The following is a 56,939-nucleotide window of genomic DNA, read 5'->3' as shown; positions in this document are numbered from 1 at the left end:
TTTCATCGGTGTATTGGCAGTGATACGGCGATTAAGTTTACCGGCACGATCCACTTCCCAGCCTTTAGCTGTTTTCTGGATTTCAAAAACAGAAACGCCATGGGCATTCTGTGCTTTGAGCACATCATCTGCCGTCATATTCTCACCTTTGTGATCGAACAGCAGATCGTTATTTGTATACTCATTATTGATCGCCAGAACAGCGCGATCATCGGACAGCGGGAACAAAGACATACCATCTGTATTGTCACCAAACTGCTGAGCCTGGGCAGAAGCAGGCGCCTTACCTGATGGATCAAACTCAGGTGCATTTACGAAGAGAGGATCCCCCCAGGAGATCAGATTTGAGACCTTGTAACCTTCTGGAACCACAACAGTGTCAGCAGTACTTGCGGCAATCGGCTTGAAGCCCATCAATTTACTCTGAACTTTAGCTTTCATTGCAGCCTGAACAGATTGTGCTAACGGTGTAGTTGCAACAAAAGCCCCCAGACCCAGTGCTCCCATACCCGCTAAGAAACTGCGACGACTAACTACCTTATCAGTCATCTGAGTAAATTCAGAATCCTGCTCTTCATTCAGATTACTGCATAGATCATGTGAATTGTTATAGCTCATTGTTGTGATACTCACTCTTTTTATGTAGATCGCCTATTAGGCAATCCCTCACCATAGATAAACAGAATGCAACATTATTCGCACCCTAAATTTAATCATGACAAGTTAGATGCCTTTCATTAAAAAATAGTGACAAAAAAATTATCCAACAAAAACAAATTAACATATATATAAACAACTCATAAACCCTCACCAAAAACCGCTAAACAACAATATAAAAGCAATCACACACGCTTAGATACGCTCCTGACCAGTTCAAAAGCACACCTAACACACCGAACAAAAAACAAACAAAAACCACACAAAACAAATACCTATAAGCACCAAAATAGCACATATATTTCAAACCCTTAACAGAACAATAAAAAATTACAAAACAGAAATACTTATGAAATAAAACCTTAATTATTTAATTCCCAAAAAAAATAAATCCGAAACAATTTTGAAATAAAACAAATCTATTATTGCGCCGCAATAGAGTTCATTTGAGATACAGGCTAGAAAATTGAAACCTAACAAAAATTTAAAAACTGTAATTTTTCTTGCAGCCACTGCTTTTTTTGCAACAAATGTTGCCGCTGAAAACACTCTTAATGTAGGTGAAGGCGTTAACTTATTAGCAGCCAATGGCAAAGAGCTTAACCCTGACAGTCTATTTTCTAGCACCAAGGTTTTATCTTTACCCAATGGGGTTAATCAGATTTTGGTTAACTATACCGCAGAAGTAAAAAAAGGAAGCGAGTACGAACTTGAGCATAGCAATGCTTTCGTTCTTCTATTTGATAGTAAAGATAAGTCTTTAACGCTTTCTGCGCCTGAAATTAAGCGAATGAAGGATTTGGAAGATTTTGAAACCTCAATGAACTGGAGTTTTTTAGATTCTTCAGGTGATAAAGTTGCTTATAAAATCTCCAAAATAAAGCGTGCAGGTTTCCAGTTAAGCCGCGACTTTGAAAATGAGCTCGAAGAATTTAATAAATCTGGTGAGGAAGCAGCACTTCCAAAAAAACAGATTTCCTCAAATTCAATGATTAAAGAAAAAAACAGCAAAAGCCAAAATAATAATAACACAAAAAACATGGCCGCTGAAATGCTGATCTACTGGTACAACCAGGCAGATGAAAAAACACGGAAGTCTTTTAAAGAACTTATTAATAATCAGTGATTATTAAATTTTATATTAACTAATTTACCTACCAAACTCTTGGAGAGCACAAAAATGAAAAAGCTGATTCTGGCTTCTGCTATTGCAGCTCTTGCAGCTAACTCTGCAACTGCGGCGACTATTTACGAAGACAAAGGTCTTACTTTCAAAATGAAAGGTGATTGGCAGATCCAGCTGCGCGATGATCACAAAAAAGCTAACGACGTTGACGTTGAGTTCGATGACCTAGAGATCAAAAACACTGTGATCTATGATCTGGGCAACGACATGAAAGCTTTCGGTCAGTTGGATTTCGGATTCAAAGATGCTGCTGAAGACAAACAAAGCGGTTCTGATCTTGAAGAAGCTTACCTGGGTCTGCAGATTCACAACGTTAAAGTTAAAGTGGGTAAACAGAATCTGGCTGGTGACGAGTTTGGTGTTGAAGGCGCTTACGAAACCACACTTGAAGAAGATCAGTTCGATGCAGTTTCCTCTTCTGGCGATGACGTTATCCGTGTAGAAGCTGACTTCGAAGCTGCTAACATCGTTTTCTCTCACGAATTGGAAGCAGATAACAACGACTCTGACAACGGCGAGTCTACTGATCTGTTTGTAGGCGGCGATTTCGGCCCTGTAGCTGTTGGCGCTGCATACCAGGCTCACACTAAGACATCTAATGAAGAGATCGACACTTGGGGTCTGAGTGCAGAGTTTGATGCAGGTTTCGCAACTATCGGCGCAGATTACTCTTCTTCTGACAGCAATACTGCGGGTAACGACCAGGATGTAACTAACCTTGTTGCTACTTTTAAAGCGTCTAAAACGACTAAATTTGCTGTGGGTTACGTAAACCTGGATGCTGAAGCGGCGAACGGCGATGCTGATACATTCTACGCTAACGTAAGCTACAAGTTCCCATCCCAGAAAAACGTTAAATTGTTCGCTGAAGTAAGCTCTACTGACTACGATAACGCAGCAACTGACGCGACTACTGAGATTGACGTGCTTGCAGGCATGCAGATCAAATTCTAAAAAAGTTTAAGTTAAGGATTACCTCCCCCTTCGGGTAATCCTTATCTGAACATTTGAGGCCCGCGTAATCGGGCCTTTTTTATTGCCTCAGCCCCTCTAGCAATAGACAATAAGGGGATATTCAAGGAAGGGCCCGAGATGTCATCTGTCAACCAGCAAGCCGAGTCTTGGTTGGACTCACTAAAAATCTATCTACATCCACGTGCAGTTACGCTTTTTTTTCTGGGTTTCTCTTCTGGCTTACCGATCTTACTGGTCTTTGGCACGCTCTCCTTTTGGTTAAGGGAAGCGGGTGTCGAACGTAGCCTGATCACCTATTTTTCATGGGTCGGACTTGCGTACGGCTTTAAGTGGTTATGGGCCCCCTTGATTGATAGATTCCCACTGCCTCTGCTCTCGACATTACTCGGCAGGCGGCGAAGCTGGTTATTCCTCTCGCAGCTTTTATTGATCGGTGGGCTGTCAGGATTAGCATTTGCAGACCCTTTACAAAACCTACAGGCAATGGCGCTTCTTGCTGTCCTGGTGGCATTCAGTTCCGCAACACAGGATATTGTAATTGACGCTTACCGCATCGAATCGGCCGGTGAAAGGCTTCAAGCGGCCATGGCTGCAACCTATATGGCTGGGTATCGAATCGCGATGATCGTTGCTGGCGCTGGCGCACTCGCGTTAGCCTCCTGGTTTTCTAACGCACCTTCAGAATATGACCCCTCATCATGGCGCTATGCCTATTTGGGGATGGCCTCACTGATGCTTATTGGCTTGGCAACCACGCTCATTGTTAAAGAGCCTAAGGCCGTTCCTATGGATGCTGAAACGCTCACCCAGCAACAAGAGATCATCCGCTATAGTAAGCGTTACGCTCACCTCCCCGCCTGGACGGCTAAGTTTATAGGCTGGGCCTATATTGCGATTATCTGCCCTTTTGCCGATTTTATTAAACGCTATGGCCAACAAGCACTGATCATTCTCGCACTCATCGGCACCTATAGAATTTCTGATGTTATTTTGGGCATTATTGCGAACGTTTTTTATGTTGATATGGGCTTCACTAAAGAAGAGATCGCCCAGATTATCAAAATCTATGGCGTCATTATGACGATTGTTGGCGCAGGTGTTGGTGGCATTCTTGTTAACCGCTTTGGTGTTATGAAGATCCTCTTCCTTGGCGCATTGATGGTTGCTCTCACCAACCTGCTTTTTGCCTGGTTGGCCACACTTGGGCACAACACACAAGCTCTGACCCTGGTGATTTCACTCGATAACTTAAGTGGGGGCATCGCTACCGCAGCCTTTGTCGCTTACCTATCCAGCCTGACTAACATTCAATATTCGGCCACTCAGTACGCGTTATTTAGCTCTGTAATGCTGCTGTTTCCTAAATTTCTGGGTGGGTTCTCTGGTGGGTTCGTCGATCAATTCGGCTACGAGTGGTTCTTTATTAGCGTAGCCTTACTTGGCTTACCCGTTCTTGTATTAGTCTGGCTAGCTGCGAAAATAAATAAACAATAATCATTATCATTAACATTTAAAAAAAAATACGCTAGGATCATTCCCTCAATACCAAACAGGGGATGACAGATGACTTACACAATTGACGCTTGGTTTGAAAGAGAAAACCCCTACTTGAAGGTTATCCACAGAAAGACAGGGATCTCTGTATTAAACTGGCAAGGGGAAACCTTGAAGAGAAAGATCCTCAATGGCGCAATCAATGTAGAGGATTTTAACCAGCCCCCTTCACAAGAGCTGGTTAAAGAACTGTTTTTGCTCGATTGCCTGGATCAGGAACAGTTGCGTAACTGATCCTTAAAGCATATTCACAACTCAGGGATGACCGTTTCTAATCACGGAAGTTATTGAACTGCAAAGGCAACTCAAGTTCAGCTTCACGTAACATAGCCATAACCGACTGAAGGTCATCCCGCTTTTTACCCGTTACACGCACTTGCTCGCCCTGAACCTGAGCTTGTACTTTGAGCTTTTTATCCTTGATCATTTTCACGATTTTCTTCGCAAATGGCTGATCCAACCCCTGCTTGAGAATAATCTCTTGCCGCGCACGCATATTGGCCTGTTCAGGGTCTTTGATCTCTAGACAGCGAATATCGATCTTACGGCCCGTCATTTTAGTCCGAAGCACTTCCAACATCTGCTGTAACTGGAAATCCACCTCAGCCTGAAGCGTCACCGCACTGTCATTTAATTCAAACTTTGCATCCACACCTTTAAAATCGTAACGCATCTGCAGTTCACGATTTGACTGGTCAACGGCATTGGTTACTTCATGCATATCCAATTCTGATACGATATCAAATGACGGCATTAAAAATTCTCCTTAGTTTTTGGCGATTTTAGCTGACCTATCCCGTGTTTTCACGTCGCACAGGCCATTATGGAGGTAGAGATGAAGAACAGATGGTATATATTAGGCGCCGGTTCCATAGGTAATTTATGGGGCTGTAATTTCAGTTATATGGGTTACCCTGTCACATTAGTACTGCGTAATCAGGATAAACTTGAAAAGTTCCATGCAGCAGAGCAGCGCTTAAAGCTATCTGAGCAGCTATATTTTGTCGATGCAGAACTCTCCGACTCACCAGAAACTATAAATCAACTACTCGTAACGACTAAATCAACAGATACCAAAGCCGCAATAAACAGTATCAAGCACCGCATTGCTGAAGATGCAAAGATCATCGTTTTACAAAATGGCATGGGCAGTCAGGATTGGATTTCAGATAACTTCCCCTCCGCTAAAGTAGCCTGGGCATCGACGACTGATGGTGCCTGGTTAAGCGATGACTTCACAGTTAATCACGCAGGCAAAGGCATCACTCGCATTGGCTCCCCTACAAACATTTACCCCTGGATAGAACAGCTGGGCTGCGGTTTCCTGACAGTTGAACTGGATGATGACATTCATGCAACGCTGTGGCGCAAGCTCGCTATCAACTGCAGCATTAACCCTTTAACAGCCCTTTTCAATTGTCAAAACGGTGAGTTGATTAATAACCCGGACTACTTAACCGAGATGGCTTCTATCTGCCGTGAGGTCGAATCTGTGGCCACTGCAGTGGGAATTGAACTGTTTGATGGTCCTCTCATCGAAAACGCCTGCCAGGTAGCTGAGCTAACGGCAAAAAACTATTCATCGATGCTGCAGGACATTCGCCAAAACAGGCAGACAGAAATCGAAAATATTACCGGTTATTTATGCCGTTTAGCAGAGGCGAAGGGGGTATCGGTACCGACCAACCAAAAGTACCTGAAGAAGATTCGAGAGCTGGAGGATAATAGCGGATAAATTTGAAAAGAAAATGCTTTTTTATCTTTATCTGACAGGCACTTGACCTATATCAGACATTCCAAATACAAGAGGCGCATAATCGGAACTACTGATTAACTAACCTTAAGAGGAATGCCTATGAACCAGGAGTTACAGACACCAGAAATTGATGCTCAGGTACCTGAAATTGAAACTCAGGAAGAAACCTGCCCCACTGTGCTACTGGATCAGGAGGTTACTGATCAGTTCGAAGCAAGTGATTACCCCTACGACACTAAAATATCTCGAAAAGAATACGAAAAAACCAAGAAAGAGCTGCAAATTGAACTATTAAAAATGCAGAACTGGGTTCGTGAAACCGGCCAGCGTGTGGTTATTCTCTTTGAAGGCCGGGACGCCGCAGGCAAGGGTGGCACCATTAAACGCATTATGGAGCACCTTAACCCTCGTGGAGCTCGTGTAGTCGCGCTAGAAAAGCCGACAGAGCAGGAAAAAGGCCAATGGTACTTCCAGCGCTACATTAATCATCTGCCTACCGCTGGCGAGATCGTGCTGTTCGACCGTTCATGGTACAACCGTGCAGGTGTAGAAAAGGTCATGAACTTCTGCTCGCCGGCTGAATACCTTGAATTTATGCGACAGACCCCAGATTTGGAACGGATGCTTACCCGAAGTGGCATTAAAGTATTCAAATTCTGGTTCTCAGTCAGCCGTGATGAGCAGTTCCGACGCTTCCAGGCTCGCCGCGTAGATCCATTGAAACAATGGAAGCTTTCCCCAATCGATTTGGCCTCTTTAGATAAGTGGGATTCATACACTGAAGCCAAAGAATCTATGTTTTTCTATACAGATACAGCTGACGCACCTTGGACAGTTATCAAGTCCGACGATAAGAAGCGTGCCCGACTAAATACGATGCGTCACTTGCTGAACCGCATGCCTTACCCCAATAAGAACGAAGAGATCGATCTTCACCCCGATCCACTGATCGTAAGTAATGCACAAGGGCAGATAGATCGTCACCCTGTTCACAAGTAATGGCTCTGAGGAATTTTAACAATGACAATGAAACAGAATGTACATGCACAAAACGTAGTTTCTTCTTTCAAAGCAAAACTACCTGATGCTTTAGTCAATGATATTGGTGACACTCATTTAGATGAGCTGGCCCTGCTTATTGAGTCCGCGATCAGTACTGCCGTGCTTGAAGAGATGGAAAAAGCCGCTGATAAGATCGATAAGCTGGCTCATGATATTCGTCATTTCGCCGAACACTTCGACAACTAAGCTCACCACCCGGGGAAGCTTTAGCTTCCCCATTTCTATTTCACATCCTCTTGAAGTCTGTTACTGCTTCCCATATATAGTTTGTTATCTAGTTTAGGATACAAATCATGGCTAACAGGCTTACACGTATTTATACCCGCGGCGGAGATCAGGGCAAAACTTCACTGGCCACTGGCGCAAGAGTTCCCAAAAATCATATCCGAATAGAGACGATCGGAACGGTTGATGAGTTAAATAGTCTGATCGGAGTGACCCTTGCAAACACGGATGAAAAAAGCACTGTTTCGGAAACGCTGCTGAATGTCCAGCACCATCTATTTGATCTGGGTGGGGAACTTGCAATGGACGATGCCAGCTATACAGTTATTGACCAAAGCACGGTAAAATACCTTGAGGAGCAACTGGACCAATGGAATGAATTGCTCCCACCACTGAAGGAATTCATTCTTCCAGGTGGCGGACCGGCAGCAAGTTACTGCCATTTAGCACGTAGCGTCTGTCGGCGCGCGGAAAGAATTATGACAAGCTTATGTCAGGAAGAAGACCAATTCGTAAATCCTGAATCGGTAGCTTACCTGAATAGATTATCTGATCTGCTGTTTGTGGCCAGCAGATATATAGTGTTGCAACAAGGCGGCGAAGAGGTTCTTTGGAAACCCAAAGGCAAACGTTAAAACAACTCCCCCTTGGAGAGATTAATGAAAAAAATTATTTTTGGCTTCTTGCTACTTTGTTCGCCTCTGGTGATGGCAGACTGCTCTACCGATCAAACGGTGTGTGAAACTAAGTGTGCAGTCGTACACTTTTCTGATGAAGCAGCAGAGCTCGGCTGTAAATCTAAATGTGTCGCAAAAAGGGCTGTATGCTCTACTGAGTCAGGTGCGAAAACTGTGGTTGAAACTGGAGGCGATGTGATCGATTCCGGTGTAGAGGTTAGTAAAGAAGCCTGGAAAGACACTAAGTCGTTCGTTAAAGGCTTAACTGAATAATCACTAGCGCTTACTGTCAGCGTACATGAGCGCTAAGCGGGTTTGTGTCGCGAAGTGGTTGAAAGCATTAAAATCATCTTCCGACACGGCCCCACTCTCATTAAGCTTATCCGCATAAAGCATCCCGATCACACGATTGCCCATCGTTAATGGGATCAGCACAAACCCATGACAATCAACCTTGCCGACAAAGTCCGGCGGCAATCGTTTACGCCATCCTTCTTCATCCAGATCATTAACTAGCAGTGTTACCTGTTTACTCAGCACTTTGAAAAAAAGATCATCCGCTTTGCCATTTTTACTCCGCTCAAAATACGCCTGTAATGGCTCAATCTGATCACCCTCGATCATCTTCACCGAAAGGTGTGTATTTTTTTTGCCTAGCAAGCAGAGCATGCTCCGATCAAAATTACTGCACTTTCTAATCGCCTCAATGACGAGTTTAAACACCTCGTGGATCTTCCCTTCAGAAGCGATAAGTTCAGTCAGCCGATTCAGATAATCAAGCTGCTCCTCACTACGTTTCAGTTCTTCTTGTTCGGCCCGCTGAACTGTTTCGATTGCTTCTTCAGCTGCAATATTTTCCGCTTCACTGTGAGCAAGGAAAGACAGCTGCCTTACCATATCGTCTTTTGCAATATTTCCCGTCTCGGTGAACTCGGGAATCAGAGAACTGGTCTTCAAACCATAGACCCGGCTGACCTTAGCCACCTGCCGGAAACATTGCAGGGTAACTTCACCGACATCATCAAATGGAATACCACCTACCAGTGAGACTGCGTCAACCAATTGATCGTAAGGTTGTTCATCGGCGTGGTCCTGACCATAGACCTGCTGAACCAAACCATTAGCCAGCGAAGGAAGCGAATTGAGTAGATCGCTTTTTTCGTCCAGTTGCTGCAACTGCACCTGAGACATACTATTTGTTACTTGCTTCGGGTAACCCCATCCCGCAGCCATCTCCCGGCCTAACTCACTAAAACTTATACCCAATACTTCAGCCTGGAGCGTTGGCCACTTCTTATCACTGGTCGATTTAAGCCTTAGTAGTTTTCTATACTGATCAGGCATTGTGCAGGCAACCATAACTTCACCTAACCCAAACAGTAACGCTCCAATATAAGCTTCTTCCGGGTCCGCAGCTTTATCTGCCCTGATGGCCAACTCTTTTGCAATATTAGCGCTAAGAAACTGACGCATCATCAACCCAGGAACATCAAGATCAGGGTGTTCATCATGGAAGCTTTCTATGAGCTTTAGGGTAAGGCAGATATTCTTAATCTGATTAAACCCAAGTAATACCACAGCCCGGGAAACCACATTAATATTGCCTTGCCCTCGTTTATAAACCGGAGAATTGGCTAATTTAAGCAGCCTGGCGGTCAGCCCTGTATCTTTCATGATTGCCATGGCGAGTGCCATCGCATCACTCTCTTCCGATGCACTGATCTGCTGAATACGATTGACTGTAGCACTAAAGACAGGAAGGTCTCCTAGTCGATCGAGGCTACGGTGGATATTCTTGAGCGTTTCAGTGTATTTCATCTGGAGCCTTTAAATTCAAGCAGGCGAAGTTTGAGGGTGTTTGATATTACTACTAATCAATTGTGGCCAACATTGCTCCCCGTCATAATCAAACCTTAGTTGAGTAAAGTGAGAATAGTCCACTTTTATCTGAGACCATCTCTCAACATCCACCCCAAGTATTTCAGCAGTCAACATACGGATAACGCCTCCATGGGTGATAACAAGCGGATTAACAGCAGGGTGATCCAGCAGTTCCTTCAGACCTTTATTCACGCGTAATCTGAATTCTTCGATGGTTTCCCCGCCTGGTGGAGGCGCGTTTTGCGGATCAGCCCAAAACCGATCCGCTTGCTTTTTATCGGATGCATAGACCTCTTCGAACGACCTGCCATCCCAACTGCCAAAATTGAATTCCTTTAATTCCGGCAATACCAGTAACTCTTTACCCGTGCGATCGGCAAGCCATTGCGCAGTTTCAAAGCAACGCATTAAAGGTGAACTGACTATCAAATCCCAATGATTCTGAACTGAAACTGCGCCAGCAGCGGCTAATCGACCATCCACAGACAGCGGGCAATCGGTGTGTCCCAGATAAACTCCAGTTAAACCAGGAGCCCCATGTCTAAAAAGATCGATTAGTTTACTTCTCAAATTCATTCACCACTATTACTGACGCCCGCATCAGAGAAAGTAGCCATGGATGAGTGCAGCTCGCATGCAGCTCTGAGTATACTCACCGCCATAGCAGCCCCGCTTCCTTCTCCCAAACGCATACCCATCATCAGAATTGGCTCAACATCTAATTCTTGCAATACCTTACTGTGGAAAGGTTCAGCAGAACAATGACCAAAAAGTAACCACTTTCGAACCTCTGGATTAACTTTACAGGCCAATAAGGCTGATGCAGAGCTAATAAAACCATCGACGAGTACGGGTAAACCTTTTTCTGCTGCCCGGATATAAGCCCCACACATGGCAACAATTTCAAAGCCACCTAAGCAACGAAGCAATTCAAAGGGATCGTTAATCCCCTGATGAAGAGTTAACGCTTGAGCGACTATACTCGCCTTATGTTCAAGCCGCGAACCCGATACGCCGGTGCCTGGTCCAGTGACGTCTTCAGCATTTAATTCCAGCAGTGAGGCAAGTAGAGCGGTTGCGGAGGTTGTGTTCGCTATTCCCATCTCGCCCGCGATAAATAATTTACTCTTCAGAGCGATAGCCCTATCCACTGCCTGCTTGCCTGCTTGAAGCCCCTGAAGTAGCTGTTCTTCAGTCATCGCGGCTGTTTGAGAAATATCTCCTGACTGCTCGGCAATGATCTGATTAATGATACCCGGGTGCATTGTAGGCTTCACCGTACCCAGATTAATAACTTCGAAGTTGGCACCCATCTGCTTAGCTAGAACGGCTACAGCAGCTCCACCCTGTGCAAAATTAAGTACCATCTGCGCAGTAACGTCCTGGGGGAAAGCAGATACTCCCTGACATGCGACCCCATGATCAGCAGCAAAAATAGAGATATGTACATTGTCACAGCGGGGAAATACTGTTCCCTGCATAGCAGCCAGATCAACAACTAAACTCTCTAGCATTCCTAATGAGCCGGGTGGTTTTGTTAACTGGGCTTGATGAAGCTCAGCCGCCTGCTTCGCTTCTTGATCCAACTGCTTAACTGTCAGGCTACGCCATTGTTCCAAATTCAATTTTGATTACCCTTAACTTCTAACGGAATACCTGCGACGCACAAGGTCACTCTTTCAACACATGCTGCGAGAGCCTGGTGTAAACGGCCGGTATTGTCCTGAAATTTGCGGCTGAGTTCCCCCATAGGCACGATACCCCAACCCACCTCATTAGAAACAAGATACAGCTCTCCTGCATAGTGCGTGACAGCCTCTTCTAAATCAGTCATCCCCTTGAGCATCTCATCTTCACTAATTAACAACAAGTTAGTCAGCCACAGCGTCAGGCAATCAACGATGACTACTTTGTTTTGGTCACTCAGATCACGAAGCCGATCGGCCAATAGCAACGGCTCTTCAATAACTTGCCAATTAGAAGGTCTTCCCTGCCTGTGAAGCTCGACCCGCTCGGCCATCTCTTTATCTTTGACCTGAGCGGTAGCAATGTAGACAACTTCTAATCCTGACTGCTTTGCTCTTTCTTCAGCAAGACGGCTTTTTCCCGAACGAGCTCCACCTAATATCAACTGACGCAATTGTCTTCTCCAACCCATCTATTGATTACCGTCAAGAATAGCGGTTTCAAAAGATGTATTTTTAATACATAATATAAGCCTATCTATAGTATACACTTGCCCCTGTATGGAGGCCCTAATGATTCAGCTTCAGGAACATCGTTTACCAAGGCGATTCTCACTATTCAATCTGGGATTCCGTCCTTTTTTTCTTGGCGGAGCACTGGTCTCAGCTGTATTGATGACTGTATGGATTCTGATGTACAGCAACGGCCTGCAACCGAACTACTATAGCTACGGCATCTATTGGCATGCCCACGAAATGATCTACGGATTTGCTCTGGCAATCATTGCGGGCTTCCTTCTCACGGCAGTCAGAAACTGGACCAACGTACAAACGCTCTATAGCTGGCCGCTTGCAGCACTATTTCTTCTATGGCTTTTCGCTCGTGTTAGCCCTCTGATACCCAACCTTCCTGCCAGCTTGATGGCGACGATCGATTTAGCATTTGCACCGCTTTTAGCGATCTCTATCGCCTGGCCAATCATTTGCTCAGGTAACTATAGAAATCTGGTGTTCGTCCCTCTGCTCACCGGCTTCTTCATTGGTAACTTATTAATTCATTTACAGTTACTAGGGGTGCTTGAAGCAACTGCTGATCTGGGCATCCGACTCGGCTTATTTATCGTTGTTGTGGTTATCACAATAATTGGCGGGCGCGTTATACCTTTCTTCTCCGAACGAGGTGTACCCGGTGGTGTCAGCTGCAGGAAATTCGCACTGATTGAGAAAAGCATTATTCCACTGAGTTTAGTCTGGCTTATTCTCAACTTCGTCGAGCTTAATACATTACTGGCGATCGTTAGTTTCGCGCTGGCGGCCGCTAATGGATTAAGAACGGCGGGATGGTTTAGCCTTAAAATTTTCTCGACTCCACTGGTGTGGATTCTGCAGCTTGGCTACAGTTTTATCCCATTAGGCTATCTCTTATTCGGCTTGAGTACGCTGGAAATTGTCTCGCAATCAATTGCTTATCATGCCTTTGCAGCTGGGGGTATCGGTGCGTTGACACTGGGTATGATGGCCCGCGTTTCTTTAGGACATACAGGAAGGCCCCTTGCGATTGGCCCCGTGGTTATCTGCGCCTTTGTTCTTATGCTGCTCGCTGCGATCTTGAGGATATGTATAGGTTTTCTGCCCATACCTTATCTGGCAACTCTGCACCTTTCTGGCAGTTTATGGGTATTTGCCTGGTTACTTTTTTTACTTCACTACACATCCATTCTGATTAAGCCAAGACTGGATGGCCTCTATGGATAAAAAAGGGGGCGAAAGCCCCCCTTACTATCTACAGATTATTTATTCAGATCGACAACAACACGACCTTTAACCTGCCCATTGGTGATTCTCTCCGCATAATCAGCCAGTTCATCTAAACCAATTAACTGTGCAATTTCACCCACAGCATCGTCTGGCAGCTGCTTCGCTAAACGCTGCCATGCTTCCTGGCGACGCTCTACAGGGCACATAACTGAATCAACACCTTGCAAACGCACATTACGCAAAATAAACGGCATTACGGTTGTAGGAAGTTTGAAGCTGGCCGCCAGACCACATGCAGCAACAACGCCGTTGTAATCAGTTTCAGCCAGGATTCGACCTAGAATATTGTCGCCAACGGTATCAACCGCCCCTGCCCAACGCTGCTTTTCAAGTGGACGTGCTGGCTCTGCCATCTCTTCTCGAGTGACTATTTCAGAAGCGCCCAGGCTTTTAAGATAATCAGCAGTCTCAGGGCGCCCCGTTATCGCAGTAACCTGATAGCCCAAACCCGATAGCAAAGATACAGCTACACTGCCAACACCGCCTGCGGCTCCACTAACAATAATCGGGCCTTTATCAGGAGTGACACCGCCTTCTTCAAGCGCCATTACACACAGCATCGCTGTAAGGCCAGCTGTGCCAATTTGCATTGTCCGTACCGGATCCATATTTTCTGGCAGAGGCACAAGCCAGTCCGCTTTCAAACGGGCATACTGAGAGTATCCACCCCAGTAGTTTTCACCAACGCCCCAGCCGGTTAATACAACCTTGTCGCCAGACTTATATCGTGAATCAGCACTTTCCTCGACGGTCCCTACTAAGTCAATGCCCGGTACCATTGGGAAATTTCTAATGATCTTGCCCTTACCGGTAATCGCCAAACCATCTTTATAGTTCAGTGATGAGTAGTCTACTTTTACCAGCACATCTTCTTGAGGCAGATCGGTCAGTTCAAGTTGAGAAACAGCGGATACTGTTTTTCCTTCTTCCTGATTAAGCACCAATGCGTTAAACATATATAATCTCCGAGGGGCGACAATAAGTTAATTTGTCTTACAAATATAAAATACTATAATTAACAGTGCAAACTGTTATTTTCATAACAAGGTTTAGGTAGAATAGAACAGTTGTAAAAACAGGCATGATCATCAGGAGTTTTTTTGTGAGCCTTGAACTAGCACCCGTCAATAAATCCAGCCTATCAAAGCAAGTGGCTGATCAGCTACAGGAAGCTATTCTTGAAGGTTTCCTTAAAGCAGATGACCGACTGCCTACCGAAGATGAGCTGGCTAAGCGCTTTCAGGTTTCACGCCCAACCATCCGCGAAGCCTTAAAAAGATTGGCCGCTAAAAACCTGATACGTTCACGAAGAGGCCCAACCGGCGGCACTTTTGTTAATCATCTGGGCGCAGATGAGCTCAGCGACCAACTGGCAACAGCGGCCACACTGTTCGTCAGCATGAACGACATCTCTGTAGATGAAATTAGCTCTACCCGCCTACAACTTGAAAGTCTATGCTGCAATTTAGCTTGCGACCATCGCTCCGAAGATGACCTAAACAAGTTGAGAGAAGAGCTTAAAATTCAACTGGATGAGAGCACTAGCGCGGAAGAGTTCTGCGCTTCAGATGTGAGATTTCACCGAGCAATTGCCGATGCCAGTAACAATAAAATGCTGAGTTTCGTGATGTACACCCTCATTGAAGCACTACAGCCTGTTGCTAACATGATTACTTATCGTTTTAGACAGCGTGACATTATCACAGAACAACACAGACAATTACTTAATGCCATCGAAAGGCAGGACTCTATATCTGCCAGAGAAACACTGTGTGAACAGGTCGACTATCTTAATCAGTTACAAAAGGAAGCACAGGCTAATCATCAACGGCGCTGACACGACCAATCGATAATTCCCTTGCGCTAAAGCAATCTTCACAATCAACTAAGCATAGGCAGCAGACTATAGATGTTTTATGCTACCCACCTGTATTTCATTCTCTCTGGTACAAAAGTTAAGGAGTCACTGTGGAGAATATTTGGCTAGTAAGTATTGCCGCCCTGGTTGTTGGCACAATCATCGGTTTTTTAATGGGCCGCTCTACTGGAAGTAACAACAAACAAGCAGAATTGGCCGAGCAGCTTGAGAATGCTCAGCAAGATCTCGAAAGCTATCGAGCAGAAGTTGCCGAGCACTTTGAGAAAACAGCATCCCTGGTGAACAACCTGACCAATAGCTATAAAGATGTGCATGAACACCTTGCTTCTGGCGCTCAAGGGCTATGTCAGCCTGGCACAATCGATTTAGCACTGGAACCTGCTATGACTCCAAATAAACTGGAGAAATCAGAAGACGCAGAAGCTACAACTGAAACAGGGTCAGAAACAGATACAGCTGCTGAGCCCCCTCGTGACTATGCTCCAAAAGCACCCGAAGAAGAAGGGACGCTTTCTGAAACCTTTGGCCTTAAAGAAGAGAAGGACCAAAGCGAAGAGGAAGCACCGACTGAACAACCTATTTCAGATGCTCCTCTTCAAGCCGAGGAAGAGAAAGTTAAACCGGCTTAAACCGGGTTATCTATTTCGATGTACTGGTGCTTCAGTTCAAACTGAAGCGCCAGCTCTTTACCCAACGCCTGAACACCATATCTCTCGGTCGCATGATGACCTGCAGAAAAGTAGTGGATACCATTCTCCCGGGCACTATGCACCGTCTGCTCAGAAATTTCCCCAGAAACAAAAGCATCAACACCCAGTGCTATCGCTTTATCTATATATCCCTGAGCCCCTCCTGTACACCAAGCGATTGTTTTGATTTGGTGATCTCCACCAGAAATCAATACAGGCTCTCGCTCTAGCTGAATCGCTATATGCTTGGCAAAAGCCTCAGCTGGTACCGCTTCTTTTAGTTCTCCAATATTACCTATGCTGCGAGGATTCTCAGGCTCTAATCCGCCAGTCGTGTTAATTCCTAACACCTCAGCTAATTGGGCGTTATTACCTAAGTCAGGGTGCGCGTCCAAAGGTAAGTGGTAAGCAATTAAACTGATATCATTATCGAGTAACGCCTTGATACGTTTTTTCTTAGTGCGGGTAATGCAGCTATCCTCTCCTTTCCAGAAATAGCCATGATGGACCAGTACAGCATCCGCTTTTAGCTCTATAGCTTTATCAATCAGCGCCTGAGAGGCTGTAACACCGGAAACGATCAGTGACACCTCCTCACAACCTTCCACCTGCAAACCGTTTGGGCAATAATCTTTAAACAGCTCAGGAGTTAACCTTTGGTTGAGATAGGCCATGAGTTCAGAAAGTTTTACAGACATTATTTTACAATCCATTCACAAAGGGAGATTACATCGTATAATTCTATGCTTGATTCAGGGCTTTCGACTATAGAGTGATGCGTAAATTTAATTTTCTTTTTTGGCCTGTACTTTCCGGGATACTCGTCGCGGTACTATTACTTCAGTTATTTCCAGACCTACTTAACGGGGATAACGGAACCATTGAATTTCACGAAATCACCCGAGACACTCGGGTTAGCCCTGCGCAAGGCCCTGTTTCTTATGCTCAGGCTGTTGAATCAGCAGCTCCAGCAGTAGTGAACATTTACACTCGTACAGTCGTACGACAAAACGTACACCCACTTTTTAATGACCCGTTCTTTAGAAACTTCTTTGATTCTGAAAGCATCCCTCAACGTGAGCGCATTCAATCAAGCCTCGGTTCAGGCGTTATTCTCAGTCCACAAGGCTATATAGTCACCAATAATCACGTGATCTCGGGCGCAGACAGTATCATTGTGGCACTTAAAGATGGGCGTGAGGCCGTTGCTGAAGTTATGGGTACTGACCCTGAAACAGATCTTGCTGTACTTAAAGTCACATTGAATGACCTTCCGAGCATCACACTAGCTAAATCTGATACACACCGGGTAGGTGATGTGGTCCTTGCGATCGGCAATCCCTTTGGTGTTGGCCAAACGGTCACGATGGGGATTATAAGCGCGACAGGTCGAAACAGCGTTGGCCTTAACACCTACGAAGACTTCATCCAAACTGATGCGGCGATTAATCCTGGCAACTCAGGCGGCGCACTGATCGACGCATACGGCAACCTTATCGGCATCAATACTGCAATTTTTTCAAAGTCTGGTGGCTCACAAGGTATCGGCTTTGCTATCCCCTCTAATCTCACCAAACAAGTCATGCTCGATCTGATTCAACATGGCCGTGTTATCAGGGGCTGGCTCGGAATCGAGATACAGGAACTGACACCTGATCTTGCTGAATCATTTGGCCTGAATCGGATGCAAGGGCTCATCATCGCTGGCGTTTTTCGTAATGGGCCCGCTCACCTTGCGGGGCTTCAGCCAGGTGACATTATGTTATCGATAAACGATCAGGCAATCACCGATGGACGAAAATCGATGACAGACATTGCTCGTCTTCGCCCAGGAGCAAAGGTCGAAGTGAATGTATTGCGCGATGGCAAAGAGATTAGCGTGATTGGCGAAGTCGGCGAACGTCCCAAAAGTCGTCAGTAATGCTTATTAAAAAGCCCGCTTAAGCGGGCTTTTTAAATTAATCTTTAATTCGATATTCAGCCGACCGGGCATGAGCCGTCAAGCTCTCCCCTCGTGCTAATACCGATGCAACTTTGCCCATCTCAGACGCTCCCTCATCAGAGAACATAATCAGTGACGAGCGTTTCTGGAAGTCATAAACACCTAGTGGCGAAGAGAAACGCGCCGTACCTGAGGTCGGCAATACGTGATTAGGTCCTGCACAGTAATCACCCAGCGCTTCAGCAGTGAAACGTCCCATAAAAATTGCACCTGCATGGCGAATTTTCGGTAGCAACGCTTCTGGATCCTCCACAGAAAGCTCCAAATGCTCAGGCGCGATACGGTTAGAGACCTCAATAGCTTCCTCCATATCGGTCACTTTTATCAACGCGGCACGCAGACGTAATGATGTTTCGATAATCTCTTTACGCTCCATGGTTGGTAGCAATTTTTCAATGCTAGCTTCAACCTTGTCGATAAATTCAGCATCCGGGGTTACCAGAATCGGCTGAGCATCTTCATCATGCTCTGCCTGCGAGAACAGGTCCATAGCAACCCAATCAGGGTCTGTCAGACCATCGCATACAACCAGAATTTCAGATGGGCCAGCAATCATATCTATACCCACTGCACCAAACACTGCACGTTTGGCGGTAGCCACAAAGATATTTCCTGGGCCAACAATTTTATCCACTTGCGGAACAGTCTCTGTTCCATATGCCAAGGCAGCAACAGCTTGAGCCCCACCCACACAAAAGACACGGTCAACACCTGACAAACATGCCGCAGCAAGAACAAGCTCATTCACTTCACCACCCGGAGTGGGCACGACCATAATGATCTCTTCAACCCCTGCAACTTTTGCAGGCATTGCATTCATTATTACCGATGAAGGATAGGCAGCTTTACCGCCCGGTACATATAAGCCAACCCGATCCATTGGGGTAACTTTCTGCCCAAGCATCGTGCCATCAGCTTCGGTATATTGCCAGGATTCACCCTTTTGACGCTCATGGTAACTACGAACGCGCTCAGCAGCTGTCTCCAGCGCATTACGTTGATCTTGCGGCAGATTGTCTAATGCTTGCTGCAATCTCTCCTGGCTCATCTCAAGATCAGCCATAGATTGCGCCTGAGTGTTGTCAAAGCGATTAGTGAATTCAACTACCGCAGAATCACCTTCATTGCGAACTCGGGTCAGGATTTCATTAACAATGTTATTAACTTTTTCATCAGACACCGCTTCCCAGGCAAGGAGTTTATCCATCTGCGCCTTAAAATCGGCCAGCTGAGAGTCTAATCGTTTAATATTTAAACCACTCACGCTTCTGCCTCCGCTTCACGACGCGCCACTGCAGCAGCCAGTTTGTCCAGAATTGGCTGAATCTGACGATACTTCATCTTCATAGAAGGCTGACCAACAACAAGGCGGGAGCTGATATCTGCGATTTCTTCCATTGGCTCCAGGCCATTTGCACGAAGCGTGTTACCTGTATCGACAATATCGACGATTCGATCAGCCAACCCCATCAGCGGAGCTAACTCCATCGCGCCATATAGTTTGATGATATCAACCTGGCAGCCCTGCTTTGCAAAGTAGTCACGAGTAACATTGACAAATTTACTGGCTACTTTCATCCGGCCTTCAACAGGTTTTGCGTCCTTAGGGCCCGCAACCATCAGCTTACATTTGGAAATTTCTAGATCAAGCGGCTCATACAAACCTGCTGCGCCATGCTCGAGTAACACATCTTTACCAGCGATTCCCATATCAGCACCACCATACTCTACATAGGTAGGCACATCTGTAGCCCTGATCACTACCAGCTTAATGTTGTCATGGTTCGTATCGAAGATCAGTTTACGGCTGCTATGAATATCCTCAGCCGGAACAATATCCGCTTCCGCCAGCAGAGGCAGAGTTTCTTTGAGGATTCGTCCTTTGGACAGTGCAATCGTAAGTTGCTGCTTCATAGCCTTTTATACCTGTAACTTAACCTGGAACACGCTTAATGCGCGCACCTAATAACTGTAGTTTTTCTTCAATACATTCATAACCACGATCGATGTGATAGATACGATCAATAACCGTATCACCATCAGCAACCAGAGCCGCTATAACCAAGCTCGCAGATGCGCGTAGATCGGTGGCCATTACCGGCGCAGCCTGAAGGCGATCAACCCCCTCTACAACAGCGGTATTTCCATCAATATTAATTTTTGCACCCATGCGGATCATCTCCTGCATGTGCATGAAACGATTCTCGAAAATCGTTTCTTTCAAAATGCTGACACCATCAGAAACAGCATTCATCGCTGAGAACTGAGCCTGCATATCTGTTGGGAAAGCCGGGTATGGAGCCGTTGTAATGTTAACGGCTTTTGGTCGCTGGCCCTTCATGTCCAACTCGATCCAATCGTCACCCGTAGTAATGTGCGCTCCCGCCTCTTCTAGCTTCTGCAAAACCGCGTCAAGAATTAGAGGAGAGGTGTTTTTAATCTTAACTTTACCGCGAGTCGCGGCAACCGCTGCCAGATAGGTTCCGGTTTCAATCCGGTCAGCGACCACTGGGAAACGGCAACCATGTAGTTTCTCAACACCATTGACAACAATCGTGTCAGTTCCGTGCCCAGAAATATCTGCACCCATCGCAATCAAGCATTCAGCCAGATCAACCACTTCTGGCTCGCGTGCAGCATTTTCAATGATGGTCTGACCTTCAGCCAGCGTTGCGGCCATCAGAATATTTTCAGTACCTGTAACTGTTACAGTATCGAAGAAAACGCGCGCACCTTTAAGGCGACCGTCTGTTTTGGCACGAATGTAACCACCCTCAACCGTCACATCTGCACCCATTGCTCGTAGGCCCTGAATATGCAGATCGACCGGACGCGAACCGATGGCACAGCCACCTGGAAGAGAAACTTCAGCTTCACCAAAGTGCGCCACCATCGGACCAAGCACCAAAATGGAAGCACGCATGGTTTTAACCAATTCGTAAGGGGCTACTAGCTTCGTAATTGTTCGCGCATCGATCTCAACATTAAGCTTCTCATCGATAACCAGCTCAACGCCCATACGGCGGAGCAGTTCAAGCATGGTGGTAATATCATGCAGATGAGGTAAGTTACACACTGTAACTGGCTCTGATGCCAATAGTGTTGCAGCAAGAATTGGCAACGCAGAGTTCTTAGCTCCGGAAATACGAACTTCACCGTTAAGCTGTTCGCCGCCTGTGATAATTAATTTATCCATGATCTATCCAGCCAGGGTGAAATTAGTTTTGTAACGCTGCCCACTGTTCAGGCGTATAGGTTTTGATTGTTAGCGCATGAATAGTGCCATTTGCAATGTACTCATTCAGGCAAGCATATACCAACTGCTGGCATTTAACCGGGCGTAGCCCCTGAAACATCTCGCCTACAACCGTCACCTGGAAATCACACCCTTCCCCTGCGGTTGTTACGGTACAGTTTTCCAGTTTAGATTCCAGAATCTGCTTTACCTGTTCAGCCTGCATCCAACGCTCCTGATCGCATCTACACTAAAAAAATAAGGCGGAAATAATACCGGATCATGACAAAAAAGGCGATGCCAAGCATCGCCTTATTCATCGTAAGCATGTATTTAGTTGATCTTATCGTCCAATCCCACCAAACGGATGATCCCCTGCATATCTTTTGGCATATTTAGTGCCTTTAACTGGGTCCCATTCCTCTGAGAGAAACGTAAGCAGCACAACCAAAAAGAAACAGCTGAACTATCAACCGCATCGACAGAACTAAAATCTACGACGACCTCTCCCGAAAGCGACCCAAGAAAACCTTCCACCTGCTTGCGAAGATTTACAATATTGGGAAATTTCAAATCCCCCTGCAACGAGATGGATTGACCATCAAGAGAAGCCATTGCCATTATGCGCTACCCTTTCCCGGATCCACCTGCTCTTTCCAGCTTTCAATTACCTTATCAACATCTTTACGGTTACGCTGCATCATGTCTGCAAACTGGTTTTTAAAGCTAAGGCGGATATTAACACTACCATCAAGAATCGCATTGACAAGCTTCCACCCCTGATCATTTTTCTTCATGTAATAGACCAAAGAGAACTTATCCCCATTGGCAGAAAAAACATGAACGGTGACAATTTGCTTCTTCTGATCAGGGCTCTTTTTACGAGGTGGAATCATCTCGTAATTTTCGATTTTGAAACCCACTAAAGCTTTGGCATAAGTTTTCAGAAGTGTAGTTTTAAAAACGTCCGCAAACTGTTCACGCTGGTCTTTTGAGGCCTTGCGGTAGTATTTACCCATTACACCTTTAGCAATGTAGGGAAAATCAACAACAGGAGAGAGCAAAAGATCAATTTCAGCAATAAGCTTCTCTTCCTGTTCTTCTTTAACCAGCTCATCATTTTCCAATAACGACAAAATATCTTTAGTTGCCGTTTCGATAACTGAGCCAGCCTCTTCCCAAGATGCTGTTGCTGAGCCAGCACCAAGCATTAAAAGCGCGGCGAAGGCAAAAGCACTGATTCGGTTCAGCATTGAATTCACCATAATTATTCACTTGCCTCATTAAACAGGAATTTCCCGATCAACTCTTCTAGAACCAAAGCCGACTGAGTATCTTCAATAAAATCCCCATTCTTCAAATACTCTTCTTCAGCCCCTACCGTAACGCCAATATACTGTTCACCAAGGAGACCCGCCGTTAAAATCGCAGCAGAACTATCAATTGAGAGAAAATCTACATTTCCATCAATCTCCATAGCAACCTTAGCAACCAACTCGTCGGTATCCAGATCAATCTGAGTAACTTTGCCTATGGTAACCCCAGACATTGTCACTTTTGCTCTCGGCGTTAAGCCTCCAATGTTTTCAAATCGAGCGTACACCGTGTAACTACCATTGCTGGTAGACATTGTTAAACCGCTAACGTTCAATGCCAGACCGATTAAGGCCAAAATCCCTGCCAGAATAAAGGCACCTACGCTGATCTCCAAGACCCGCATACGCATATCAAACTTCTCCAAACATTACAGCTGTAAGAATAAAATCCAGGCCTAACACCGCAAGCGATGAATAAACCACTGTTTTTGTTGTTGCCTGACTAATCCCTTCCGAGGTCGGGATGCAATCATATCCCTGAAAGACTGCTATCCAGGTCACAACAAAACCGAAGACCACGGCTTTCACCAAACCGTTCATGACGTCTTCATAGAAATTAACCGAATTCTGCATATTGGCCCAAAACGAACCATCATAGATTCCGAGCCAATCAATACTCACCAGAGCACCACCATACACCCCCACAATGGCAAATATCGCCGAGAGTATAGGTAAGCAAATAAAGCCCGCCCAAAACCGGGGAGCAATAATTCGCCGTAACGGATCAACACCGATCATTTCCAGGCTAGAAAGCTGCTCTGTTGCTTTCATTAAACCAATTTCTGCTGTCAATGCAGAACCAGCGCGCCCCGCAAACAGCAAGGCCGTGACCACAGGCGCAAGCTCTCTGACTAGGCTCAGTGCGACCATCTGCCCAACAGCTTGCTCAGAACCATAGTCAACCAGAATAGTATAGCCCTGCAATCCCAAAACCATCCCGATAAACAAACCCGAGACTACGATAATAATGAGCGACAAAACGCCCACAAAATAGATCTGCTGAACTAACAGAGGAAACATCATTAATGGCTGGGGTTTAGCCACTAACGCTTGAAACAAAATCATTGAAGAACGACCAAAGGCAGCTAACCTGTCTAACCCATGACGTCCTAATAAAGCTAATTTATCCATTAGCGCCCCTCGCCACTTAGCAGATCAGCACCATAATCAGGCGCAGGAAAATGGAACGGCACAGGACCATCCGGCAAACCATGCATAAATTGCTTCACCTGAGGAGATTCAACCGATTGCAGTTCTTCCGGGGTTCCATGCGCGATAACAGATGCATCTGCAATCAGGTATATATAGTCAGCTATACCTAAAGTTTCCTGAATATCATGAGATACAATAATACTTGTATGCCCCAGAGAATCATTAAGGTGCCTGATAAGGTTTACCAGCACACCCATAGCGATGGGGTCCTGCCCTGTGAAAGGTTCATCATACATAACGATATCAGGATCAAGCGAAATAGCCCGTGCCAGAGCAACCCTTCTAGCCATACCACCAGATAGTTCACTTGGCATCAGATCATGGGCTCCACGCAAACCGACGGCCTGCAACTTCATCAACACAATATCTCTGATCATATCGTTGGGCAGATCAGTATGCACACGAATTGGGAAAGCGACATTTTCAAAGACAGACATGTCAGTGAACAAGGCACCGCTTTGAAACAACATTCCCATACGTTCACGAACACTAAAAAGTTCGCTTCGACTCAGCGTCGGGATATTTTGATTGTCAATTAAGATGGAGCCCGAATCAGGTTTCAGTTGACCGCCAATCAGCTTAAGTAGCGTCGTCTTACCTGTGCCGGAAGGGCCCATGATGGCAGTAATTTTTCCACGCGGAATTTTAAGATCGATACTGCTATAGATCGCTCTTTCACCTCGCGAGAAGCTCAACTGCTGAATATCGATGACAACATCATCAAAATAATTCATATGATTCCATTTCGTAAAAGCAAAACAGTTAAATCCGTTTTCTGTTCAGTTCAGATTCAACTTCACCCTTTTTAGGGCACGCAACTATACCATTTCGTCATAAAAACAGGAATATTTCTCTCTACTTCCTTCGTGCTGATTTAAACGGCCCTTACATTCTGTTTTAATAGCGTTCTTCAATTTAATCTGGAATTTGTTCTTCTATGCTTTACCCGATTCTCGCTCTGATTGCCGGGCTAGTTCTACTTGTCTGGAGTGCAGATCGTTTTGTTATTGGTGCGGCTGCCACTGCCAAGAACTTTGGTATGTCACCCATGTTAATTGGCCTTACTATTGTGTCATTCGGCACATCTGCCCCGGAGATTCTTGTTTCACTTATGGCCGCCACATCAGGCGCTGGCGACCTGGCTATTGGTAACGCTCTGGGATCTAACATAGCCAATATTGCTCTGGTACTTGGTGTTACCGCTCTAATCGCACCACTGCCTGTAAAATCCGGTGTATTAAAGAAGGAACTACCTTTACTTTTGGGCGTTACGCTTCTAGCTGGCATTCTGCTCTTTGATTTACAACTGAACCAGCTAGATGGCGTGATTCTATTGATAGCACTTGGGGTTTGCCTTTATCTATTTAATCGCTTTCAAAAAAGCGCTCCTGATGATGAGTTATCTGAAGACGAAGAACTTCCTGAACTTGAGACTCGCCAGGCCCTATTTTGGCTAATTGTTGGCCTTACTATTCTGGCAGTTAGCTCCAGGATGCTCGTATGGGGCGCCACTGAGATAGCCCTATCCCTGGGAGTGAGTAAACTTGTTATAGGACTCACAATCGTAGCCATTGGAACTAGCTTGCCCGAGCTTGCGGCATCCGTAGCCAGCGCGTTGAAAAATCATCATGACATCGCCATTGGCAATGTTGTCGGATCAAATATATTTAACCTGTTAGCTGTAATGGCTATCCCTGGCCTGATCAGCCCGATAGGGGTAGATGCGGTTGTTTTGCAACGTGATTATATAGCGATGCTAGGCCTGACCTTCGCGTTAATGGCATTCGCCTTATGGCAAAAACCTCCTTCTATTAATCGCTTTGAGGGTAGCTTGTTAACAGCCGCCTATGCAGCCTATCTCTTCCTGCTATACACTATGACCGTTGGTTAACAATAAGTTGAATATAGATATGACAAACCCTGACTTTCTTGGCTCCGCTAGACGTACGATCAAGCTAGAAGCTGAGGCAGTATCCGATTTACTAGACTTCCTGGATGATTCGTTCAACCAGGCCTGTAAAATCATGCTTAACTGCTCGGGCCGCGTAATTGTTACCGGAATGGGTAAATCAGGGCATATCGGCAAAAAAATTGCCGCTACATTAGCCAGCACAGGGACACCCGCGTTTTTTGTTCACCCGGGTGAAGCAAGCCACGGTGATTTAGGCATGATAACTCCCAATGATGTGGTAATCGCCCTTTCAAACTCAGGTGAAACCGCTGAAGTTGTTACCATCATCCCTTTGCTTAAACGGATGAATACCCCTCTTATCAGCATAACTGCGAACCCTGCTTCAACATTATCTTCGGCTGGAGATGCTAATCTTCACATAGGTGTGGAGAAGGAAGCCTGCCCTCTGGACTTAGCCCCAACATCCAGCACAACCGCACAGTTGGTGCTAGGCGATGCGTTGGCAATCGCCCTACTTGAAGCTAAAGGTTTTAGCGCTGAAGATTTTGCTTTCTCACACCCAGGTGGTAGTTTAGGTCGCCGCCTGCTGTTGAAAGTCAGTGACATCATGCATGCCGATCAGGACATTCCTAAAGTACTTAGCGGAACTCCACTGAAAGATGCACTCATTGAAGTCACGCGCAAACGACTCGGAATGACAACTATTGTTGATCAAAACAATGTTCTTCAGGGAATTTTCACGGATGGCGACCTCCGCCGTGCGCTGGATCAGAACGTTGATCTACAAACCACATCAATTGATGCCGTTATGACTCCTGATGGAACTACAGTCACAGCAGAAATGCTTGCAGCTGAGTGCCTGCAAATCATGGAGCAACGCAAAATCAACGCATTAATAGTCACTGACCAGGACAACCACCCTGTTGGCGCTCTAAATATGCATGACCTTTTGAAAGCCGGAGTGATCTGACAATGAATAAAGTTGCGGATAATTTAGAAGCACGGCTGAAAAATATTACTCTTGCCGTATTTGATGTAGATGGCATTCTGTCGAACGGCCAATTACTTTTCCTACCCAACGGGCAGGAAGTAAAACAGTTCAATACACTAGATGGACTGGGCATTAAGCTACTCATGCAGGCAGGTATCGAAACCGCAATTATCACTGGGCGCAGCTCTAACCAGGTCAGCTTGCGAAGCAAATCGCTGGGTATTAATTACCTTTACCAAGGCCGTGAAGACAAACTGGTGGCTCTCCAAGAATTATGGAGCAACAGCAATCACAACGCCGAAAGCACCGCCTATATCGGTGACGACCTTCCCGACTTATCTGCAATACGCCATTGCGCATTTGGCGCGACCGTTCCAAATGCCCACAGTCTGGTTAAAACACACGCAGACTGGTGTAGCGAACGCAAAGGAGGTGAAGGGGCAGCCAGGGAGTTTTGCGAGTATATACTTAATGGCCAAAACAAGCTTGAAGAGCTTCATCGGCAGTTTATGTGATGCCCGAACTTAGTAGTAAAGCAAGAATCATTCTTGCGGCATTTATTTTAATACCTGTATTACTTTACTGGGGATTTGGAACCTCTCCGGTTGAACAAGCACCTAGCCGTAGCAACCTACCTGATCAGGTCGATTATTTTATCGATAATGCAAAAATCCAGGAATGGGACACTGATGGTCAGCTAATCCGCAAGGTAGAAACAAAAAAACTTGAACACAAGCCTCACAAGGAAGCAAACTTCCTTGACGCTCCAATAAGCACTCAGTTTCAAAAAAACGGCAACATATCCTTGCTCACTGCAGCTAAAGGCGTAGTTCTGGACGACAACAGCAAAACCGACTTCGTTGGCGATATTGAAATTTACAGCAACAAAGGCCAACCCAACGAGACAATCATGCGTACGGAAAAGCTCTCGGTATTTCACAAGCAAAGCATTGCGGAAACAGACCAACCCGTTACTATTGAATCTACCAATAGTCTGATGCAAGGTACTGGTATGGATATCAATTTTAATGACCAGATTCTCAACTTGCATTCCCGGGTAAAAGGGACCCATAACAATGCGAAATAAGATTTTGAAAGGGCTTGCTCTGCTACTTACTTTAACAAGCCCGATACTACATGCGCTTCCCGACGATCAGGAAAAACCAATCCATATCACTGCCGATACTGCGAGCATCAACGACAAAACGGGCATTACCACCTACAAAGGCAAGGTTGTTATTACCCAAGGCTCTCTATTAATCGAAGCAGATTATGTTGATATGTATCGTGGAGATGAAGGCGTCGACAAACTCATTGCCAAAGGCGCACCCGCTCATTTCCGCCAACAACCAGAAATTAATGGTGCTTTTTCTGATGCCTGGGGATTGCATATGGTCTACATGGTTAATGACCAAAAGCTGACAATCACTAAGCAAGCCAAAGTCGTGCAAGCCAAAGATACCTTTACGGGCGAGAAGATCATTTACGATCTTGACCGTTCTATTGTCGATGCTTTTGGCACAAACAAAGGCGATCCTGGGGAATCTAAGGGCCGCGTAAACATGGTTATACAACCCAAGAAAAAGGGCAATACGAGTCAATGAGCCAATTAGAAGCTCTGAACCTGGCCAAGCGCTACAAAGGCCGTGAAGTTGTTAAAGATGTATCACTCTCTATTGACCGTGGCGAGATAGTTGGATTGTTAGGCCCCAACGGAGCTGGCAAAACAACATGCTTTTATATGATTGTTGGCTTGGTTCAGGCAGACAGAGGTAAGGTCAGCATCGCCGATTGCGATATCACAGCGCTGCCTATGCACGGCCGAGCCCGAAAAGGCATTGGCTATCTGCCCCAAGAAGCCTCCATCTTCAGAAAAATGTCAGTAAAAGACAATTTACTGGCCATTCTTGAAAACCGGAAGGACCTTGATAAAGCAACAGCCAACAAAAAAATGCAGGAACTATTAGAAGAGTTCCATATCACTCATATCCGGGACAGCCTCGGGATGAGCCTTTCAGGTGGTGAAAGGAGACGCGTAGAGATTGCCAGAGCTCTCGCTACTGAACCTGACTTTGTACTTCTCGACGAACCCTTTGCCGGCGTTGATCCTATCTCGGTCAATGACATAAAACAGACGGTCCGTCATCTTCAGTCCAGAGGGATAGGCATCCTAATAACCGACCACAATGTTCGTGAGACTCTGGATATTTGTGAACGAGCTTATATTGTTAGTGAAGGAACCATTCTCGCGACAGGCAGTCCCGAGGAAATTTTAGCCAATGACGCAGTGAAAAACGCCTATCTTGGCGATCAATTTTCACTTTAGGCATATACTAAGCACAGAATAAGGCATAGACCGGAGCATTCCTCTCATATTATGAAACAAGCGCTTCATCTTAAAATTGGGCAACAGCTCACCATGACCCCGCAATTGCAGCAGGCCATTCGCCTACTGCAATTGTCAACGCTTGATCTCCAGCAAGAAATCCAAGAAGCACTTGAAAGCAATCCAATGCTTGATGTAAATGAGGATGAAGTTACTCCCGACAATAGTGATACAGATAATTCAATCGAAGCCAAAGAAACCCTTGAACCGGAAACCGCCCAGACGGCTTCAGAACCTGAATTCGAAGATACTCCGGCGGTAGAAGACAACTGGAACGAGAGCATTCCAGAAGAGCTATCAACCGATAGTAATTGGGAGGACACCTTCCAATCTTCCACGCCAGCGGCCAGTAAAGAAGATTTCGATTCATTTGAATCAAATGATACTGCAGAAGAGACACTACAAGATCACCTGCATTGGCAGCTCAATCTCACTCCGATGAGCGACCTTGATCGCCTGATTGCGACAAACATAATCGATGGCATCAATCCGGATGGCTACCTGACAGTGACCATGGAAGAGCTACATGAGCAATTCCAAACAAAACCATCAGAACAAGAAGAAGTCGAACTTGATGAGATTGAAGCGGTCTTACATCGTATACAGCAATTTGATCCTCCTGGCGTCGCATGTAGAGATCTAAGTGAATGCCTGATTATTCAGTTAAAACAACAGCCGGCTGATACGTCTTGGGTAAAAGAAGCGATCAAGATCTCTGAGCAGTACATAAAATTACTTGGCACCCATGACTATCGCCAGTTAATGAGAAAAACTCGCCTAAAAGAAGCTGAGTTGCAACAGGTCATTCAACTGATCCAGAGCCTCAACCCAAGACCCGGTGCAGCCATTAGTAGCACAGCGGCTGAATATGTTATTCCGGATGTCATCGTTACGAAACAACGAGGTGAATGGACCGTAAACCTAAATCCTGAAGTTGCACCTAAACTACGCATCAATTCAGGCTATGCAGGTTTAGTTAAACGTGCAGATAACAGTTCAGATAACACCTATTTGAAAAACCACCTTCAAGAAGCTCGCTGGTTTATCAAAAGCCTGCAGAGCCGAAATGAAACGTTGCTAAAAGTTTCCAACGAGATTGTAAAACGCCAAGCGGGCTTTTTGGATCACGGCGAAGAAGGAATGAAACCAATGGTTTTGCATGATATTGCCGAAGCTGTAGATATGCATGAATCAACCATTTCTCGAGTTACAACCCAAAAATTCATGCATACTCCCCGAGGTATTTTTGAACTTAAATACTTCTTCTCAAGTCACGTTAGTACAGCAACGGGAGGCGCAGCGTCTTCAACTGCAATCCGAGCATTAATCAAAAAGATGGTTGCCGCTGAAAACACAGCTAAACCTTTGAGCGATAATAAAATCGCTCAATTTCTCGATGAACAAGGTTTTAAAGTTGCCAGACGGACAATTGCAAAATATAGAGAGGCAATGGGAATACCGCCTTCTAATGAACGAAAGCGTCTGGTTTAATATACCGATAATAAAATGGCCTTGGCCTTGTCATTGCCAATCGCAAGTAGAGTAGGAGATACCTATGCAGATTAATATCACTGGACACCATGTAGATCTGACGGATTCAATGCAGAACTATGTTCTTGAAAAGATGCAGAAAATCGAACGTCATTTTGACAATATTACAAACGTTCAGGTTACTCTAAGCGTAGAAAAACAACGCCAGAAAGCCGAAGCAGAAATGCATGTTTCGGGTGCTCAAATTTTTGCCACACATGAGCACGAAGATATGTACGCAGCCATTGATGGTTTAACTGACAAATTGGATCGTCAGGTGATTAAGCACAAAGAAAAAATGAAAAATCACAAATAGGTCTAAAGTTTCTGCCCACTATGTTGGTTCACGAACTCTTAACGCCCTCTACCACGCTATGTGGTATTGAGGGCAGCAGTAAAAAACGTATTCTAGAAAAGGTTTCAGAAATTATTTCTGAACAGAACCCTGATTTGGATGCCTCTTGCCTTTTCAATGGTCTCCATGGCCGAGAAAAACTTGGCAGCACCGGGATAGGTGGTGGTGTAGCAGTTCCACATTGCCGCTTATCTGAGTGCACTGACGCCAAGGGCTATTTAGTCAAACTGATCTCTCCTATCGATTTTGATGCTATCGATAATCAGCCTGTAGATCTGCTTTTCGTCCTTGTCGTTCCCGAAGATGCATGCTCAGAACACCTCCAAACACTTGCATCCATCGCTGAGCTATTTAGCCAGGAAGCAGTGCGAAACGAATTAAGGGAAGCGCCTGACTGTAATACACTTTTCAATGCGATAACCCGATTAAGTACTTAGAGGGATAGCTAATGAAACTGGTTGTAATTAGCGGTCGCTCGGGCTCTGGCAAAAGTACAGCACTTCAAGCACTAGAGGACATTGGCTTTTACTGCATAGACAACCTGCCAGCATTACTACTCCCTGATTTGGTTCAGCAGATGATTAGCGAACCAAGCCACCCCGATAAAATTGCTGTCAGCATTGATGCACGTAACTTACTCAGTAATCTGTCCAAATTCCCTCAGATCCTTGAGCAACTTCGAGCTGAGCGTTGGGCTGAGTATGAAGTCATTTATTTGGATTCATCTGAAGCAACCTTACTTAAGCGCTACAGTTCTACACGCAGAAAACACCCTCTTTCTAACGAGACAAAGAATCTTCAGCAATCTATTCAGTCGGAAGCCGAATTACTTGAGCCAATAGCGAGCCTGGCCGATATTCGAATTGATACGACCCGCCTCTCTCTCTATGACTTAAGAGACACTGTTAAGCTACGTGTCGCTAAACGGAAAGAACAAATTCTTTCTGTTCAATTCGAATCATTTGGCTTTAAACATGGTGTTCCTCTTGATGTTGATTTCGTGTTTGATGTCAGGGTACTACCGAACCCGCACTGGATTCCCGAGCTACGGCAATATACTGGACAGCAGAAACCCGTCCAGGAGTTTCTTGGCAACGAACCTGAGGTTTCAGAAATGATAAGCGAAATCACTGAATTTCTAGAAAAGTGGTTACCCCGGTTCGCAAAAAACAATCGAAGCTATATAACCATCGGTATCGGTTGTACAGGAGGACAGCACCGCTCCGTCTATATCTGTGAGCAACTGACTTCTCATTTCTCTCAGCTTATGGATAATGTTCATGTCCGCCATAGAGAACTGACTTAATAGCTATGCAGCAAAAAGAGCTTTTGATAATTAATAAACTTGGTTTGCATGCCCGTGCCGCTGCAAAGCTTATAGGCGTAACTTCACGCTTCTCTTCCGATATCATCCTTGAAAAGGAAGGCAGAGAAGTTGATGGTAAAAGCATCATGTCAGTCATGATGTTAGCTGCAGCTAAGGGAACAACCCTAACGATCAAAACCAGTGGCTCAGATGAAGAAGACGCAATAGTGGCCATTGAAACGCTGATCAATAACCGATTCGACGAAGACGAATAGGTAATTAATTACCGATCATCGGGTTATCGCAGCACATACAATCCGTTATAATTCGCCGATAAATCTTTATGCTTTATCTCTAAAGCTAAAAAGTGCTTACAGCGGCGACTTCCAATGGTGCAAACTGAATCAAAAACTCAACTGGATAAACTCAATGAAGCGCTTGATAGCGGTGAGTTTCGCCAGATTCGTTTCACACTCAATCACACTCTTCGCCCAACTGAGGTCGCACGCCTCATTGAGAAATCTCCGCCAAAAGAAAGGCAGATACTCTGGAATCTGGTTTCACAAGAATTAGAACCTGAAGTGCTTCAGCACTTAGCGGATGATATCCAGGCAGATATCTTAAGCCGCATGAATTCTGAAGAGGTTTTGGCACTCACCGAGTCCCTCGACTCCGATGACATGGTGGATCTGCTCCAGCAGCTGCCTAATCGCGTCATGAAAGAAACCCTGCGGATTATGGATAAGCAGAATCGCCGCAGAGTTGAGCAGTTACTTTCTTATCCTGAAGATACTGCAGGCGGCCTGATGAATACGGATACAACGACTATCCGACCTGATATCAGCGTTGAAACCACCCTACGTTACATTCGCCGACATGACGAAATCCCCGAAATGACTGACAGCCTGATCGTAGTCAGCCGTAAGGATTCCTATATAGGGCTTCTACCACTAACCAAATTACTGGTTTCTGACCCAGCCATCACTATTCGTGAGATCATGGTTACCGATATTGATCCAATCAATGCAAGTATGCCTGACGATCAAGTAGCCATCCTCTTTGAGGAGCATGACCTTGTATCTGCTCCCGTGGTTGACGATGATGGAAAACTATTAGGCCGTATTACAATCGATGATGTTGTTGATGTTATCCGTGAGGATGCCGATCACTCATTAATGAGCATGGCGGGCCTTGATGAAGATGAAGACACCTTTGCGCCCGTCATGAAAACAACTCGCAGGCGCGCTGTATGGCTGGGTATCAATTTATTAACCGCCTTTATTGCATCTGCTGTTATTGGCCTTTTTGAAGACACAATTGAAAAGGTTGTAGCACTAGCCGTACTTATGCCTATCGTTGCCTCGATGGGGGGCATAGCAGGTTCTCAGACACTGACTCTGGTTATACGCGGCCAAGCTTTAGGACATGTAGAGAAATCCAATGCAGGCTGGCTTCTTAACAGAGAAATGGTGGTCGGTGCGCTTAACGGCATTCTCTGGGCCGTAGTTATCGCTGTTGTAGCTACAATATGGTTCCAGGACTACAATATTGGCATCATTATCGCTCTGGCTATTGTAATCAATCTGGTAGCCGGTGCCATCGCTGGTACCCTACTCCCCATCAGCCTCAAAGCAATGGGGATAGATCCTGCTCTAGCTGGCAGTGTACTTTTAACGACAATTACCGATGTAGTTGGCTTTTTTGCCTTTCTTGGCCTTGCCACCATCTTTTACGCCTGAGATATACCATGAGCAATAACGAAGACTTTGATATGCAATCCAACCACGACGGTGAAGAAGAATGGCTTAGCAAGACCGAGGTAAAGCGGCAGATGCATGCTTTGCAAGAGCTTGGCGCCCGCCTTACTAAGCTCAATCAGGAACAACTCAACAAACTTGACCTCAGCGATAAGCTACGCAGCGCTATCGATGAATTTCATCGCATCAAAGCAAATGGAGCACAGAAACGCCATCTTCAGTTCATTGGCAAAATAATGCGCACCGAAGACGCCGATGAAATCGAACACGCTATCGGCCTGTTTGAAGCTGGCCATCAGGCGCATACACAAGTTTTCCACAAGCTGGAGCTTTGGCGTGACCGTTTGATAAACGAAGGAAATAGCGCACTACAAGAATATGTTTCCGAGAACCCTACTGCAGATGTGCAACACTTGAGACAGCTCATCAGGAATGCGCAAAAAGAACTTAAGCTCGAGAAGCCACCTGCATCAGCTCGTAAACTATTTAAATATCTGCGCGATGTAGCCGATGTCTAAAACCCTGCTTTAGCTCGATGTAACGTAACAGGCATCGCTTTACGCCTGTTACGAACCTCCTGCAAATCGATGTCCGCAACCGCCAAACCAGGCCCGTCATTATGACATTCCGCAAGCACTTTCCCCCAAGGATCCACGATCATCGAGTGCCCCCAGCTTGACCTACTAGCTGTATGCTTACCCGCCTGATTAGCCGCAATGACGTAGCTTTGGGTCTCTATCGCCCTGGCACGTAGCAAAACCTCCCAATGCGCCTTCCCTGTGACAGCGGTAAAAGCTGAAGGTACCAACATAATATTCGCCCCCATATCCGCTAGCCTCTGATAGTGCTCTGGAAAACGCAGGTCATAGCAGATAGAGAGGCCGAAACAGCCAACAGAAGTTTGCTCAACAACTAACTCTTTGCCTGGGGTGAAGTAATCTGATTCACGGTAAGCAGCGTGCTTATCTTCAACATCTACATCAAAAAGGTGTACTTTGTCGTAATGCGCCTTCAACTCACCTTGGGGGTCTATTAGCAGACTACGGGAAAAGACTTTTGTTTTGCCATTTTGAGGGGAATCACATAACCAGGGAAAGCTTCCAGCTATCAGCCATATCCCTTTTTCATGCGCTATCTGCTTCAGCCTGTTCAAAACACTGGGAGAGCGGCTTTCTTCAAAAGCCAATTCGATTAAGGCCTGAGAATCCAATAAAGCAAAGTTTTCGGGCAGCAGAAGTAATTCAGCATTGGATGCTACAGCCTGCTCAATCAAGCCATCCAACTGAGCTAAGTTGGCATTCAAATCTTGGCCTGAGCACATTTGAACCGCAGCAACACGTGCCATTAGGAATCCACCTCAGTTACTGGAGGCTCCTCTTTTTTTGCATCCTTTTCTATATCGATTTGAGGGTCTCCCCAATCACCCGACATATGATATTTAACTGTCGTAAATTTGGCTAAAGGGTCACCAATTATCTTATCGAAAAGAAAGACTGCCCCCGCTACCTGCGGAGCACCCAATAAAACACTGACTAAGGGGATATTTCCAGTAACGGGTAAAGCGACCTCAATATCCTTATCCACGGTCTCATTAACAAGGTTCAAACTTCCTTGCATGGCTAGGTTAGCTGAAGGTCCGGTCATAACGAACGGTTCAGACGTTTGAGCGACACCTTGTAATATCTTATAGCTAGCCTTCATCTCATCAAATGCGACGCCGCTTTCAAGCAGATCCGAGAAGTCTAAACGCAAACGGCGACCCAAAGATTGCAAATTGAGAATGCCAAATACGCGTAAGAAATTGCCTGAATTTCCCACATCTAATAAACGACCTTGCTTTGCCGTAAACTGTAACTCGCCATCAGCCTTAGCAACCGAGAAGGACCAAGGAGCCCCGAGCCAAGATAGCTGAAGGTATGCATCTAAAGATTTAGTCTCGATTGCATCTTCATAGCCCCAAGCCTTTAATACTTTACCGAAATCACTACTGGTTAATTTCACGGTGAGATCTGTAACTTCTGAGCTGCCTTTATCCCAGCGAATCTGACCATCTACCGTTGAACCCAACAGGTCAGCTTTAATATTTTCTACTTGCGCACCCTGCTCAGAGGGCCTCAGCGCAAAACTCCAACGCCCCATGGGCTTTTTATTTGCAACAACTTCTTCGATCGTGAAATCAATAGCAGGAATATCAGACATATCCATTTGATAATCTGTTGCCTGCTCTGCTTGAGAGCCTGCAGCTTCATCGGCACTTTGATAATTTAAATGCCGTAACTTCACCTGATAAGGTTTGTCTTCGAAAGGGAGCAAAACGGTGCCAGCCACTTGTTTACTATCTAAGGCCAACAACCAGCCCTGCTTTTGAGGACTAAAATCAACCCATAAGTTTTCTAACTGATTGCCCTCAAAGTTAAACCTACCTACTGACAATGAAACCTGTTTAAAAAGTGCTTCACTATTATCAGATTGCTCAGCTGCATTACTGTCGGGTTCTGCAATCAGACCAGATCCCGTTAGAAATGCCGAAAGCTCATCATACTCAAGTTCATTTACAGCCCCATCAATCCATATACCTGCCTTTTCAGGCACCTCAGGACGTTCGCCCCCCAGTGTGAAACGCGCTCGATCAACATCCTGACCGCGATTAACGATGATCCCACGTAACTGATCATTCAAATTTAAGCGAACAGCACTTCTTCCATCGCCATACTGTCTGCCCAAATCGCTCACTACAGTTAAGGGCATTTTTTCGCCAGCGGATTTACTCAGGCCCGCTACTGCATTCAACCCTAGCCCTTGAAGATCAGAATTAATCACTAACTGATTACATGTTTTGCCTGGGCACATATCCAGCCGAGCAGAATATGTCAGAGTGCCATCTGCTATTTTTAATAACTCAAGATCCAGCCACCGACGCATAAAATCAGCTTCTACTTTGCCGCTGATATTAACTTGCGTCTTCTGTTTTGAGGTTCTTATGGAAGAAACCACCGGTTGATTAAAGAGCGTTGCTGATAACTTTTTAGATGACAGCCCTTTTAACGAGTCATAAATTACCTGCCCCTGTATATCGGTGAAATCGATCTTATCTTCTTTAGATGTAAAACCTCCTCCGCGAATATCAGTGATAACCTGCACCTTAGGGGTCTTTTTAGCAACTAAAGGTAATTCGATATCGATGAGGGTTTTGGCCTGCCCACGCATTTGCCAAGAGGCTAGATCATCACCTACTTCTTCCTTAAGAGGGGTTTCCGTGAGCAGCTTCTGAAGATCAAGCGCCTGCCCCGACACATTACCGGCGATAAAGAGTTTATCTATTGAATTCGGCAAATGGACCCAGGCACTTCCTATAGCAGTGTCATAAATCGAACCACCTTTAGCTTCAGCAACTAATTCTCCATCCCGAAAAAACACAAAGGCCTCAGAACCTTGAATTCCCGGCCAGCCCGGTTGGTACTCAAATTCTGCATCGGCGACATCGAAGAACATTTGCACAACCGGCATCTGATAATCATCCAGCCTTGCCCGCGTTACCCCATTAAGAACGAAACCTGCCTGCTTAATATGGCCTGCTTTAATAGCATCAACTAGCCAATTATAGGTTTCCTGGCCAACTTCTTTAGGAGGTATATAATATTTCGCTTGTAACCCATCCCCCTGCTGCATACCAATCTGCAAGTTGAGCAATGGTTGTTCATCTCGATCGTAGGGTAGGTAGATACTGAAACGCCCGGCAGCAGCCAATGATTCATTTTTAAGATTCAGCAATTGCGAGGCAACAACGACTCCCTTCTCATCAAGTCGCCAACCAATAACACCATTGGCGTAGCTATAATCCCATCGATAATCAAACAAAGTGGGATACATCATTGAAAACTGATCACTGGTAAGATGAATCGCACCACCATGCATATCAGCATTCAGAAAACCATCTATCCCTTTTAACTCAGGAACATCATCCCAGGCATTAATGCCTACCGTTTTCAAATCTGCATTTAAGGAAAAGTCGGCTAACTCAGCCCCGGATAGCCAGTCAACTTTTATATTCTCCACAGTACCCACTGGAGCCAGGGTCTTAATTACGCTCGAGGCACCTTCGGGAATATAAGGCTGCTCAATAAGCCAAGATGAAATCTGCTCGAGGTCAACAGCATCCAACATCAACCGTTTTGGAGAGATAGCCATTCCTGAACGCTGGAAATCAAGGCTAATTCCAGGAAGCTCGAGCAATTGCTGCTCTCCTGCTACCGTTATGTCATTAAGCTGTAACTGATACCCAGAATCTCTACGAATTAACGCGGTGTGCAATGAAAAATCATCAAACGCATACTCCTCAAACTTAAATCGTTTGATCCCTGTTTTGCCCGTGAGATAGATTAATTTTCCTGCTTTCGACTGCCCCCAGATCTCCTGTTCAGCGTCCAGATCCTCAATTGAGATATCAGCTAAAGATAACCAGGGATTTAATAGCTGAGCACTTAATCCAGATATATTCAGATAGAAATCGGTCGTACTTCGTTTTGGATCACCCTCTACTTCCGCTACAAAGGTAATATCGGCTGTACCTGTTTTAGCAACAAGATCAGCATTTACCTTTAACTGATGTAAAACACCATCATTCTGCAAACTTAGATGTATTGGAGATACTGAAATCTCATCCCCATTTTTCTGGCGGACAACAATCTGGGTATCATCAATGTTTACAGCACTTTGCAGAAGCAAAAATTCCAGTAGACCTGAGCCATCTGACCGAGATTGAGATGTGGAGGGTTGATGAGCGACTGCACTTTTTTGCGCGCCACCCTCGGATAGCTGCTTTTGATCCGCTTTCGCAAGATCATAGCGCACAGTCAGCCCTGAAAGATCAAATTGCGAAAAGATCGGCGCAAGCTGCTTTACAGAGGCAAGAGGATCAAGAGCCACCTCTCCGTTTAGCAAAGCAAGCGATAAACCAGAATCAGCACTTAACCCATCCAAAGAAAAGCTATGCAGCTTAACAGCAGGATGAGCCCCTCGCCAGCCACCACTGATCCCTGCAATATGTACCCGCGCACTTAGCTGTTCAGAAAGAAGTTTTTCAATATCCTGTCGATAATCAGACAAATCATCAACAATCAGCCGCACGGAAACCAAAAATACGGCCAACAGAGCGGCAAGGATAGCCAGCCCCCAGTATAAGAACCAAAATGCGGAATGAGCGTGACGTTTCAACTTTAGCTACCTAGCGTAAAACTACATCGAAGCTTTCTGCGTTGTACATTGGCTCGACCTGAAAGCGAATAGTTTTTCCGATGAAAGCTTCCAATTCAGCAACGTGATTAGAGGCGTCATCAAGCAGATAATCAACAACAGGCTGAGCGGCAAGTACCAGATAACTATCCGTATCATAAGCTCGATGTTGACGTAGGATCTCACGGAAAATCTCATAACAGACAGTCTCAGGGGTTTTGATTGATCCTCTCCCCTGACATTCACTACACACATCACAAAGTACTTGCTCCAGACTCTCCCGGGTACGCTTACGCGTCATCTCTACAAGCCCCAGATCTGAAACTCCCATAACTTTGCATTTGGCATGATCTCGTTCCAGCACCCTTTCCAGGGTGCGCAGTACCTGACGCTGATGATCCGGATCTTCCATATCAATGAAATCAAGAATTATAATCCCACCGAGATTTCTTAACCTTAGCTGACGACCTATCGCTGTCGCAGCTTCCAGGTTAGTCTTAAAGATAGTCTCCTCTAGATTTCGGTGGCCGACAAACGCACCGGTATTCACATCAACCGTTGTCATCGCCTCAGTCTGATCAAAAATCAGGTACCCCCCAGACTTCAGTTCGACTTTACGTCCCAAGGCTTTCTGGATCTCTTCTTCCACATTGAAAAGATCAAAGATTGGGCGCTCTCCAGGGTAATACTCAAGTGTATCGGTAACTTCAGGTACTAAATCCCGAACAAAAGCCTCTGCTTTCTGGAAAGTTTCACGAGAATCTATACGGATTCTCTCTAAGCCCGAATGCGCCATATCGCGAAGGGCACGCATATTCAGCGGAAGATCTTCATAGACAATACTAGGCGCTTTTGCAGTCGAGATTTTCTCTTTGATAGAAGCCCAGAGACGACGTAGGAACTGAATGTCAGCCTTTAATTCGGCTTCAGCAGCCCCTTCGGCCACTGTTCTAAGGATAAAGCCGGCGGGCTCGCCATCCTCTTCCTTAATTAAACTATGCACAATATTGCGTAACCGATCACGCTCTTCCAGATCTTCTATGCGCTGAGAAACTCCAACATGACTATTACCAAGCATGCAGACAAGATAACGAGAAGGTAACGAAAGATGAGTCGTTAACCTCGCGCCCTTGGTTCCGATAGGATCTTTTGTAACCTGAACGAGCAATGCCTGCCCTTCACGTAAAACCTGCGCAATCGATGTATTATTTTTTTCTTCATGGGAAGCATTTTGCGGTAACACTTCTTCCACATGAATAAAAGCAGCTCGTTCAAGCCCAATATCAACAAAGGCAGCCTGCATCCCCGGTAGAACACGTACTACCTTGCCCTGATAAATATTTCCGACAATACCCCGACGGTGGACTCGTTCAACATACACTTCCTGCGGCATTCCATTCTCGATTACCGCAACCCGCGTTTCCATCGGGGTAAAGTTAATCAGTATCTCTTCACCCATGTTTTTTCCTTAAACCTTACCCGATTGCCAAATGGGTACATTTACTCTTGTAAGAAGTTGCGCAGTCTCAGCAAGGGGCAAACCAACAACCGATGAATAACTGCCCTTTATACTTTCAACAAAAACAGCTCCCATCCCTTGTATTCCATAAGAGCCAGCTTTATCTAAAGGCTCTCCTGTCCACCAATAACTTTCACACTCTTCCCTAGATAATTCCTTAAAACAAACATCAGTTTTGACAACTACAGAGTCTGTGCGTTCACTTGTTACAACCGCAACCGCCGTCATCACTTGATGCGTTCTGCCCGACAGCGCCAGTAACATCTCGAGGGACTCTGATCTATCACGAGGTTTACCCATAATTTGAGTATCCAGCACGACAGTTGTATCTGATCCTAGCACAGGTATTGTTTTATCAGTGTGATTAAAGCATTCGAGTGCTTTCTCGCAAGCAAGCCTCTGAACGTAATGCTCAGGACTTTCACCGGAAAGGACATCTTCACAAATATCTACCGGGCTAACATCAAAGCGGACGCCTATTTGAGCAAGCAACTCCTTTCTGCGAGGGGAAGCCGAAGCCAATATTAGATCCATTAATACTCTCCTCAACGAATACGAAAGAAACGACGCACACCACGAAGAATAACAAACAACCAGGGCCAAAGTATGCCGCTGACAAGACATGGAAGCAGGAAGATCAGACTATCACCCGTAAAACCTGTAAAAGCCTGCATCCAATGAAAGAGGAGTTGATTAATACCCACCAAAACCATGACCATCATGGCTTGCTGAATCAGCGGGAACATTCTCAAGCGCTGATGAAGCAGCAGCGTCAGGAATGCAATAGTAGTTAAGGACAAAGCATTTAGACCCAGGACGCTTCCTTTTATGACATCAAGTAAGAGTCCTAAAAAAAACGCCATTCCCATACCCACTCGATGCGGTAGCGCCATCACCCAATAGATCAGGATCATTGCAACCCATTCCGGACGCGCCCATTCAATAAAGTAAGGCAAAGGTATCTGGCTAAGCATCAACCCGATCAGGAATGTCCCCAGAATGATAAAACCACCGCCACCTTGGGCAGCTGGTGAATCGTTATTCACTCTGCAGCCTCATCGGTAATGGCAACTGGCTCCTGAACAACCTCCGGCATTTCCACCAGAAGCAGATGTCGGGATTTATCAAGCAGAGCCGAGGGCGTTATCACAACTTTTGTAAATTGTTGTCCGGGATCACGAATAACCTCGGACACAACCGCAACAGGATAACCTCTTGGAAAACGCCCTCCCAAACCAGAGGTAATGATCAAATCGCCTTTCTGAACATCGGCCGTATCCGGAACATGGTCAAGTTCTAACTCTTCTAGTTGCCCCTTACCTAAAGCGATAGATCGGAAGCCATTACGATTGATCTCGACAGGAATCGCATGTCGCGCATCAGTTATCAACATTACCCGACTGGTGTAATGAGACGTTTCAGTTACCTGCCCCATTACCCCGCCGGCATCGAGGATGGGCTGCCCTAACTGGACCCCATTTTCACTACCCTGATTAATGATCACCTGATGCTGAAATGGATCCGGGTTGACGCCGATAAGCTCAACAAGCGAAACCTGCTCATCAACACGTTTGCTACCCCTGACCAAAGCTCTAAGCCTGGTATTCTCTTCCCTTAGGGCAGCATTCTGCTGGACCTTACGTTCAAGTTGGAGCGCTTCTGATTTTAGCTTCGCATTCTCTTTAACAAGCAAACTACGATCGACCACCACATCAGAAACATCCCCCGCGATGCGACTGGGAACATCCACAATCCACTGCAAAGGCGTTAACAAAAGTGATAGATAGGCACGCCCTTCCCGAACTTTGGCCGAGTAAAGGTCAGCCGCCATCAACAGGAAAGCGATAATAATAAGAATAAGAAAAAAGCGACCCGAAGAACGGCCACGAAAGATAGTCTTAATAGCCCACCTCCTTGAACTGAAGGCAGGCCATGAGGATTAGATTGTTATCCACTCTGAGCATAGCTTAATCATGGCTCACCAGCTCAAAACCATGCTTATCAAGCAATTCCAATGCTCGACCACCACCACGGGCAACACATGTCAGAGGGTCTTCAGCAACGATAACAGGCAAACCCGTTTCTTCACTGATTAAGCGATCAATATTGCGCAACAGAGCACCGCCACCGGTCAGAACGATACCCCTTTCGGCAATATCTGATGCCAGTTCAGGTGGACACTGCTCAAGCGCACTTTTAACCGCCTGAACAATTGCAGAAAGCGGCTCTTGAAGCGCTTCCAGAATTTCATTGCTATTCAGGGTAAAGCTACGCGGAATACCTTCTGCAAGATTACGACCTCGAACATCGATTTCATGCATTTCAGAAGATGGATAAGCCGTACCTATCTCTTGCTTGATACGCTCTGCTGTAGAATCACCAATCAAGCTGCCGTAGTTACGACGTACATAAGTAACAATGTACTCATCAAAGCGATCGCCACCGAGACGAACGGAATCAGCATAAACAATACCATTCAGAGAAATAACGGCGATCTCGGTTGTACCACCGCCGATATCAACTACCATCGATCCACTTGCTTCATCGACTGGCAAGCCGGCACCAATAGCAGCCGCCATGGGCTCATCAATCAAATATACTTCGCGCGCACCCGCACCCATTGCTGACTCTTTGATTGCACGGCGCTCAACTTGTGTTGACTTACAAGGAACACAAACCAACACGCGAGGGCTTGGAGTCAGGAAATTAGTATCATGTACTTTAGAGATGAAGTATTGAAGCATCTTCTCGGTGACATGGAAATCAGCGATAACACCATCTTTCATCGGGCGGATAGCTGTAATGGAACCAGGTGTACGACCTAGCATACGTTTAGCATCAGCACCTACTGCGGCGACGGATTTCTGGTTTCCTGTCTGTCGAATTGCTACAACAGAAGGTTCATCCAGAACAATATCCTTATCGCGGACATAAATCAGTGTATTTGCAGTGCCCAGGTCAATGGACAGATCGCTGGAAAAAAGACCACGAATTTTCTTGAGCATGTACAGGGAGTCCTAAGAAATCTGCAGGTATAGCCGCTATATCCTGAAAACACGTAACTCTAACAATGGCAGGGCTTTTGAGCAAGGCGAAAATCAGTAAAACTACTTAAAAACTCTGAACAATTTGCCTTCTTCATAAGGTAGCTATGTGATACCTTACGTCTCTTAGAATTTTTCCTTTATGCTTTCTCTGGAAAGCTTCTCAAACAGCGAGAGTAAATTATGTCTCTGGATCGCTCTGATGTGGACAAAATAGCCCATCTGGCGCGCCTTCAAATTGAAGAACAGGACACTCCTGAATACGCGCAAAATCTTTCAAACATTCTGGATCTTGTAGATCAGATGCAGGCGGTAGATACCTCTGATGTATTACCTATGGCTCATCCACTTGATGCCGTTCAACGCTTACGCAGTGATGAAGTTACCGAAGCCAATAATCGTGAAGCGCTACAAGCGGTAGCACCTCAGGTTGAAAAAGGCCTGTTCCAGGTACCTAAGGTAATCGAGTAATCGCGCAATAAGCCGGAAGATTTAAAAGGAAAAGCATTCCATGTTTGATAAAACATTAGCCGAACTGGCTCAGGGGCTTAAAGCGGGTGAATTCAGTAGTGTAGAGCTGACCCAAGCTTACCTGAACCGTATCAAAGCTGAAGACAGCAAATACAACAGCTTTATCACTGTTACAGAAGAGCAAGCCCTGGCTCAGGCAAAAACAGCAGACGAAGCAATCGCTGCAGGTACCGCCGGTGCCTTTACAGGCTTGCCTTTTGCCCACAAAGATATTTTTTGCACACAGGGTGTTCGCACCAGCTGTGCATCCAAAATGCTGGACAATTTCATCTCTCCATACAACGCCACCGTTGTAGAGAAGTTCAATGCTGCAGGCGGCGTCATGCTGGGTAAAACCAATATGGATGAGTTTGCAATGGGATCCTCCAACGAGAGCAGCTTTTACGGCGTAGCAAAAAACCCATGGGATACTGAGTGTGTTCCTGGCGGCTCTTCAGGTGGCTCGGCAGCGGCAGTGGCTGCTCAACTTGCTCCAGCAGCAACAGGCACCGATACGGGTGGTTCCATTCGCCAACCGGCAGCACTATGCGGCATAACAGGACTAAAACCTACTTATGGTCGCGTTTCACGTTTCGGTATGATCGCCTTCGCATCCTCACTGGACCAGGGCGGTCCTATGACAAAAACAGCCGAAGATGCTGCAATGATGCTGAATGTCATGGCGGGTTTCGATAAAAATGATTCCACCTCTGTTGACCGCGAAGTTCCAGATTACACTGCAGATCTCAATAAACCACTGGATGGTTTAACAATCGGTCTGCCTAAAGAGTTCTTTATGGATGATCTCGACTCCGAGATTGCAGAACGCACTCAGGCGGCCATTAAAGAGTTCGAGAAGCTTGGCGCGACGGTAAAAGAAGTGAGCCTGCCTAACACGGCGCTGTCGATTCCTGCGTACTACATAATCGCACCAGCTGAAGCATCATCTAACCTATCTCGCTTTGATGGCGTCCGTTATGGCTACCGCTGTGAAAATCCAGTTGACCTGGAAGACCTCTATAAGCGCAGCCGTGGTGAAGGCTTTGGCGCTGAAGTGAAACGCCGCATAATGATCGGTGCATATGCACTTTCCGAAGGTTTCTATGACGCTTACTACAACAAAGCTCAGCAGATTCGCCGTCTGATCCGCGATGATTATGCCAAAGTGCTTTCTGAAGTGGATGTCATCATGGGGCCAACGACACCGCACCCAGCCTTCAAAATCGGTGAAAAAACCTCAGATCCAGTAGCGATGTATATGGAAGATATCTTTACGATCTCTCTGAACCTCGCGGGTCTTCCAGGTATGTCAGTTCCTTGCGGAACAGTTAATGGTCTTCCAACAGGTCTTCAGATCATTGGCGACTACTTTGCTGAACAAAAACTGCTGAATGTTGCCCACCAGTTCCAACTGGCAACTGATTGGCATACACAGTCACCACAAGGCATCTAAGAGGTTTAGACATTATGGAATGGGAAGCGGTAATCGGGCTGGAAATCCACGCCCAGCTTGCGACAAAATCCAAAATCTTTTCCGGTGCCAGCACTGCATTTGGCGCGGAACCAAACACCCAGGCATGCGCGGTCGATCTGGCGCTGCCAGGAACACTTCCGGTCTTCAATGAAGAAGCCCTGAGAATGGCGGTTAAATTCGGTCTTGCCGTTGATGCAGAGATCGGACGTAAATCTGTTTTTGACCGTAAAAACTATTTCTATCCGGACCTGCCGAAGGGCTACCAGACAAGTCAGCTGTTCCACCCGATTGTTGGGGTGGGCCATATTGATATTACGCTGGAAGATGGCACCGAAAAGCGCATTGGCGTTACTCGTGCACACCTTGAAGAAGATGCCGGCAAGTCAGTTCACGATGAATTCCCCGGCATGTCAGGCATTGACCTGAACCGTGCCGGTACTCCACTACTGGAGATCGTCTCTGAACCTGATATGCGCAGTGCAGAGGAAGCCGTCGCTTACGTTAGAAAGATCCATTCTATTGTAACCAGCCTAGGCATCTGTGATGGCAACATGGCAGAAGGTTCTTTCCGCTGCGATTGTAACGTCTCCGTTCGCCTTAAAGGCGAAGAAGAATTTGGCACGCGCACAGAGACGAAAAACATCAACTCTTTCCGTTTTATCGAAAAAGCGATTACTGGTGAAATTGAACGCCAGATCGACCTTCTCGAAGATGGCGGCCGTGTAGTACAGGAAACCCGCCTGTATGATGCAGATAAAGACGAGACTCGCTCAATGCGCTCAAAAGAGGAAGCTAACGACTACCGTTATTTCCCTTGCCCTGATCTGTTACCCATTGTTATCGACGACACCTACATCGACGCAGTCCGAGGCTCACTGCCTGAACTCCCTGATGCGCGAAAAGCCCGCTTTATTGAAGAGTACAAACTGAGTGACTACGACGCAATGGTGCTGTCTGGTGACCGCACTCTCGCTGAATACTTCGAAACGGTTGCTAAAGCGTCTAAAGATGCAAAACTGGCTGCAAACTGGGTAATGGGTGAGCTTTCTAAGATGCTCAACCAGAACGACACTATCATTGCTGACAGCCCCGTTTCTGCTGAGCAGTTGGGCGGCCTTCTTGAGCGAATCAAAGACAACACGATCTCTGGCAAAATTGCCAAGCAGGTGTTTGAAGTGATGTGGAAAGAAGGTGGCAGCGCTGATGAAATCATCGAAGCCAAAGGCCTCAAACAAGTAACTGACAGCGGCGCGATTGAAAAGATCGTTGACGATGTTATTGCTAACAGTAGCGCTCAGGTTGAACAGTACATTAATGCTGAGCCAGATAAACGAGGCAAAATGATTGGCTTCTTTATGGGTCAGGTTATGAAAGCCTCACAAGGCAAAGCAAACCCAGGACAAGTTCAAGGCGTACTGAAGAAGAAACTGGACGCTCTTTGCTAACCACAACATGATTTAAAAACCGCGCAATAGCGCGGTTTTTTTTTGCTTTTAAACTTACTTGATAAGACAGGAAATCCTGATTAATTAATAGGGTATGATTTATTGAATTAAATCTAACCTGAACGATCTAAGAACCACAAAATAACCAGATGCATTCAAAGTATTGTGCCTTGTGGCGCAGATGAGGAACACATTATGAAAAAAGCGACCTTTGCAGCAGGCTGTTTTTGGGGAATTGAACTTAAATTTTCGCAACTGCCTGGCGTTGTTAGAACCGAGGTAGGCTATATGGGCGGCATCACTGATCAACCCAGCTATCAGGATGTATGCCGCGGGGATACATGCCATGCGGAGGTTGTTCAATTAGAGTTTGATGAGCGCTTTATCGATTATTCAACTTTGCTTGACGCTTTTTGGCATATGCATGACCCAACCACATTAAATCGCCAGGGTCCTGATATTGGTACACAATACCGTTCAGCCATTTTCTATCATGATGATGAACAGAAAAAACTAGCCGAAGAAAGTAAAGCACAGCTCGATACGAGCTCAGCGTTTGCCAATTCCATCGTTACTGAAATCGTCCAGGCGAAACCATTTTGGAAAGCTGAAGAGTACCACCAAAAATATTTGGAAAAACGCGGCATGGGCGCTTGCGGCATCTAGTCAATGGAATTTCATACGGCAAAGGCGGAAGAACTATCTGGCCCAGATCTGGGCCGTTTCTATAAACGGAATGGTTACAAAGGGAAAATATCGAAAGCCGACCGCTGTTATTGGCTAAGTAGTGGTACAACCATTCTTGCAGCAGCAAAAATCTCTCTTCATAAAAAAACCGGGGCTCTAATCCTGAATGGAGTCTGGGTGGATAAACACAAACGCAACCAGGGTTTAGCCACTCACCTTTTAAAAATAGTTCTGACAAAGAGTCAGCTTGAGACAGGCACTATTTACTGCTTTGCTTATCCAGACGCAGTAAATCTCTATCGTCGTTTAGGCTTTAAAGAATGCGATGAACACAACTGCCCGATGAACTTAATTGAGCAACAAAAGCACTATAAGCAAAGAGGCACAGAAACAACCCTATTAGCCTTAGCTATCTAGCCGCTCGCACTCTACAAATACACTTTGCTCCAGCCATTTCATAAGCGTTGCCTGCCCTTGCGATTTTAGGTAATCCTGAATGCTTTGATAGGAATCCGAAGGCAGCAGAACAGGCAATACTAAATTTGCATCCCGACTGCTAACCACAGACATATGCGGCAATCTCTCTGAATAATCCAGCAGTTGACCAATATGATCTGCACTAAGACCCAGGTCATCCACAGAGAGAATTAAGGTATGCCGGCAAGGCAAAGGTGCGAGCGCTTTACACAAACTATAAAGAAAACCCGGACTATCAGAATCTGCAAAGACCACCGGCATCGTAAGCGCATCAAGACCTAGCTGCTCAGGAGGAGCGATGAGTGTGACCGTTGTTATATGTTCACCCAGCTTATGAAGTACTTTATCAGCGGCATCGAGTTTACTTGCAATCTCAGCAACGCTGATCACCTCCATTCCTTCACTCAATAAAATTATCGCATTAACTTCCATGACTACCTATCCATACTGCTCGATACTATTCGGTACTATTCAGCGCTACAGCCAACGTCTGACTTGGATTTTGTACTCCCTGAAATTCTCGCCAAACTTTTGCTCAAGGTAAGCTTCTTCTTTGATGATGACCCATTTATACACCGAAAACGCGGCAGGAATAGCACTCACAATTACCCAAACGCTTTTTAGATAACACCCCAGTCCAATGGTTATCAGGATAAATGAAAGATAGATGGGATTACGACTATAAGAAAAAATACCTGTAGTGATCAGCGCCGTTGCAGGCTGCCAAGGTTCTATATGTGTCTTGGCTCGCCAAAATTGGACAGCGGATATCCCTGCAATCCCTATCCCACTAACAATAAAGCATAGCGCAACTGAGTCAGTAAACGCAGGCCAAGCGAGAGGTAACGGGATATAGCTATGCAATATGTAGCTCAGAAAAATATAAAACAAAAAGATAAGAGGGGGCGGTACCCTGACACCTGGACCGCGATCTTTCCCAACTTCCATAAAATCGCCTCTTCGCTAAATACCAAACCAGATCATTACAATTTTAGGCAATCCGACAAAAAACCAGAATCTTCTGTTTAAAATTGAGATTTAGAAATTTTCACTTTTTAACTAAACCTTAAATCGAATCAGTACGCATTGTAAAACAAAGGCAATACGGGTTTATACCTACAATAACACAATAGGATTTAACACCAAGCATTAATCAATAAGCAGGTTTTTTTCATTACATAACCAGCTAGATCCAGTCATTCTCTCCATTGACGAAGCCGTATTGACTAGCTAGTGTGTAGGCCATCGTACCTTTACCCAAGGTGGCGATAACAACCCGACTTACCTGTCGGAACAATAAAAACAATATAAAGCCAGGCTGCGATCCGGTCATGGCGAAGGTAATTTGCAATGACACACCTAAAATCTATTCGCTCTGCCAAAGTCTTTCAGCCCAGCACAGTTCTCCCATTAGAACGGCTCCAGGCGCAATAACCCACTTTCATCATTCTTACTGATTTGTTCTGAAGCCAGAAGAGATTCTGTTGCGTTCAGGCATCAAGGGCTATCGTATGAAACACGAAAATGCAGAGCACACACCCGTTTCAACTGTTTCACTAAATGACAAGTGGGACAAGCAATCCGGCCGCGTTTACATTACAGGGAGTCAAGCACTTGCCAGACTTCCTATGTTGCAAGCCGACAGAGATAAAAACGAAGGTCTGAAAACAGCAGGTTTTATCTCAGGTTATCGAGGCTCCCCTCTAGGTAATTTCGATAAAACCTTGTGGCAGATACGAGATTATCTAAAAAAGAGCAATATCACTTTCCAACCTGGCGTCAACGAAGATCTTGGCGCGACAGCCGTTTGGGGAAGCCAACAGGTCAATGTGTTTGAAGGAGCCAAATATGATGGTGTCTTCGGCTTATGGTATGGCAAAGGCCCAGGTGTAGATCGTACTGGAGATGTGTTTAAACATGCCAATGCATTTGGGACAACACCCTATGGAGGCGTTTTAGCCATAGCGGGTGATGATCATGCCAGTAAATCTTCAACCCTTCCGCACCAGAGTGATTACGCTTTCATGGATGCAATGATGCCGGTCTTATACCCTTCCGGTATTCAGGAAATGCTCGATTTCGGTCTCTATGGTTGGGCGATGTCCCGTTTCAGCGGCTGCTGGGTAGGTATGAAAGCGTTAGCAGAAGTAATGGATTCGGCAATATCAGCAGATCTTAATCAAGACCGATTAAAGATATCAGTACCGGATGATTTTGAACTGCCTGCTGATGGCCTCAATGCACGCTGGCCAGATAAACCTCTCCAACAGGAAGAACGCTTACACCGCTATAAAATCCGAGCAGCTCAGGCATTCTGCAGACACAATAAGCTCGATAAAACAGTGATCGATTCAGAACAGCCGCGGTTAGGCATTGTCACTACAGGTAAATCCTATCTGGATGTACTACAAGCTTTTGAAGATCTCGGTATTAGTCATGAGCTGGCATCTGAAATTGGCATCCGCTTGTACAAAGTTGCTATGCCATGGCCACTGGAGCCAGAAGGTATCTTTGAATTTGCCGAGGGCCTGGACGAAATCCTGGTTATCGAAGAGAAGCGCCCACTCATTGAGGATCAGCTAAAGGAGCAGCTCTACAGCTGGCAAGACCGTTCAGGTACTCGACCTCTTGTCCTCGGTAAAAAAGACCCAGCGGGCAGCGAGCTACTGACAAGCCTTAGCGAGCTGACTCCAGCAATGATCGCTCGAGCAATCGCGTCGCGAATGAGCCCATTTCATAACAGCGATACGATCCAGCAACGCCTCGCATTTTTAAGCAATAAAGAGGCGGAATTAGAGCAACCCAGAGCACTAGTGGAAAGAACCCCACATTTCTGTTCTGGTTGTCCGCATAACAGCTCTACTGTTGTGCCGGAAGGCAGCCGCGCGTTGGGCGGTATAGGCTGCCATTACATGGCAACCTGGATGGATAGAGGCACGGATACATTTACTCAGATGGGTGGAGAAGGCGCCACCTGGATCGGCCAGGAACCGTTCACGGAAAATGGCCATGTTTTCCAGAACCTGGGGGATGGCACCTATTTCCACTCTGGACTACTTGCCATAAGAGCAGCCGTCGCTGCAGGTTCGAACATCACCTATAAAGTACTCTATAACGATGCTGTAGCCATGACCGGTGGTCAGCCTATCGACGGCCAGTTGACTGTCCAGCAGATAAGCCACCAGCTGTATGGCGAAGGTATCCGCCGTATCGCACTGATCAGTGACGAGCCTGATAAATACCCTAGCCGGGCAGATTTTGCGGACGGAGTAACCTTCCATCACAGAGATGATCTGCAAGCAGTACAAATGGAATTGCGTGATATCCCGGGCTGTACCGCTATGATCTACGATCAAACCTGCGCAGCGGAAAAACGCCGCCGCCGCAAACGTGGCCAAATGGCAGATCCAGATAAGCGTGTTGTTATCAACAGCGAGATCTGTGAAGGCTGTGGTGATTGCGGGGTGCAATCAAACTGTTTGTCTTTACTACCTAAAGAAACCGAGCGCGGACGCAAGCGCGAGATTGACCAATCGGCTTGCAACAAAGATTTCAGTTGTGTGCGCGGTTTCTGCCCAAGCTTTGTCACAGTAAAAGGTGGCAAGTTACGCAAACCGGCTGCTTTAGGTATAGATTCAGGTTTTCCTGAGTTACCTGAGCCCTCTCTGCCAGTGGCTAACCAGCCTTATAACATTCTCTTAACGGGTGTCGGTGGAACCGGTGTTGTAACGGTTAGTGCGCTATTAGGCATGGCTGCCCATGTAGAAGGAAAAGGCGCGGGCGTGCTTGATCAGATCGGGCTCGCTCAAAAGTTTGGCGCGGTGATGAGCCATATCCGTATTGCCCCATCACAAGAACAGATCCACACCGTTCGAATCCCGGCCGGCGAAACTGATCTGATGATCGGTTTTGATCTGATGGTAGGCGCCAGTGAAGAAGCACTAGGCAAACTGGATCGAGAACGTAGCCAGGTTGTGATCAATAATCACGAAACCATGCCGGCGGCTTTCACCCGAGACCCTGACTTACAGATACCGACAGAGGCGATGGAACAAGTCATTAAGGATACGGCTCGTCAGGAAAGTACTTATTGCCTTGATGCATCAACACTGGCAACCAAGCTCATGGGCGACGGTATGGCGATTAACCTCTTCTGCATCGGTTTTGCATGGCAGAAAGGACTGATTCCACTGCAACGCAGCTCAATTGAAGAAGCTATTCGCCTGAATGGTGTCGCAGTACAGGCCAACCTTGATGCTTTCATGTGGGGACGTCGCGGTGCTTTTGATCTGAATAAAGTGAAGGAAATCGCCGAACCTTCGCAATCAAGCGAAGTTCAGCCACTACAGTTTATGCCGAGCTTAGAAGAACTGGTTGAGCGCGAAAAGCAACATCTGACAGCATACCAAAACGATGCGTTGGCAAACCGTTATGCAGACCTGATCAGAAAAGTTTCCGATGTAGAAAAAAATCTAAGCGGGACTCGACTCAGCGCGGTTGTCGCTGAAAATTACAGCAAAGTGCTTGCCTACAAGGATGAGTACGAGGTTGCCCGCCAGTTAAGTTCAGACAGTTTCAGGGAACAACTGGAAGCTCAATTTGAAGGCGACTTCCAACTTGAATTCAACCTTGCCCCCCCGCTTCTGTCGAAAGTTGACCCGGCAACAGGTCGCCCAAAAAAGCGCACCTTCAGTGCTAAGTACCTACCTTTATTTAAAGCACTTAGCCAGCTTAAAGGGCTACGTGGTACAGCGTTGGATATCTTTGCCTACAGTGCTGATCGCCGAATGGAGCGACGTCTAATCCGCGAATATGAGTCGGATATCAACACGGTGCTAACCCACTTAACCCGTGACAACCTTCAGGATGCAATCCAATTACTTAGTCTTCCGGCTAAGATCCGCGGGTACGGTCCGGTAAAAGATCGAGCTTATGAAAAAGCCCAGTTGGAGCGTGAAGCACTGTTAGAACGTATCAGTGACGCACAACCTCAATCGACACCAGTAACAGTTTAAGTTTTACAGGAATCCAACATGTCTGTATTTAGCCATAACGAATTCGACAACCACGAACAGGTTGTGTTCTGTCACGATGAGAGCACTGGCCTGAAAGCAATCATTGCTATTCACAACACAAACCGCGGCCCTGCACTCGGAGGCTGCCGGATGTGGAACTATGTGGATGATCAGGAAGCGCTTAATGATGTGCTTCGCCTATCGAAAGGAATGACCTATAAATCAGCCCTAGCCAATCTGGATTTAGGCGGCGGTAAATCGGTAATTATCGGTGATCCTCGTAAGCACAAAAGCGAGGAGTTACTAAAAGCGATGGGCCGTTTCCTTGAGCGTACTGGCAATCAGTACATTGCCGCAGAAGACTCGGGTACATCAGTACCTGATCTTCAGGTCATGGGGATCGAAACGAACAATGTCGCAGGAGTTACAGAACGCACCGGTATCGATGGTTTACCATGCAATGGTGATCCTTCTCCAGCCACGGCCTATGGTACCTTTGCTGGTCTGAAAGCTGCCGTTCAATACAAACTTGATCGTACCGATCTAACTGGGCTTAAAGTCGCTATTCAAGGGGTCGGTAATGTAGGTTACCGCCTGGCAGAACACCTCCACAAAGCGGGAGCTCAGCTGTTTGTAACCGATATTCACGAAGAACAAGTCGACAAAGCAGTACGTGAGTTAGGAGCAACCGCGGTATCTCAAAAAGAGATTCTAAGCCTGGATGTTGATGTTCTGGCCCCTTGCGCTCTGGGTGCAGTACTCAACGATGAATCTATCCCTCTGATAAAAGCTCAGGTAATCGCCGGCGCTTCAAATAATCAGTTAGCAGCACAACGTCATGACCTGATGCTTCGCGAACGAGGCATTCTTTATGCACCTGATTATGCAATCAATGCAGGGGGCATTATCGATATTTTCTACGAACGTATCGGCCATGAACATAACAAAGTACGCGCTCATATTGAGACCATCAGCGATACCTTGATGGAGATCTTCCGCAGAGCCGATTCGCAGGACAGACCCACAGGTGAAGTTGCCGATGAACTGGCTGAAGAGCGTTTCATGAAATAACGCTTACCCCACTCCCGCTCACCCCATCGTTAGCCGATTGAGGGTGGGCGGACTTTTCTCTACCGAATAAAAATAAAACTGGAGAACACCAATGACCGAAATGGTTCAAGACGCTGCGAGTGCAGTCGATAACGCACGTAAAGACAACCCGATGTGGTCGTCGCGATTAGCCTTTATTTTAGCTGCCAGCGGCTCCGCGGTTGGCCTTGGTAACATCTGGAAATTTCCGTATATCACGGGAGAGAACGGAGGCGGGGCCTTTGTTCTTGTTTATCTGTTATGTATCGCGTTGATTGGTATTCCGATCATGATTGCAGAAGTAACGATAGGCCGCCGTGGTGGACATAGCCCAATTAACAGCATGCGCCAGATCGCCCAACGCGATGGGCGCTCCAAACGCTGGGTTTGGATTGGCGGGATGGGCATGATCGCTTCCTTCCTGATTCTTTCTTTTTACTCGGTTATTGGCGGCTGGGCTCTCTCTTATGTAGGCAACTCTGCCGGCGGACTCTTTGTCGGAGCCGATAGCGATAGCATTGGCGCAATGTTTGGCAACCTTCTATCAGATCCCTACACGCTTTTAGTGTGGCACTCTGTATTTATGCTGCTAGTGATTATGATTGTCGCTCGCGGGCTCAATTCAGGTATGGAGAAAGCGATCAACATTCTGATGCCTGTACTCTTTGCTCTGATCCTAGTCATGGTCGGTTACGCAATGAGCGCCGGTGACTTTGCTGCAGGCTTTACTTTTCTATTCCAGCCTGACTTTTCCAAGCTAACCACCGAAGGGGTTCTAACAGCTTTAGGCCACGCTTTTTTCACGCTTAGTTTAGGTATGGGCGTTATGATGGCTTACGGCTCTTACCTACCGAAAAAGGTGTCTATCGTTAAAACAGCAGTCACTGTTTCAGTAGTTGATACGTTGGTCGCACTTCTGGCGGGTCTGGCAATCTTCCCGCTTGTGTTTGCTAACGGGATGGAAGCGGGTGCCGGTCCAGGCCTGATATTTCAGACATTACCTCTGGCTTTTGGTCAGATGACTGGCGGCGTGCTTTTCGGCACACTGTTCTTCGCTCTCTTAGTCGTCGCGGCCGTCACTTCAGCTATTTCTCTGCTTGAGCCTGTAGTTGAATGGCTGGAAGAGCAGAAAGGCATTAGCCGTTTTACCGGCACGATGATTGGAGGCTTGAGTATCTGGTGTCTGGGTATTCTGACAATTCTTTCTCTGAATGTATGGTCAGATGTTCATCCGCTGGGCATGTTCGAGCGCTTCGAAGGCAAGACCTTCTTTGACCTGTTTGATTACGTCACTGCGAACCTGATGATGCCACTAGGCGGTCTGGCCATTGCGATCTTCGTTGGCTGGTTCATGTCAAAACAAGCCGGTGAAAACGAACTGGATCTGGGTAATGGTTTAGCCTATAAACTCTTCATGTTTGTATTACGTTTCATCACACCGGCCGCTGTACTTGTTGTATTTGTTTATAACTTAGCCTAAGGCTGAAAGTACTTAGGATACAAAACCACATCGACAAAACGACCTTTGGGGCTGCTTAAAGCAGCCCCTTTTAATCCTTTACGAGAGCCTAAGCAAAACTTCAGCAAGCTTCGAAACCGCTTGAGTTGCTTTCGCAACCGTATCAGCTACCTTTTCAATTCGTGCCACATCAACAGCAATCGCATCTTTTGCTTCAATCGCTGCCTGAGTTGTTTCATTTAATTGCGCAACTGCCTGTTCAATTTCAGCAGTTCCTTCAAGCAAGGTTTTAACTGCTAACTCATCTGCCTTTATGTTCAATTCATTTCTTTGCTCAAGCACCCGATTTTTCTCATCACCGGATAACAAGGGCCATAGATTATTGAGCGCGTTGACCGCTGTATTCAGCTCTGCCAGTTGTGTCATATCATCCTCCGTGACGTGGTTTATCCCGCCTTGCAGATTATCCCTTTCTCAGGATCAGCCATAATCTCAGTCTTGCAGCTACTTATTAAGCTTTCCAGATCATCAAAAGCCTTATGATCACGCTTGATCTGACCTACTGCATTTAGAATATCTGCACTTTCAAACTCCCCTTGCTCTAGCTCTTTCGCCATCACCGCATGCGCTTTCATAATTGACTTAACCGCTTTGCTGGCCATATCTACTGAAGCCGCGGCAGATTCTCGCTCTCGGTACTTATCATAAAGTTGATCTAGTGCTTTCTTCTTTTGCGCAAAATTCATTTTTCCCACTCGTGCATTGTAATCTGCAAAATGGCCTGCCAACTCATTTCCACGCATAGCATACAAACGGCTTTCAATGACTCCTGAGAGCAACTCAACACTGATCGCTTCACCTAAGAGCTGAACGGGTGGATCG

62 protein-coding genes (2 of these 62 only partly in view) are annotated in these 56,939 nt (G+C 46.0%); 34 read left to right on the top strand and 28 right to left on the bottom strand.

Translation table 11 applies throughout. The features are described 5' to 3' along the window. Nucleotides 1-618 carry part of the coding region annotated (locus MED92_RS14760; protein WP_007022372.1) for a PhoX family protein on the bottom strand (this coding region is incomplete at its 3' end). The annotated region extends 1,206 nt beyond the left edge of the window, so 618 of the 1,824 annotated nt are shown. 505 nt (nucleotides 619-1,123) lie between these two features. Here MED92_RS14760 and MED92_RS14755 point away from each other — a divergent pair. The 4 genes from MED92_RS14755 (at nucleotide 1,124) to MED92_RS14740 (ending at nucleotide 4,606) form a co-directional block, all read left to right on the top strand. Continuing rightward, complete coding sequence (locus MED92_RS14755; RefSeq protein WP_007022371.1) at nucleotides 1,124-1,783, top strand: YccT family protein; 660 nt, start codon at nucleotides 1,124-1,126, stop codon at nucleotides 1,781-1,783. Between the two features lie 54 nt (nucleotides 1,784-1,837). Then, nucleotides 1,838-2,797, top strand: coding sequence for a porin (locus MED92_RS14750; RefSeq protein WP_007022370.1), 960 nt, complete (start codon nucleotides 1,838-1,840; stop codon nucleotides 2,795-2,797). A 138-nt stretch (nucleotides 2,798-2,935) separates the two neighbouring features. Then, a complete protein-coding gene (locus MED92_RS14745; protein WP_007022369.1) occupies nucleotides 2,936-4,312 on the top strand; it encodes an AmpG family muropeptide MFS transporter in 1,377 nt (458 codons plus the stop codon). A 69-nt stretch (nucleotides 4,313-4,381) separates the two neighbouring features. After that, complete coding sequence (locus tag MED92_RS14740; RefSeq protein WP_007022368.1) at nucleotides 4,382-4,606, top strand: PA4570 family protein; 225 nt, start codon at nucleotides 4,382-4,384, stop codon at nucleotides 4,604-4,606. A gap of 37 nt (nucleotides 4,607-4,643) precedes the next feature. Here MED92_RS14740 and MED92_RS14735 read toward each other — a convergent pair whose 3' ends face one another. After that, nucleotides 4,644-5,126, bottom strand: a complete 483-nt coding sequence (locus MED92_RS14735; RefSeq protein WP_007022367.1) for a YajQ family cyclic di-GMP-binding protein — start codon at nucleotides 5,124-5,126, stop codon at nucleotides 4,644-4,646. 81 nt (nucleotides 5,127-5,207) lie between these two features. Here MED92_RS14735 and MED92_RS14730 point away from each other — a divergent pair, with 81 nt between their 5' ends. The 5 genes from MED92_RS14730 (at nucleotide 5,208) to MED92_RS14710 (ending at nucleotide 8,365) form a co-directional block, all read left to right on the top strand. Continuing rightward, nucleotides 5,208-6,107, top strand: coding sequence for a 2-dehydropantoate 2-reductase (locus tag MED92_RS14730; protein WP_007022366.1), 900 nt, complete (start codon nucleotides 5,208-5,210; stop codon nucleotides 6,105-6,107). Between the two features lie 120 nt (nucleotides 6,108-6,227). Next, complete coding sequence (gene ppk2 / locus MED92_RS14725) at nucleotides 6,228-7,127, top strand: polyphosphate kinase 2 (protein WP_007022365.1); 900 nt, start codon at nucleotides 6,228-6,230, stop codon at nucleotides 7,125-7,127. A gap of 21 nt (nucleotides 7,128-7,148) precedes the next feature. Next, complete coding sequence (locus MED92_RS14720) at nucleotides 7,149-7,376, top strand: hypothetical protein (protein WP_007022364.1); 228 nt, start codon at nucleotides 7,149-7,151, stop codon at nucleotides 7,374-7,376. A 107-nt stretch (nucleotides 7,377-7,483) separates the two neighbouring features. Further along, entirely contained in the window at nucleotides 7,484-8,050 is a 567-nt protein-coding gene (locus MED92_RS14715; protein WP_007022363.1) for a cob(I)yrinic acid a,c-diamide adenosyltransferase, read from the top strand. Between the two features lie 24 nt (nucleotides 8,051-8,074). Continuing rightward, the gene (locus MED92_RS14710) at nucleotides 8,075-8,365 is read left to right on the top strand and encodes a hypothetical protein (RefSeq protein WP_007022362.1); all 291 of its coding nucleotides are present in this window, start codon (nucleotides 8,075-8,077) and stop codon (nucleotides 8,363-8,365) included. Nucleotides 8,366-8,368: 3 nt separating this feature from the next. Here the strand turns inward: MED92_RS14710 and MED92_RS14705 are convergent, their stop codons facing one another. Genes MED92_RS14705 through cobU form a run of 4 tightly spaced genes read right to left on the bottom strand, consistent with a single transcriptional unit; the run spans nucleotide 8,369 to nucleotide 12,113 of the window. Then, on the bottom strand, nucleotides 8,369-9,910 hold the full coding sequence (locus MED92_RS14705) for an HDOD domain-containing protein (RefSeq protein WP_007022361.1): 1,542 nt from the start codon (nucleotides 9,908-9,910) through the stop codon (nucleotides 8,369-8,371). A gap of 15 nt (nucleotides 9,911-9,925) precedes the next feature. Continuing rightward, complete coding sequence (locus MED92_RS14700; protein WP_162010870.1) at nucleotides 9,926-10,543, bottom strand: histidine phosphatase family protein; 618 nt, start codon at nucleotides 10,541-10,543, stop codon at nucleotides 9,926-9,928. Nucleotides 10,544-10,545: 2 nt separating this feature from the next. Next, the gene (cobT, locus tag MED92_RS14695; protein ID WP_007022359.1) at nucleotides 10,546-11,598 is read right to left on the bottom strand and encodes a nicotinate-nucleotide--dimethylbenzimidazole phosphoribosyltransferase; all 1,053 of its coding nucleotides are present in this window, start codon (nucleotides 11,596-11,598) and stop codon (nucleotides 10,546-10,548) included. After that, a complete protein-coding gene (gene cobU, locus MED92_RS14690; RefSeq protein WP_040663097.1) occupies nucleotides 11,595-12,113 on the bottom strand; it encodes a bifunctional adenosylcobinamide kinase/adenosylcobinamide-phosphate guanylyltransferase in 519 nt (172 codons plus the stop codon). Before cobU ends, cobT begins: the two co-directional genes overlap by 4 nt. Before the next feature lie 118 nt (nucleotides 12,114-12,231). On the opposite strand from cobU, the gene MED92_RS14685 reads away from it, so the two are divergent. Next, the gene (locus tag MED92_RS14685) at nucleotides 12,232-13,413 is read left to right on the top strand and encodes an NnrS family protein (RefSeq protein WP_007022357.1); all 1,182 of its coding nucleotides are present in this window, start codon (nucleotides 12,232-12,234) and stop codon (nucleotides 13,411-13,413) included. Nucleotides 13,414-13,448: 35 nt separating this feature from the next. On the opposite strand, the gene acuI is transcribed toward MED92_RS14685, so the two are convergent. Further along, on the bottom strand, nucleotides 13,449-14,432 hold the full coding sequence (acuI, locus tag MED92_RS14680; protein WP_007022356.1) for an acrylyl-CoA reductase (NADPH): 984 nt from the start codon (nucleotides 14,430-14,432) through the stop codon (nucleotides 13,449-13,451). A gap of 146 nt (nucleotides 14,433-14,578) precedes the next feature. On the opposite strand from acuI, the gene MED92_RS14675 reads away from it, so the two are divergent. Both MED92_RS14675 and MED92_RS14670 read left to right on the top strand, forming a co-directional pair. Beyond that, on the top strand, nucleotides 14,579-15,313 hold the full coding sequence (locus tag MED92_RS14675; protein ID WP_007022355.1) for a FadR/GntR family transcriptional regulator: 735 nt from the start codon (nucleotides 14,579-14,581) through the stop codon (nucleotides 15,311-15,313). A 131-nt stretch (nucleotides 15,314-15,444) separates the two neighbouring features. After that, complete coding sequence (locus MED92_RS14670) at nucleotides 15,445-15,984, top strand: Z-ring associated ZapG family protein (RefSeq protein ID WP_007022354.1); 540 nt, start codon at nucleotides 15,445-15,447, stop codon at nucleotides 15,982-15,984. Here the strand turns inward: MED92_RS14670 and MED92_RS14665 are convergent. Continuing rightward, nucleotides 15,981-16,742, bottom strand: coding sequence for a Nif3-like dinuclear metal center hexameric protein (locus MED92_RS14665; protein ID WP_007022353.1), 762 nt, complete (start codon nucleotides 16,740-16,742; stop codon nucleotides 15,981-15,983). The two genes, MED92_RS14670 and MED92_RS14665, sit on opposite strands and share 4 nt — an antisense overlap. A 77-nt stretch (nucleotides 16,743-16,819) precedes the next feature. Between MED92_RS14665 and MED92_RS14660 the strand changes: the two genes are divergently transcribed. Beyond that, on the top strand, nucleotides 16,820-17,965 hold the full coding sequence (locus MED92_RS14660) for a Do family serine endopeptidase (RefSeq protein WP_007022352.1): 1,146 nt from the start codon (nucleotides 16,820-16,822) through the stop codon (nucleotides 17,963-17,965). Nucleotides 17,966-18,002: 37 nt separating this feature from the next. Here the strand turns inward: MED92_RS14660 and hisD are convergent, their stop codons facing one another. The 9 genes from hisD to MED92_RS14615 all read right to left on the bottom strand — a co-directional run bounded on the left by hisD (nucleotide 18,003) and on the right by MED92_RS14615 (nucleotide 24,603). Further along, a complete protein-coding gene (hisD, locus tag MED92_RS14655; protein ID WP_050764239.1) occupies nucleotides 18,003-19,253 on the bottom strand; it encodes a histidinol dehydrogenase in 1,251 nt (416 codons plus the stop codon). A 53-nt stretch (nucleotides 19,254-19,306) separates the two neighbouring features. Beyond that, entirely contained in the window at nucleotides 19,307-19,960 is a 654-nt protein-coding gene (hisG, locus tag MED92_RS14650) for an ATP phosphoribosyltransferase (RefSeq protein WP_007022350.1), read from the bottom strand. A gap of 19 nt (nucleotides 19,961-19,979) precedes the next feature. Then, complete coding sequence (gene murA / locus MED92_RS14645; protein WP_007022349.1) at nucleotides 19,980-21,242, bottom strand: UDP-N-acetylglucosamine 1-carboxyvinyltransferase; 1,263 nt, start codon at nucleotides 21,240-21,242, stop codon at nucleotides 19,980-19,982. Between the two features lie 22 nt (nucleotides 21,243-21,264). After that, entirely contained in the window at nucleotides 21,265-21,507 is a 243-nt protein-coding gene (locus MED92_RS14640) for a BolA family protein (RefSeq protein WP_007022348.1), read from the bottom strand. Between the two features lie 107 nt (nucleotides 21,508-21,614). Continuing rightward, nucleotides 21,615-21,902, bottom strand: a complete 288-nt coding sequence (locus MED92_RS14635) for an STAS domain-containing protein (protein WP_007022347.1) — start codon at nucleotides 21,900-21,902, stop codon at nucleotides 21,615-21,617. Further along, a complete protein-coding gene (locus MED92_RS14630; protein WP_238321522.1) occupies nucleotides 21,902-22,534 on the bottom strand; it encodes an MlaC/ttg2D family ABC transporter substrate-binding protein in 633 nt (210 codons plus the stop codon). The genes MED92_RS14635 and MED92_RS14630 overlap by 1 nt, the downstream gene beginning before the upstream one ends. Nucleotides 22,535-22,548: 14 nt before the next feature. Continuing rightward, nucleotides 22,549-23,007, bottom strand: coding sequence for an outer membrane lipid asymmetry maintenance protein MlaD (gene mlaD / locus MED92_RS14625; protein ID WP_007022345.1), 459 nt, complete (start codon nucleotides 23,005-23,007; stop codon nucleotides 22,549-22,551). A 1-nt stretch (nucleotide 23,008) separates the two neighbouring features. Beyond that, a complete protein-coding gene (mlaE, locus tag MED92_RS14620; protein WP_007022344.1) occupies nucleotides 23,009-23,788 on the bottom strand; it encodes a lipid asymmetry maintenance ABC transporter permease subunit MlaE in 780 nt (259 codons plus the stop codon). Further along, nucleotides 23,788-24,603: an ATP-binding cassette domain-containing protein gene (locus MED92_RS14615; protein ID WP_007022343.1), complete on the bottom strand. Its 816-nt coding sequence runs from the start codon at nucleotides 24,601-24,603 to the stop codon at nucleotides 23,788-23,790. The genes mlaE and MED92_RS14615 overlap by 1 nt, the downstream gene beginning before the upstream one ends. 203 nt (nucleotides 24,604-24,806) lie before the next feature. Between MED92_RS14615 and MED92_RS14610 the strand changes: the two genes are divergently transcribed. From MED92_RS14610 to yjgA, 13 genes are all read left to right on the top strand, one after another. Continuing rightward, complete coding sequence (locus MED92_RS14610; protein ID WP_007022342.1) at nucleotides 24,807-25,760, top strand: calcium/sodium antiporter; 954 nt, start codon at nucleotides 24,807-24,809, stop codon at nucleotides 25,758-25,760. Between the two features lie 19 nt (nucleotides 25,761-25,779). Then, nucleotides 25,780-26,751, top strand: coding sequence for a KpsF/GutQ family sugar-phosphate isomerase (locus tag MED92_RS14605; RefSeq protein ID WP_007022341.1), 972 nt, complete (start codon nucleotides 25,780-25,782; stop codon nucleotides 26,749-26,751). Between the two features lie 2 nt (nucleotides 26,752-26,753). Further along, nucleotides 26,754-27,287, top strand: a complete 534-nt coding sequence (locus tag MED92_RS14600) for a KdsC family phosphatase (protein ID WP_007022340.1) — start codon at nucleotides 26,754-26,756, stop codon at nucleotides 27,285-27,287. Then, nucleotides 27,287-27,859: an LPS export ABC transporter periplasmic protein LptC gene (gene lptC, locus MED92_RS14595; protein ID WP_007022339.1), complete on the top strand. Its 573-nt coding sequence runs from the start codon at nucleotides 27,287-27,289 to the stop codon at nucleotides 27,857-27,859. The genes MED92_RS14600 and lptC overlap by 1 nt, the downstream gene beginning before the upstream one ends. Further along, nucleotides 27,849-28,376, top strand: a complete 528-nt coding sequence (gene lptA, locus MED92_RS14590) for a lipopolysaccharide transport periplasmic protein LptA (protein WP_007022338.1) — start codon at nucleotides 27,849-27,851, stop codon at nucleotides 28,374-28,376. Before lptC ends, lptA begins: the two co-directional genes overlap by 11 nt. Beyond that, entirely contained in the window at nucleotides 28,373-29,098 is a 726-nt protein-coding gene (gene lptB, locus MED92_RS14585) for an LPS export ABC transporter ATP-binding protein (protein WP_007022337.1), read from the top strand. The genes lptA and lptB overlap by 4 nt, the downstream gene beginning before the upstream one ends. Before the next feature lie 51 nt (nucleotides 29,099-29,149). Continuing rightward, on the top strand, nucleotides 29,150-30,649 hold the full coding sequence (locus MED92_RS14580) for an RNA polymerase factor sigma-54 (RefSeq protein ID WP_007022336.1): 1,500 nt from the start codon (nucleotides 29,150-29,152) through the stop codon (nucleotides 30,647-30,649). Between the two features lie 64 nt (nucleotides 30,650-30,713). Next, nucleotides 30,714-31,004, top strand: a complete 291-nt coding sequence (hpf, locus tag MED92_RS14575; protein WP_007022335.1) for a ribosome hibernation-promoting factor, HPF/YfiA family — start codon at nucleotides 30,714-30,716, stop codon at nucleotides 31,002-31,004. Between the two features lie 20 nt (nucleotides 31,005-31,024). Continuing rightward, nucleotides 31,025-31,480: a PTS IIA-like nitrogen regulatory protein PtsN gene (gene ptsN / locus MED92_RS14570; RefSeq protein ID WP_007022334.1), complete on the top strand. Its 456-nt coding sequence runs from the start codon at nucleotides 31,025-31,027 to the stop codon at nucleotides 31,478-31,480. 11 nt (nucleotides 31,481-31,491) lie between these two features. Beyond that, nucleotides 31,492-32,349, top strand: a complete 858-nt coding sequence (gene rapZ, locus MED92_RS14565) for an RNase adapter RapZ (protein ID WP_007022333.1) — start codon at nucleotides 31,492-31,494, stop codon at nucleotides 32,347-32,349. Nucleotides 32,350-32,354: 5 nt separating this feature from the next. Next, nucleotides 32,355-32,624: an HPr family phosphocarrier protein gene (locus tag MED92_RS14560; RefSeq protein ID WP_007022332.1), complete on the top strand. Its 270-nt coding sequence runs from the start codon at nucleotides 32,355-32,357 to the stop codon at nucleotides 32,622-32,624. A 114-nt stretch (nucleotides 32,625-32,738) separates the two neighbouring features. Next, a complete protein-coding gene (mgtE, locus tag MED92_RS14555) occupies nucleotides 32,739-34,088 on the top strand; it encodes a magnesium transporter (RefSeq protein WP_007022331.1) in 1,350 nt (449 codons plus the stop codon). A gap of 8 nt (nucleotides 34,089-34,096) precedes the next feature. Continuing rightward, a complete protein-coding gene (gene yjgA / locus MED92_RS14550) occupies nucleotides 34,097-34,624 on the top strand; it encodes a ribosome biogenesis factor YjgA (protein WP_007022330.1) in 528 nt (175 codons plus the stop codon). Here yjgA and MED92_RS14545 read toward each other — a convergent pair. From MED92_RS14545 to MED92_RS14515, 7 genes are all read right to left on the bottom strand, one after another. Continuing rightward, nucleotides 34,621-35,451: a carbon-nitrogen hydrolase family protein gene (locus MED92_RS14545; RefSeq protein ID WP_007022329.1), complete on the bottom strand. Its 831-nt coding sequence runs from the start codon at nucleotides 35,449-35,451 to the stop codon at nucleotides 34,621-34,623. The genes yjgA and MED92_RS14545 overlap by 4 nt on opposite strands. Beyond that, nucleotides 35,451-39,320, bottom strand: coding sequence for a YhdP family protein (locus tag MED92_RS14540; protein ID WP_007022328.1), 3,870 nt, complete (start codon nucleotides 39,318-39,320; stop codon nucleotides 35,451-35,453). The genes MED92_RS14545 and MED92_RS14540 overlap by 1 nt, the downstream gene beginning before the upstream one ends. 10 nt (nucleotides 39,321-39,330) lie before the next feature. After that, nucleotides 39,331-40,797, bottom strand: coding sequence for a ribonuclease G (gene rng, locus MED92_RS14535; RefSeq protein WP_007022327.1), 1,467 nt, complete (start codon nucleotides 40,795-40,797; stop codon nucleotides 39,331-39,333). A gap of 9 nt (nucleotides 40,798-40,806) precedes the next feature. Continuing rightward, a complete protein-coding gene (locus MED92_RS14530; RefSeq protein WP_007022326.1) occupies nucleotides 40,807-41,391 on the bottom strand; it encodes a Maf family protein in 585 nt (194 codons plus the stop codon). 11 nt (nucleotides 41,392-41,402) lie between these two features. Continuing rightward, entirely contained in the window at nucleotides 41,403-41,903 is a 501-nt protein-coding gene (mreD, locus tag MED92_RS14525; RefSeq protein ID WP_007022325.1) for a rod shape-determining protein MreD, read from the bottom strand. Beyond that, nucleotides 41,900-42,706 (bottom strand): rod shape-determining protein MreC, encoded by an 807-nt coding sequence (gene mreC / locus MED92_RS14520; RefSeq protein ID WP_272941720.1) that lies wholly within the window; start codon nucleotides 42,704-42,706, stop codon nucleotides 41,900-41,902. Before mreC ends, mreD begins: the two co-directional genes overlap by 4 nt. A 118-nt stretch (nucleotides 42,707-42,824) precedes the next feature. Next, entirely contained in the window at nucleotides 42,825-43,862 is a 1,038-nt protein-coding gene (locus MED92_RS14515; RefSeq protein ID WP_007022323.1) for a rod shape-determining protein, read from the bottom strand. A gap of 222 nt (nucleotides 43,863-44,084) precedes the next feature. Here MED92_RS14515 and gatC point away from each other — a divergent pair, with 222 nt between their 5' ends. The 5 genes from gatC to MED92_RS14490 all read left to right on the top strand — a co-directional run bounded on the left by gatC (nucleotide 44,085) and on the right by MED92_RS14490 (nucleotide 48,434). Then, entirely contained in the window at nucleotides 44,085-44,372 is a 288-nt protein-coding gene (gatC, locus tag MED92_RS14510) for an Asp-tRNA(Asn)/Glu-tRNA(Gln) amidotransferase subunit GatC (RefSeq protein ID WP_007022322.1), read from the top strand. 40 nt (nucleotides 44,373-44,412) lie between these two features. Next, nucleotides 44,413-45,864: an Asp-tRNA(Asn)/Glu-tRNA(Gln) amidotransferase subunit GatA gene (gene gatA / locus MED92_RS14505; RefSeq protein WP_007022321.1), complete on the top strand. Its 1,452-nt coding sequence runs from the start codon at nucleotides 44,413-44,415 to the stop codon at nucleotides 45,862-45,864. Nucleotides 45,865-45,878: 14 nt separating this feature from the next. Further along, nucleotides 45,879-47,330, top strand: a complete 1,452-nt coding sequence (gene gatB / locus MED92_RS14500) for an Asp-tRNA(Asn)/Glu-tRNA(Gln) amidotransferase subunit GatB (protein WP_007022320.1) — start codon at nucleotides 45,879-45,881, stop codon at nucleotides 47,328-47,330. Between the two features lie 195 nt (nucleotides 47,331-47,525). Then, nucleotides 47,526-47,996, top strand: coding sequence for a peptide-methionine (S)-S-oxide reductase MsrA (gene msrA, locus MED92_RS14495; protein WP_007022319.1), 471 nt, complete (start codon nucleotides 47,526-47,528; stop codon nucleotides 47,994-47,996). Between the two features lie 3 nt (nucleotides 47,997-47,999). Further along, complete coding sequence (locus MED92_RS14490; protein ID WP_007022318.1) at nucleotides 48,000-48,434, top strand: GNAT family N-acetyltransferase; 435 nt, start codon at nucleotides 48,000-48,002, stop codon at nucleotides 48,432-48,434. Here the strand turns inward: MED92_RS14490 and MED92_RS14485 are convergent. Both MED92_RS14485 and MED92_RS14480 read right to left on the bottom strand, forming a co-directional pair. After that, nucleotides 48,423-48,926: an NTP transferase domain-containing protein gene (locus MED92_RS14485; RefSeq protein ID WP_007022317.1), complete on the bottom strand. Its 504-nt coding sequence runs from the start codon at nucleotides 48,924-48,926 to the stop codon at nucleotides 48,423-48,425. The two genes, MED92_RS14490 and MED92_RS14485, sit on opposite strands and share 12 nt — an antisense overlap. A gap of 45 nt (nucleotides 48,927-48,971) precedes the next feature. Further along, complete coding sequence (locus tag MED92_RS14480) at nucleotides 48,972-49,442, bottom strand: methyltransferase family protein (protein WP_007022316.1); 471 nt, start codon at nucleotides 49,440-49,442, stop codon at nucleotides 48,972-48,974. A 563-nt stretch (nucleotides 49,443-50,005) separates the two neighbouring features. Here MED92_RS14480 and MED92_RS14475 point away from each other — a divergent pair. The 3 genes from MED92_RS14475 (at nucleotide 50,006) to MED92_RS14465 (ending at nucleotide 56,078) form a co-directional block, all read left to right on the top strand. Further along, nucleotides 50,006-53,509: an indolepyruvate ferredoxin oxidoreductase family protein gene (locus tag MED92_RS14475; RefSeq protein ID WP_007022315.1), complete on the top strand. Its 3,504-nt coding sequence runs from the start codon at nucleotides 50,006-50,008 to the stop codon at nucleotides 53,507-53,509. 18 nt (nucleotides 53,510-53,527) lie between these two features. Further along, a complete protein-coding gene (locus MED92_RS14470) occupies nucleotides 53,528-54,580 on the top strand; it encodes a Glu/Leu/Phe/Val dehydrogenase dimerization domain-containing protein (protein ID WP_007022314.1) in 1,053 nt (350 codons plus the stop codon). 91 nt (nucleotides 54,581-54,671) lie between these two features. Beyond that, nucleotides 54,672-56,078 carry a sodium-dependent transporter gene (locus MED92_RS14465; protein ID WP_007022313.1) on the top strand — a complete coding sequence of 469 codons (1,407 nt, stop codon included), beginning with the start codon at nucleotides 54,672-54,674 and terminating at the stop codon, nucleotides 56,076-56,078. A gap of 78 nt (nucleotides 56,079-56,156) precedes the next feature. Here MED92_RS14465 and MED92_RS14460 read toward each other — a convergent pair whose 3' ends face one another. After that, complete coding sequence (locus tag MED92_RS14460) at nucleotides 56,157-56,483, bottom strand: hypothetical protein (protein WP_007022312.1); 327 nt, start codon at nucleotides 56,481-56,483, stop codon at nucleotides 56,157-56,159. 20 nt (nucleotides 56,484-56,503) lie between these two features. Further along, on the bottom strand, nucleotides 56,504-56,939 hold the 3' portion of the coding sequence (locus tag MED92_RS14455) for a hypothetical protein (RefSeq protein ID WP_007022311.1). The gene runs 536 nt beyond the window's last position; only the last 436 of its 972 coding nucleotides appear in the window; its start codon lies beyond the right edge, outside the window; it ends in the stop codon at nucleotides 56,504-56,506.

This window comes from Neptuniibacter caesariensis, from assembly GCF_000153345.1.
GTDB lineage: Bacteria > Pseudomonadota > Gammaproteobacteria > Pseudomonadales > Balneatricaceae > Neptuniibacter > Neptuniibacter caesariensis.
The sequence above is the reverse complement of the archived record's forward strand: the minus strand, read 5'-3'. Positions and strand labels throughout refer to the sequence as shown.

Excerpts from the sequence above, each read along its gene's own strand:
- MED92_RS14735 (WP_007022367.1), bottom strand. The coding sequence starts at position 5,126 with ATGCCGTCATTTGATATCGTATCAGAATTGGATATGCATGAAGTAACC.
- rapZ (WP_007022333.1), top strand. The coding sequence starts at position 31,492 with ATGAAACTGGTTGTAATTAGCGGTCGCTCGGGCTCTGGCAAAAGTACA.
- murA (WP_007022349.1), bottom strand. The coding sequence starts at position 21,242 with ATGGATAAATTAATTATCACAGGCGGCGAACAGCTTAACGGTGAAGTT.
- lptA (WP_007022338.1), top strand. The coding sequence starts at position 27,849 with ATGCGAAATAAGATTTTGAAAGGGCTTGCTCTGCTACTTACTTTAACA.
- hisD (WP_050764239.1), bottom strand. The coding sequence starts at position 19,253 with ATGGATAAACTCCTTGCCTGGGAAGCGGTGTCTGATGAAAAAGTTAAT.
- MED92_RS14530 (WP_007022326.1), bottom strand. The coding sequence starts at position 41,391 with ATGGATCTAATATTGGCTTCGGCTTCCCCTCGCAGAAAGGAGTTGCTT.
- MED92_RS14685 (WP_007022357.1), top strand. The coding sequence starts at position 12,232 with ATGATTCAGCTTCAGGAACATCGTTTACCAAGGCGATTCTCACTATTC.
- yjgA (WP_007022330.1), top strand. The coding sequence starts at position 34,097 with ATGAGCAATAACGAAGACTTTGATATGCAATCCAACCACGACGGTGAA.
- ppk2 (WP_007022365.1), top strand. The coding sequence starts at position 6,228 with ATGAACCAGGAGTTACAGACACCAGAAATTGATGCTCAGGTACCTGAA.
- mlaD (WP_007022345.1), bottom strand. The coding sequence starts at position 23,007 with ATGCGTATGCGGGTCTTGGAGATCAGCGTAGGTGCCTTTATTCTGGCA.
- MED92_RS14660 (WP_007022352.1), top strand. The coding sequence starts at position 16,820 with ATGCGTAAATTTAATTTTCTTTTTTGGCCTGTACTTTCCGGGATACTC.
- mlaE (WP_007022344.1), bottom strand. The coding sequence starts at position 23,788 with ATGGATAAATTAGCTTTATTAGGACGTCATGGGTTAGACAGGTTAGCT.
- MED92_RS14485 (WP_007022317.1), bottom strand. The coding sequence starts at position 48,926 with ATGGAAGTTAATGCGATAATTTTATTGAGTGAAGGAATGGAGGTGATC.
- MED92_RS14610 (WP_007022342.1), top strand. The coding sequence starts at position 24,807 with ATGCTTTACCCGATTCTCGCTCTGATTGCCGGGCTAGTTCTACTTGTC.
- lptB (WP_007022337.1), top strand. The coding sequence starts at position 28,373 with ATGAGCCAATTAGAAGCTCTGAACCTGGCCAAGCGCTACAAAGGCCGT.
- MED92_RS14465 (WP_007022313.1), top strand. The coding sequence starts at position 54,672 with ATGACCGAAATGGTTCAAGACGCTGCGAGTGCAGTCGATAACGCACGT.
- MED92_RS14545 (WP_007022329.1), bottom strand. The coding sequence starts at position 35,451 with ATGGCACGTGTTGCTGCGGTTCAAATGTGCTCAGGCCAAGATTTGAAT.
- gatB (WP_007022320.1), top strand. The coding sequence starts at position 45,879 with ATGGAATGGGAAGCGGTAATCGGGCTGGAAATCCACGCCCAGCTTGCG.
- MED92_RS14580 (WP_007022336.1), top strand. The coding sequence starts at position 29,150 with ATGAAACAAGCGCTTCATCTTAAAATTGGGCAACAGCTCACCATGACC.
- MED92_RS14470 (WP_007022314.1), top strand. The coding sequence starts at position 53,528 with ATGTCTGTATTTAGCCATAACGAATTCGACAACCACGAACAGGTTGTG.
- hisG (WP_007022350.1), bottom strand. The coding sequence starts at position 19,960 with ATGAAGCAGCAACTTACGATTGCACTGTCCAAAGGACGAATCCTCAAA.
- MED92_RS14720 (WP_007022364.1), top strand. The coding sequence starts at position 7,149 with ATGACAATGAAACAGAATGTACATGCACAAAACGTAGTTTCTTCTTTC.
- MED92_RS14745 (WP_007022369.1), top strand. The coding sequence starts at position 2,936 with ATGTCATCTGTCAACCAGCAAGCCGAGTCTTGGTTGGACTCACTAAAA.
- MED92_RS14710 (WP_007022362.1), top strand. The coding sequence starts at position 8,075 with ATGAAAAAAATTATTTTTGGCTTCTTGCTACTTTGTTCGCCTCTGGTG.
- MED92_RS14635 (WP_007022347.1), bottom strand. The coding sequence starts at position 21,902 with ATGGCAATGGCTTCTCTTGATGGTCAATCCATCTCGTTGCAGGGGGAT.
- MED92_RS14630 (WP_238321522.1), bottom strand. The coding sequence starts at position 22,534 with ATGCTGAACCGAATCAGTGCTTTTGCCTTCGCCGCGCTTTTAATGCTT.
- MED92_RS14480 (WP_007022316.1), bottom strand. The coding sequence starts at position 49,442 with ATGGAAGTTGGGAAAGATCGCGGTCCAGGTGTCAGGGTACCGCCCCCT.
- MED92_RS14475 (WP_007022315.1), top strand. The coding sequence starts at position 50,006 with ATGAAACACGAAAATGCAGAGCACACACCCGTTTCAACTGTTTCACTA.
- MED92_RS14715 (WP_007022363.1), top strand. The coding sequence starts at position 7,484 with ATGGCTAACAGGCTTACACGTATTTATACCCGCGGCGGAGATCAGGGC.
- MED92_RS14600 (WP_007022340.1), top strand. The coding sequence starts at position 26,754 with ATGAATAAAGTTGCGGATAATTTAGAAGCACGGCTGAAAAATATTACT.
- gatA (WP_007022321.1), top strand. The coding sequence starts at position 44,413 with ATGTTTGATAAAACATTAGCCGAACTGGCTCAGGGGCTTAAAGCGGGT.
- acuI (WP_007022356.1), bottom strand. The coding sequence starts at position 14,432 with ATGTTTAACGCATTGGTGCTTAATCAGGAAGAAGGAAAAACAGTATCC.
- lptC (WP_007022339.1), top strand. The coding sequence starts at position 27,287 with ATGCCCGAACTTAGTAGTAAAGCAAGAATCATTCTTGCGGCATTTATT.
- MED92_RS14740 (WP_007022368.1), top strand. The coding sequence starts at position 4,382 with ATGACTTACACAATTGACGCTTGGTTTGAAAGAGAAAACCCCTACTTG.
- msrA (WP_007022319.1), top strand. The coding sequence starts at position 47,526 with ATGAAAAAAGCGACCTTTGCAGCAGGCTGTTTTTGGGGAATTGAACTT.
- MED92_RS14490 (WP_007022318.1), top strand. The coding sequence starts at position 48,000 with ATGGAATTTCATACGGCAAAGGCGGAAGAACTATCTGGCCCAGATCTG.
- MED92_RS14750 (WP_007022370.1), top strand. The coding sequence starts at position 1,838 with ATGAAAAAGCTGATTCTGGCTTCTGCTATTGCAGCTCTTGCAGCTAAC.
- MED92_RS14515 (WP_007022323.1), bottom strand. The coding sequence starts at position 43,862 with ATGCTCAAGAAAATTCGTGGTCTTTTTTCCAGCGATCTGTCCATTGAC.
- MED92_RS14615 (WP_007022343.1), bottom strand. The coding sequence starts at position 24,603 with ATGAATTATTTTGATGATGTTGTCATCGATATTCAGCAGTTGAGCTTC.
- MED92_RS14460 (WP_007022312.1), bottom strand. The coding sequence starts at position 56,483 with ATGACACAACTGGCAGAGCTGAATACAGCGGTCAACGCGCTCAATAAT.
- MED92_RS14560 (WP_007022332.1), top strand. The coding sequence starts at position 32,355 with ATGCAGCAAAAAGAGCTTTTGATAATTAATAAACTTGGTTTGCATGCC.
- ptsN (WP_007022334.1), top strand. The coding sequence starts at position 31,025 with ATGTTGGTTCACGAACTCTTAACGCCCTCTACCACGCTATGTGGTATT.
- MED92_RS14705 (WP_007022361.1), bottom strand. The coding sequence starts at position 9,910 with ATGAAATACACTGAAACGCTCAAGAATATCCACCGTAGCCTCGATCGA.
- gatC (WP_007022322.1), top strand. The coding sequence starts at position 44,085 with ATGTCTCTGGATCGCTCTGATGTGGACAAAATAGCCCATCTGGCGCGC.
- hpf (WP_007022335.1), top strand. The coding sequence starts at position 30,714 with ATGCAGATTAATATCACTGGACACCATGTAGATCTGACGGATTCAATG.
- MED92_RS14730 (WP_007022366.1), top strand. The coding sequence starts at position 5,208 with ATGAAGAACAGATGGTATATATTAGGCGCCGGTTCCATAGGTAATTTA.
- MED92_RS14665 (WP_007022353.1), bottom strand. The coding sequence starts at position 16,742 with ATGTCTGTAAAACTTTCTGAACTCATGGCCTATCTCAACCAAAGGTTA.
- rng (WP_007022327.1), bottom strand. The coding sequence starts at position 40,797 with ATGGGTGAAGAGATACTGATTAACTTTACCCCGATGGAAACGCGGGTT.
- MED92_RS14640 (WP_007022348.1), bottom strand. The coding sequence starts at position 21,507 with ATGCAGGCTGAACAGGTAAAGCAGATTCTGGAATCTAAACTGGAAAAC.
- MED92_RS14605 (WP_007022341.1), top strand. The coding sequence starts at position 25,780 with ATGACAAACCCTGACTTTCTTGGCTCCGCTAGACGTACGATCAAGCTA.
- mgtE (WP_007022331.1), top strand. The coding sequence starts at position 32,739 with ATGGTGCAAACTGAATCAAAAACTCAACTGGATAAACTCAATGAAGCG.